Origin of the sequence: Promicromonospora sp. NPDC023987 (genome assembly GCF_040639055.1) — a bacterium.
Taxonomy (GTDB): domain Bacteria; phylum Actinomycetota; class Actinomycetes; order Actinomycetales; family Cellulomonadaceae; genus Promicromonospora.
The window spans coordinates 56817-112556 of record NZ_JBEZZF010000010.1 but is presented as its reverse complement, the minus strand read 5'-3'; the positions used below and the strand labels follow the sequence as shown (position 1 = coordinate 112556).

The 55740-nt window shown below is 71.3% G+C and carries 54 protein-coding genes, 4 tRNA genes and 1 riboswitch (2 of these 59 running past the window's edge); of the genes, 30 read left to right on the top strand and 28 right to left on the bottom strand.

All coding sequences use genetic code 11. The features are described from left to right. A protein-coding gene (locus AB0F40_RS07485; protein WP_357465490.1) for a CPBP family glutamic-type intramembrane protease crosses the window boundary here: on the top strand, nucleotides 1-57 show its 3' portion. It extends 777 nt beyond the left edge of the window; 57 of the gene's 834 nt are visible here — the last part of the coding sequence; its start codon lies beyond the left edge, outside the window; its stop codon occupies nucleotides 55-57. Here AB0F40_RS07485 and AB0F40_RS07480 read toward each other — a convergent pair whose 3' ends face one another. The 4 genes from AB0F40_RS07480 to treY form a co-directional block, all read right to left on the bottom strand. Further along, the gene (locus AB0F40_RS07480; protein WP_357465489.1) at nucleotides 58-1239 is read right to left on the bottom strand and encodes an NUDIX domain-containing protein; all 1182 of its coding nucleotides are present in this window, start codon (nucleotides 1237-1239) and stop codon (nucleotides 58-60) included. Between the two features lie 88 nt (nucleotides 1240-1327). Beyond that, nucleotides 1328-1732 (bottom strand): GNAT family N-acetyltransferase, encoded by a 405-nt coding sequence (locus AB0F40_RS07475; protein ID WP_357465499.1) that lies wholly within the window; start codon nucleotides 1730-1732, stop codon nucleotides 1328-1330. 5 nt (nucleotides 1733-1737) lie between these two features. Further along, nucleotides 1738-3627, bottom strand: coding sequence for a malto-oligosyltrehalose trehalohydrolase (gene treZ / locus AB0F40_RS07470; protein WP_357465488.1), 1890 nt, complete (start codon nucleotides 3625-3627; stop codon nucleotides 1738-1740). Further along, entirely contained in the window at nucleotides 3624-6203 is a 2580-nt protein-coding gene (treY, locus tag AB0F40_RS07465) for a malto-oligosyltrehalose synthase (RefSeq protein WP_357465487.1), read from the bottom strand. Before treY ends, treZ begins: the two co-directional genes overlap by 4 nt. A 141-nt stretch (nucleotides 6204-6344) precedes the next feature. Here treY and AB0F40_RS07460 point away from each other — a divergent pair, with 141 nt between their 5' ends. Continuing rightward, nucleotides 6345-7247, top strand: a complete 903-nt coding sequence (locus AB0F40_RS07460) for a cation-transporting ATPase (RefSeq protein WP_357465486.1) — start codon at nucleotides 6345-6347, stop codon at nucleotides 7245-7247. A gap of 77 nt (nucleotides 7248-7324) precedes the next feature. On the opposite strand, the gene AB0F40_RS07455 is transcribed toward AB0F40_RS07460, so the two are convergent. From AB0F40_RS07455 to AB0F40_RS07445, 3 genes are all read right to left on the bottom strand, one after another. Beyond that, a tRNA-Met gene (locus AB0F40_RS07455) sits at nucleotides 7325-7398 on the bottom strand. Between the two features lie 77 nt (nucleotides 7399-7475). Next, a complete protein-coding gene (locus AB0F40_RS07450; protein WP_357465485.1) occupies nucleotides 7476-7952 on the bottom strand; it encodes a hypothetical protein in 477 nt (158 codons plus the stop codon). Then, nucleotides 7949-8098 carry a hypothetical protein gene (locus AB0F40_RS07445; RefSeq protein WP_357465484.1) on the bottom strand — a complete coding sequence of 50 codons (150 nt, stop codon included), beginning with the start codon at nucleotides 8096-8098 and terminating at the stop codon, nucleotides 7949-7951. The genes AB0F40_RS07450 and AB0F40_RS07445 overlap by 4 nt, the downstream gene beginning before the upstream one ends. A gap of 76 nt (nucleotides 8099-8174) precedes the next feature. On the opposite strand from AB0F40_RS07445, the gene AB0F40_RS07440 reads away from it, so the two are divergent. Then, nucleotides 8175-8738, top strand: a complete 564-nt coding sequence (locus AB0F40_RS07440) for a TetR/AcrR family transcriptional regulator (protein ID WP_357465483.1) — start codon at nucleotides 8175-8177, stop codon at nucleotides 8736-8738. A gap of 34 nt (nucleotides 8739-8772) precedes the next feature. On the opposite strand, the gene AB0F40_RS07435 is transcribed toward AB0F40_RS07440, so the two are convergent. From AB0F40_RS07435 to AB0F40_RS07415, 5 genes are all read right to left on the bottom strand, one after another. After that, complete coding sequence (locus AB0F40_RS07435; protein WP_357465482.1) at nucleotides 8773-9654, bottom strand: tetratricopeptide repeat protein; 882 nt, start codon at nucleotides 9652-9654, stop codon at nucleotides 8773-8775. A 310-nt stretch (nucleotides 9655-9964) separates the two neighbouring features. Continuing rightward, complete coding sequence (locus AB0F40_RS07430) at nucleotides 9965-10720, bottom strand: alpha/beta hydrolase (RefSeq protein ID WP_357465481.1); 756 nt, start codon at nucleotides 10718-10720, stop codon at nucleotides 9965-9967. Nucleotides 10721-11012: 292 nt separating this feature from the next. Next, nucleotides 11013-11089, bottom strand: a tRNA-Val gene (locus AB0F40_RS07425). Between the two features lie 77 nt (nucleotides 11090-11166). After that, nucleotides 11167-11658 carry a peroxiredoxin gene (locus AB0F40_RS07420; protein ID WP_357465480.1) on the bottom strand — a complete coding sequence of 164 codons (492 nt, stop codon included), beginning with the start codon at nucleotides 11656-11658 and terminating at the stop codon, nucleotides 11167-11169. A gap of 21 nt (nucleotides 11659-11679) precedes the next feature. Then, entirely contained in the window at nucleotides 11680-12087 is a 408-nt protein-coding gene (locus AB0F40_RS07415) for a DUF3052 domain-containing protein (protein WP_357465479.1), read from the bottom strand. Between the two features lie 439 nt (nucleotides 12088-12526). On the opposite strand from AB0F40_RS07415, the gene aceE reads away from it, so the two are divergent. Next, on the top strand, nucleotides 12527-15277 hold the full coding sequence (gene aceE, locus AB0F40_RS07410) for a pyruvate dehydrogenase (acetyl-transferring), homodimeric type (RefSeq protein ID WP_357465478.1): 2751 nt from the start codon (nucleotides 12527-12529) through the stop codon (nucleotides 15275-15277). A gap of 139 nt (nucleotides 15278-15416) precedes the next feature. Here the strand turns inward: aceE and AB0F40_RS07405 are convergent, their stop codons facing one another. After that, nucleotides 15417-16109, bottom strand: a complete 693-nt coding sequence (locus tag AB0F40_RS07405; protein WP_357465477.1) for a hypothetical protein — start codon at nucleotides 16107-16109, stop codon at nucleotides 15417-15419. 322 nt (nucleotides 16110-16431) lie between these two features. Here AB0F40_RS07405 and AB0F40_RS07400 point away from each other — a divergent pair, with 322 nt between their 5' ends. The 7 genes from AB0F40_RS07400 (at nucleotide 16432) to AB0F40_RS07370 (ending at nucleotide 22807) form a co-directional block, all read left to right on the top strand. Continuing rightward, nucleotides 16432-17565 carry a helix-turn-helix domain-containing protein gene (locus tag AB0F40_RS07400; RefSeq protein WP_357465498.1) on the top strand — a complete coding sequence of 378 codons (1134 nt, stop codon included), beginning with the start codon at nucleotides 16432-16434 and terminating at the stop codon, nucleotides 17563-17565. A 119-nt stretch (nucleotides 17566-17684) separates the two neighbouring features. After that, nucleotides 17685-18671: an ACP S-malonyltransferase gene (locus AB0F40_RS07395; protein ID WP_357465476.1), complete on the top strand. Its 987-nt coding sequence runs from the start codon at nucleotides 17685-17687 to the stop codon at nucleotides 18669-18671. After that, nucleotides 18668-19669 carry a beta-ketoacyl-ACP synthase III gene (locus tag AB0F40_RS07390; RefSeq protein ID WP_357465475.1) on the top strand — a complete coding sequence of 334 codons (1002 nt, stop codon included), beginning with the start codon at nucleotides 18668-18670 and terminating at the stop codon, nucleotides 19667-19669. Before AB0F40_RS07395 ends, AB0F40_RS07390 begins: the two co-directional genes overlap by 4 nt. 127 nt (nucleotides 19670-19796) lie before the next feature. Continuing rightward, nucleotides 19797-20045 carry an acyl carrier protein gene (locus AB0F40_RS07385; RefSeq protein ID WP_357465474.1) on the top strand — a complete coding sequence of 83 codons (249 nt, stop codon included), beginning with the start codon at nucleotides 19797-19799 and terminating at the stop codon, nucleotides 20043-20045. 127 nt (nucleotides 20046-20172) lie between these two features. Beyond that, on the top strand, nucleotides 20173-21417 hold the full coding sequence (fabF, locus tag AB0F40_RS07380) for a beta-ketoacyl-ACP synthase II (RefSeq protein WP_357465473.1): 1245 nt from the start codon (nucleotides 20173-20175) through the stop codon (nucleotides 21415-21417). Between the two features lie 129 nt (nucleotides 21418-21546). Further along, a complete protein-coding gene (gene def, locus AB0F40_RS07375; protein WP_357465472.1) occupies nucleotides 21547-22032 on the top strand; it encodes a peptide deformylase in 486 nt (161 codons plus the stop codon). Nucleotides 22033-22309: 277 nt separating this feature from the next. After that, nucleotides 22310-22807: a DUF3145 domain-containing protein gene (locus AB0F40_RS07370; protein WP_357465471.1), complete on the top strand. Its 498-nt coding sequence runs from the start codon at nucleotides 22310-22312 to the stop codon at nucleotides 22805-22807. Between the two features lie 93 nt (nucleotides 22808-22900). Here the strand turns inward: AB0F40_RS07370 and AB0F40_RS07365 are convergent, their stop codons facing one another. Then, nucleotides 22901-24088 carry an RtcB family protein gene (locus tag AB0F40_RS07365; protein ID WP_357465497.1) on the bottom strand — a complete coding sequence of 396 codons (1188 nt, stop codon included), beginning with the start codon at nucleotides 24086-24088 and terminating at the stop codon, nucleotides 22901-22903. A gap of 213 nt (nucleotides 24089-24301) precedes the next feature. Here AB0F40_RS07365 and AB0F40_RS07360 point away from each other — a divergent pair. Beyond that, nucleotides 24302-24375: transfer RNA gene (locus tag AB0F40_RS07360), tRNA-Ile, on the top strand. 44 nt (nucleotides 24376-24419) lie between these two features. On the opposite strand, the gene AB0F40_RS07355 is transcribed toward AB0F40_RS07360, so the two are convergent. From AB0F40_RS07355 to AB0F40_RS07345, 3 genes are all read right to left on the bottom strand, one after another. Continuing rightward, entirely contained in the window at nucleotides 24420-24767 is a 348-nt protein-coding gene (locus AB0F40_RS07355; protein ID WP_357465470.1) for a cupin domain-containing protein, read from the bottom strand. Between the two features lie 129 nt (nucleotides 24768-24896). Then, on the bottom strand, nucleotides 24897-27635 hold the full coding sequence (locus AB0F40_RS07350) for a polysaccharide lyase family 1 protein (RefSeq protein ID WP_357465469.1): 2739 nt from the start codon (nucleotides 27633-27635) through the stop codon (nucleotides 24897-24899). A 235-nt stretch (nucleotides 27636-27870) separates the two neighbouring features. Further along, nucleotides 27871-28992 carry a M15 family metallopeptidase gene (locus AB0F40_RS07345; RefSeq protein WP_357465468.1) on the bottom strand — a complete coding sequence of 374 codons (1122 nt, stop codon included), beginning with the start codon at nucleotides 28990-28992 and terminating at the stop codon, nucleotides 27871-27873. 156 nt (nucleotides 28993-29148) lie between these two features. On the opposite strand from AB0F40_RS07345, the gene AB0F40_RS07340 reads away from it, so the two are divergent. Continuing rightward, a complete protein-coding gene (locus tag AB0F40_RS07340; protein WP_357465467.1) occupies nucleotides 29149-29718 on the top strand; it encodes a hypothetical protein in 570 nt (189 codons plus the stop codon). Between the two features lie 7 nt (nucleotides 29719-29725). Here the strand turns inward: AB0F40_RS07340 and AB0F40_RS07335 are convergent, their stop codons facing one another. After that, nucleotides 29726-30184, bottom strand: a complete 459-nt coding sequence (locus AB0F40_RS07335; protein ID WP_357465466.1) for a hypothetical protein — start codon at nucleotides 30182-30184, stop codon at nucleotides 29726-29728. 232 nt (nucleotides 30185-30416) lie between these two features. On the opposite strand from AB0F40_RS07335, the gene AB0F40_RS07330 reads away from it, so the two are divergent. From AB0F40_RS07330 to AB0F40_RS07320, 3 genes are all read left to right on the top strand, one after another. Further along, nucleotides 30417-30489, top strand: a tRNA-Asn gene (locus AB0F40_RS07330). A 333-nt stretch (nucleotides 30490-30822) separates the two neighbouring features. Beyond that, nucleotides 30823-30951, top strand: coding sequence for a hypothetical protein (locus AB0F40_RS07325; RefSeq protein ID WP_357465465.1), 129 nt, complete (start codon nucleotides 30823-30825; stop codon nucleotides 30949-30951). Next, on the top strand, nucleotides 30948-31316 hold the full coding sequence (locus AB0F40_RS07320) for a transcriptional regulator (RefSeq protein WP_357465464.1): 369 nt from the start codon (nucleotides 30948-30950) through the stop codon (nucleotides 31314-31316). Before AB0F40_RS07325 ends, AB0F40_RS07320 begins: the two co-directional genes overlap by 4 nt. Nucleotides 31317-32036: 720 nt before the next feature. Here the strand turns inward: AB0F40_RS07320 and AB0F40_RS07315 are convergent. Beyond that, complete coding sequence (locus AB0F40_RS07315; RefSeq protein ID WP_357465463.1) at nucleotides 32037-32243, bottom strand: 4-oxalocrotonate tautomerase family protein; 207 nt, start codon at nucleotides 32241-32243, stop codon at nucleotides 32037-32039. 56 nt (nucleotides 32244-32299) lie between these two features. On the opposite strand from AB0F40_RS07315, the gene AB0F40_RS07310 reads away from it, so the two are divergent. Beyond that, nucleotides 32300-32794 (top strand): NUDIX domain-containing protein, encoded by a 495-nt coding sequence (locus AB0F40_RS07310; protein ID WP_357465462.1) that lies wholly within the window; start codon nucleotides 32300-32302, stop codon nucleotides 32792-32794. Nucleotides 32795-32825: 31 nt separating this feature from the next. Here the strand turns inward: AB0F40_RS07310 and AB0F40_RS07305 are convergent, their stop codons facing one another. Together AB0F40_RS07305 and AB0F40_RS07300 are read right to left on the bottom strand one after the other, a co-directional pair. Next, complete coding sequence (locus AB0F40_RS07305; RefSeq protein ID WP_357465461.1) at nucleotides 32826-33485, bottom strand: hypothetical protein; 660 nt, start codon at nucleotides 33483-33485, stop codon at nucleotides 32826-32828. A 62-nt stretch (nucleotides 33486-33547) separates the two neighbouring features. Then, on the bottom strand, nucleotides 33548-34711 hold the full coding sequence (locus tag AB0F40_RS07300; protein WP_357465460.1) for a VanZ family protein: 1164 nt from the start codon (nucleotides 34709-34711) through the stop codon (nucleotides 33548-33550). A 205-nt stretch (nucleotides 34712-34916) separates the two neighbouring features. Here AB0F40_RS07300 and AB0F40_RS07295 point away from each other — a divergent pair, with 205 nt between their 5' ends. The 4 genes from AB0F40_RS07295 to AB0F40_RS07280 are packed head-to-tail and all read left to right on the top strand — an operon-like array spanning nucleotide 34917 to nucleotide 39065. Next, the gene (locus AB0F40_RS07295) at nucleotides 34917-35900 is read left to right on the top strand and encodes a 2-keto-3-deoxygluconate permease (RefSeq protein WP_357465459.1); all 984 of its coding nucleotides are present in this window, start codon (nucleotides 34917-34919) and stop codon (nucleotides 35898-35900) included. Then, nucleotides 35897-37141, top strand: a complete 1245-nt coding sequence (locus AB0F40_RS07290) for a four-carbon acid sugar kinase family protein (RefSeq protein ID WP_357465458.1) — start codon at nucleotides 35897-35899, stop codon at nucleotides 37139-37141. The genes AB0F40_RS07295 and AB0F40_RS07290 overlap by 4 nt, the downstream gene beginning before the upstream one ends. Further along, entirely contained in the window at nucleotides 37138-38181 is a 1044-nt protein-coding gene (gene pdxA, locus AB0F40_RS07285; RefSeq protein ID WP_357465457.1) for a 4-hydroxythreonine-4-phosphate dehydrogenase PdxA, read from the top strand. The genes AB0F40_RS07290 and pdxA overlap by 4 nt, the downstream gene beginning before the upstream one ends. Beyond that, nucleotides 38139-39065 (top strand): GntR family transcriptional regulator, encoded by a 927-nt coding sequence (locus tag AB0F40_RS07280; RefSeq protein ID WP_357465456.1) that lies wholly within the window; start codon nucleotides 38139-38141, stop codon nucleotides 39063-39065. The genes pdxA and AB0F40_RS07280 overlap by 43 nt, the downstream gene beginning before the upstream one ends. 21 nt (nucleotides 39066-39086) lie before the next feature. On the opposite strand, the gene AB0F40_RS07275 is transcribed toward AB0F40_RS07280, so the two are convergent. After that, nucleotides 39087-39947 carry a DMT family transporter gene (locus AB0F40_RS07275; protein WP_357465455.1) on the bottom strand — a complete coding sequence of 287 codons (861 nt, stop codon included), beginning with the start codon at nucleotides 39945-39947 and terminating at the stop codon, nucleotides 39087-39089. A gap of 39 nt (nucleotides 39948-39986) precedes the next feature. After that, entirely contained in the window at nucleotides 39987-40883 is an 897-nt protein-coding gene (locus AB0F40_RS07270; RefSeq protein WP_357465454.1) for an alpha/beta hydrolase, read from the bottom strand. A gap of 155 nt (nucleotides 40884-41038) precedes the next feature. Here AB0F40_RS07270 and AB0F40_RS07265 point away from each other — a divergent pair, with 155 nt between their 5' ends. The 5 genes from AB0F40_RS07265 to AB0F40_RS07245 all read left to right on the top strand — a co-directional run bounded on the left by AB0F40_RS07265 (nucleotide 41039) and on the right by AB0F40_RS07245 (nucleotide 45885). Continuing rightward, nucleotides 41039-41812 carry an AraC family transcriptional regulator gene (locus AB0F40_RS07265; protein WP_357465453.1) on the top strand — a complete coding sequence of 258 codons (774 nt, stop codon included), beginning with the start codon at nucleotides 41039-41041 and terminating at the stop codon, nucleotides 41810-41812. A gap of 153 nt (nucleotides 41813-41965) precedes the next feature. Beyond that, nucleotides 41966-42997, top strand: coding sequence for an iron-siderophore ABC transporter substrate-binding protein (locus AB0F40_RS07260; RefSeq protein WP_357465452.1), 1032 nt, complete (start codon nucleotides 41966-41968; stop codon nucleotides 42995-42997). Nucleotides 42998-43007: 10 nt separating this feature from the next. After that, nucleotides 43008-44051, top strand: a complete 1044-nt coding sequence (locus AB0F40_RS07255) for an iron ABC transporter permease (protein ID WP_357465451.1) — start codon at nucleotides 43008-43010, stop codon at nucleotides 44049-44051. Beyond that, nucleotides 44048-45076: an iron chelate uptake ABC transporter family permease subunit gene (locus AB0F40_RS07250; protein WP_357465450.1), complete on the top strand. Its 1029-nt coding sequence runs from the start codon at nucleotides 44048-44050 to the stop codon at nucleotides 45074-45076. Before AB0F40_RS07255 ends, AB0F40_RS07250 begins: the two co-directional genes overlap by 4 nt. After that, on the top strand, nucleotides 45073-45885 hold the full coding sequence (locus AB0F40_RS07245; RefSeq protein WP_357465449.1) for an ABC transporter ATP-binding protein: 813 nt from the start codon (nucleotides 45073-45075) through the stop codon (nucleotides 45883-45885). The genes AB0F40_RS07250 and AB0F40_RS07245 overlap by 4 nt, the downstream gene beginning before the upstream one ends. Here AB0F40_RS07245 and AB0F40_RS07240 read toward each other — a convergent pair. Both AB0F40_RS07240 and AB0F40_RS07235 read right to left on the bottom strand, forming a co-directional pair. Continuing rightward, on the bottom strand, nucleotides 45869-46183 hold the full coding sequence (locus tag AB0F40_RS07240) for a multidrug efflux SMR transporter (protein WP_357465448.1): 315 nt from the start codon (nucleotides 46181-46183) through the stop codon (nucleotides 45869-45871). The genes AB0F40_RS07245 and AB0F40_RS07240 overlap by 17 nt on opposite strands. A gap of 10 nt (nucleotides 46184-46193) precedes the next feature. Next, nucleotides 46194-46258: riboswitch (guanidine-III (ykkC-III) riboswitch) on the bottom strand. Between the two features lie 79 nt (nucleotides 46259-46337). Beyond that, on the bottom strand, nucleotides 46338-47255 hold the full coding sequence (locus AB0F40_RS07235) for a LysR family transcriptional regulator (protein WP_357465447.1): 918 nt from the start codon (nucleotides 47253-47255) through the stop codon (nucleotides 46338-46340). Nucleotides 47256-47328: 73 nt separating this feature from the next. Between AB0F40_RS07235 and AB0F40_RS07230 the strand changes: the two genes are divergently transcribed. The 3 genes from AB0F40_RS07230 to AB0F40_RS07220 all read left to right on the top strand — a co-directional run bounded on the left by AB0F40_RS07230 (nucleotide 47329) and on the right by AB0F40_RS07220 (nucleotide 49639). Then, nucleotides 47329-48243, top strand: coding sequence for an EamA family transporter (locus AB0F40_RS07230; protein ID WP_357465446.1), 915 nt, complete (start codon nucleotides 47329-47331; stop codon nucleotides 48241-48243). A 128-nt stretch (nucleotides 48244-48371) separates the two neighbouring features. After that, complete coding sequence (locus tag AB0F40_RS07225) at nucleotides 48372-49397, top strand: acyl-CoA desaturase (protein WP_357465445.1); 1026 nt, start codon at nucleotides 48372-48374, stop codon at nucleotides 49395-49397. A gap of 14 nt (nucleotides 49398-49411) precedes the next feature. Beyond that, nucleotides 49412-49639 carry a ferredoxin gene (locus AB0F40_RS07220; protein ID WP_357465444.1) on the top strand — a complete coding sequence of 76 codons (228 nt, stop codon included), beginning with the start codon at nucleotides 49412-49414 and terminating at the stop codon, nucleotides 49637-49639. A 7-nt stretch (nucleotides 49640-49646) separates the two neighbouring features. On the opposite strand, the gene AB0F40_RS07215 is transcribed toward AB0F40_RS07220, so the two are convergent. Next, nucleotides 49647-50759 (bottom strand): NAD(P)-binding domain-containing protein, encoded by a 1113-nt coding sequence (locus tag AB0F40_RS07215; RefSeq protein WP_357465443.1) that lies wholly within the window; start codon nucleotides 50757-50759, stop codon nucleotides 49647-49649. Between the two features lie 55 nt (nucleotides 50760-50814). Beyond that, nucleotides 50815-51411 (bottom strand): TetR family transcriptional regulator, encoded by a 597-nt coding sequence (locus AB0F40_RS07210; protein ID WP_357465442.1) that lies wholly within the window; start codon nucleotides 51409-51411, stop codon nucleotides 50815-50817. A gap of 59 nt (nucleotides 51412-51470) precedes the next feature. Here AB0F40_RS07210 and AB0F40_RS07205 point away from each other — a divergent pair, with 59 nt between their 5' ends. Next, the gene (locus AB0F40_RS07205; RefSeq protein WP_357465441.1) at nucleotides 51471-52682 is read left to right on the top strand and encodes an MFS transporter; all 1212 of its coding nucleotides are present in this window, start codon (nucleotides 51471-51473) and stop codon (nucleotides 52680-52682) included. A 39-nt stretch (nucleotides 52683-52721) separates the two neighbouring features. Here the strand turns inward: AB0F40_RS07205 and AB0F40_RS07200 are convergent, their stop codons facing one another. After that, nucleotides 52722-55740: the 3' end of a DUF2341 domain-containing protein gene (locus AB0F40_RS07200; RefSeq protein ID WP_357465440.1), read on the bottom strand. The gene runs 3815 nt beyond the window's last position; the window shows 3019 of its 6834 coding nt (coding positions 3816-6834); its start codon lies off the right edge, out of view; its stop codon occupies nucleotides 52722-52724.

The window sequence follows — 55740 nt, the reverse complement described above, 5'->3', positions numbered from 1 at the left end:
CTGGTCCCTCTCCGGCGCAGCGCGCGGTCGGGTGCGGCCGCTACGCTCCCCCGGTGATCAGGGCACGCCCTCGGCCTCGGCGAGCAGGGCACCGCGGTTGGTCCGGATGAACGCCTTCAGGGCGGCGGGCACCAGCGGGATGGCGGCGAGCGCGCCGTCGTCCCGCAGGTCCACGTGCTCGACGGCGTAGCTGCCGCGGACCGGTTCCTGAAGCTCCGGACCTGACCGCAGCTCGAGATCCATCGAGACGACCCGCGCGAGGAAGTAGTGGTGCACGGCTACCCCGGCGTCCTTGGGCTGGGACGTCAGGAACACCTGCCGGACGACCTTCGCCGTCGCGCCGAGCTCCTCGAGGAGCTCCCGGTGCAGCCCGCCCTCGACCGAGACGTCGTCGGGCTCGACACCACCGCCGGGCGTCACCCAGTACGGGGCACGGCCGCGAACGGTTCGCTTGATCACCACGAGCCGGTCATCCTCGTCCAGCAGGATCGCCCGCGCCGCGCGCCGCACCACCACCGACGGCGTGGTCGACGTCGCGGGTATCTCGTCGACGACGGGCGCCTGCCGCAGGTACCCCTCGAACAGGGGGCCGCCGGCCGCGTCCAGGGTCGCGCGCGCCACGGCGACCATCGTGTCGTCGTCGTGCCGGGCGGCCACCCAGCGGGCGGCGTATCCGGGATCCCAGGCGCGCAGCTCGCGCAGCAGCCACTTGCCGCCACCGTCCCACCGGCCGGCCGCCGCCAGAGCGAGGTGCCCCACGCGTTCCCACAGCACCGACCGCACGACGTCGGCCTCGCCGCCGTCGCGCGCGTACGCGAGATCGTCCAGCAGGTCGGTCACGCCGTACCGGGCATCCTCCAGCGCGCTGTCCGACGCCGGTCCCGGGCCGGCGTCCAGCATCGCCCGGCACTCCGCCTTCAGCCCGGCGCCGTCGGCCTCCCCCGCCACCGGCACACCCGTGGCGATCATCCGCACCAGCGTCGGCTTTCTCCGGGCCATCTCCTGCGCGATGAACCAGCGGTGCCCGTCCTCCGTGTTCACGAACAGCTCCACCGGCCAGCCGTGCCAGCGCACCGAGTCACGGTGCCCGACGGCGTCGTCGGGCACACAGACCACGATGTCCAGGTCCGACCCCGCCGTCCGGGCGCCCGGGTCGAGCACGCTGCCTGCCAGCAGCGCCCACCGAGCGTGGGGATAGCGGTCAGCGACCAGGGCGGCGGCATCGGCGATGGGGTCCACGGCAGACATCATCTGCCACACGGGCAAACAGACCTATTCGTTGCCGTGAATTCGCGTCTCGCGCCCGGCTGCCGGCGGGCAACGCGGGCTATCGCAGCTGAATGAGCCCGGCGGGCGTCGGCCGGAAACCGCAGGACTCCAGGTAGAACGCCTCGAGGTGCGGCTCGAAGTCGACGAACAGCCACTCGCAGCCCGCCGCCCTGGCTCCTTCGACCGCTCGGCGCACCACAGCGGTGCCGATCCCGTGCCGCTGGTGGCTGGGGCGCGTCTTGGTGTCGATCAGGAAGGCGTGGTCCGCGCCGTCCCACGCCACGTTCACGAACCCGACCAGGAGGCCGGTGTCGCTCCGGGCGGTGACCCACCCCAGCGAGTGGCCGCGGACCCGGTCCCACCAGCCGGGCTGCGGGCTGCCGCCGTGCGACTCGGTGAGATCCACGATCTCGTCGTCCGACACCGGTCGGCGCCAGTCGAGGACCACTTCATCTGGAGGCACGGTGCTCAAGCCGGCTCGCCAGGTGTACCGCCTGCGGCACCGCGGCCGCACGGGTCCGACCGCAGGACGACGGCCCCCGGCCCCCGCACCGTGACCGTCGTCGCGCCGGGCCCGTTCTCCACCGCCGCCGGATCGGTCCCGAGCACCGCTGCCGAATCGAGCACGAGCCGGGGTGGCTCGCCGTCGTGCTCGACCACCACCGATACCGACCCCTCCGCCGGAGCCAGCACCACGTCCACGCGGCGGCCTCCCTCGACGACGCCGCCCTCGACCGCGCCGCGCGTCATCACGACAGCCCCGTCCTCGACCCGCACGGTCGTGGCCCGCCGGTCCCCCGACGCGATCGCCGGCTCGGTGCGCCGGAGCCGGACCAGCTCCCGGTACAGGCCGAGCATCCGGCGCCCGCCGGCGGAGCGGGGCTCCGCCCAGTCCAGCCGGGACGCCTCGAACGTCTCGCGCGCCTGCGGGTCAGGCACGACGACGTCGGCCCCGTACAGCTCCGCCCAGCCGTGCCCGCCGAACTCCGCCGCACGGCCGCGTGAGACCGCCGCCGCGAGCTCCGGCTCCTCGTGGTCCGCGAAGTACAGGAACGGTGTGGTCGCGCCCCACTCCTCCCCCATGAAGAGCATCGGCGTGCAGGGCCCGAGCAGCACGACGGCCGCGCTCATCGCGAGCGCCCCGGGCGGCAGCGCGCGGGACGGCCGGTCGCCGAGCGCTCGGTTGCCGACCTGGTCGTGGTTCTGGGAGCAGACGACGAAGCGGCGTCCGTCGAGGTCCAGCGGTACCGGAGCGCCCCAGGGCCTGCCGCGGAAGGTGGACCAGCCGCCGTCGTGCACGAAGACTCCGGTGAGGGCCTTGACGAGGGTCTCCGGCGCGCCGAAGTCGACGTAGTAGCCCTGCCGCTCGCCGGTGAGGAGGGCGTGCAGGGCATGGTGGACGTCGTCGGCCCACTGGGCCGTCATGCCGTGACCGGGTCGGCCCTGGAACGAGCCGGTGGTGGGCGTGACGGTGCGGGGGTCGTTGGCGTCGGACTCGGCGACGAGCGAGAGCGGCCGCCCGAGCTCGTCGGCGAGCGCCGCGACGGCGTCGGACAGCTCGGCCAGCAGGTGTCGAGGCGAGTCGTCGACCAGCGCGTGGACGGCGTCGAGGCGCAGGGCGTCGACGTGGAAGTCGCGGAACCACCGCAGCGCCTTCTCGATGACGAAGGCCCGCACCTCGGCGGAGCCGGCACCGTCGAGGTTCACGGCAGCGCCCCACGGCGTCTGGTGCCGGTCGGTGAAGTAGGGGCCGAACGCTGCGAGGTAGTTGCCCGACGGCCCGAGGTGGTTGTCGACGACGTCGAGGCAGACGGCGAGCCCGCGGGCGTGCGCGGCGTCCACGAAGCGCTGCAGCGCGGCGGGGCCGCCGTACGGTTCGTGCACCGCCCAGAGGGCGACGCCGTCGTACCCCCAGCCGTGGTGGCCGCCGAACGCGGCCACCGGCATGAGCTCGACGACGTCGACTCCCAGGTCGACGAGGTGGTCGAGGCGTTCGACGGCGGCGTCGAGCGTGCCGGCGGGCGTGAACGTCCCGATGTGCAGCTCGTAGGTGACGGCGCCGAGCACGTCGCGGCCGGGCCAGGCGCCGTCGGTCCACGGGTGCGCGGCGGCGTCGAACGTGCGCGACGGGCCGTGCACACCGACGGGCTGCCAGGGGCTGCGCGGGTCGGGGCGCGGCGGGCCGCCGTCGAGAGAGAACGCGTAGTCCGTGCCGGGCGGGAGGGCGCGTTCGGTGCGCCACCAGCCGTCGGCTTCGGCGGCCATGGGCTCGGTCGCGGACTCCGTGGTGCCGGTCGCCGGGAGGACGAGGTCGACGCGGGACGCGCGCGGCGCCCAGACGCGCTGGGGCGCGGTCACGCGGACGCGCTGTTCGTCGTCGCCGAGCCCGCGGATCCGGTGGGCTCCGCCACGAGCAGCGCGACGGGCCAGGAGCCCAGGAGCGTGCCGAGGTGCACCGTGCCGCCGTCGGCGGGCAACCCGGTCAGCACCGACCGCCAGGCCTCCCCCGGCACCGGCTCGGGCAGCACGACGGCAGCCTCCGCCAGGCCGGGCGGGTCGCCGAGCCGCGTCGCGACCACGACCGCACGGGGCCCGTGCGCGTCCCGCCGGGCGAACGCCACCGCGCGGCCCGTGGTCAGGGGCAGCGGCTCGTATCCCGCCTCCTCGCCGACGAACGCGCCGGGGTACTCCCGGCGGACCCGCAGCGCCGCGGCCGTCACCGCCAGCTTCTCCTCCGCGAGGCCCGACGGCGTCCGGCCGGCGTCGAGCGCGGCGAGCGTCGTCGCGAGCGCCTCCAGGTCGACGGGTCGCCGGTTGTCGGGGTCGACGAGCGAGGTCCCCGTGACCTCGGTGCCCTGGTAGACGTCGGCGACGCCAGGCACGGTGAGCTGGAGCAGCTTGGTCGCGAGCACCGAGCGCCGGACGGTCGGCGCGACCTGCTCGGCCCAGCCGGTGAACCCGGTCACGATCTCGGGGTGGGTGAGCAGGTCGGTCGCGTACCGCACCAGGTCCGCCTCACGGGCCTCGTCGGGCGCGGTCCAGGTGGTCCACGCCTTCTGCTCGCGCGACGCCTTGACCAGGTAGGCGGCCAGGCGCTCGGCCTCGATCGGTCCAGCCTGGGTCCAGGTTCCGGCGAGCGTCTGCCACAGCAGGTTCTCCGTGCGGCCGTCGAGGTCGGCGGGGCGCAGGTCCGCCGTGGCCTCGCGCAGGCGCCGCACGAGCGCGGTCCAGGCATCCGCGTGCGCGGCGACGGCCCCGATGCGGGAACGCACGTCCTCGCCGCGCTTGGTGTCGTGGGTCGAGCCCGCCGTCATCGTCGCGGGCCACGACTCGGCCGTGCGCCGTGCGTGCTCGTGCAGCTCATCGGGGCCGACGCCGAAGCGGTCCGGCGCGCCGCCCACGTCGCACAGGCTCACCAGATGGGTCCAGCGGTAGTACGCGGTGTCCTCGACGCCCTTGGCCATGACGGCGCCGCACACCTGCGGGAAACGGACCACGAGATCGGCCCGCCGTTCCTCGCCCTGGCGGCCCGCTGAGCCGGCCTCTCGCCCGAGCACCAGGTCGACGACGAGGTCCAGCGTGTCGTGCCGGTCCGGGTCGAGGCGCGAGCGGGCGGCGTCGGCCGCCTCGTGCACGACGCGCTCGGCCTCGGGCGGCGCCGCCTCCCCGGGCACGACGTAGGCGCGGTACCGGCCGAACGCGACGACGAGCTCGACGACGCAGTCCTGCAGGGACCGGAACGTGTGGTCGCGCAGGCGCACGTCCTCGCGGCAGATGTCGGCGAGCATGGTGGTCAGGAGGTGGATCTCCGCGTAGAGGGAGGTCTCGACGATCTGCCGCTTGGCCTGCTCGATCACCTCGTCGAGGGTGGCCTGCTCACCCGTCATCTCGTGCAGGAGGCCGGCGAGCGGGGCGGCGCCGTCGGGGTCGACCTGCAGGGCGTGCAGCCGCCATGCCGTGTCGTAGCCGGTGGTCCCGGCGACGGGCCAGTCGTCGGGCAGGTCCTCGTTCTCCTCGAGGACCTTCTCCGCCGCGATCCATGCCCCGCCGGTCGCGTCCGCCAGCCGCCGCAGGTAGCCGCGGGGGTCTGCCAGCCCGTCGGGGTGGTCGATCCGGAAGCCGTCGATCACGCCGGCGGAGAACAGCTCGAGCAGCAGCGCGTGCGTCGCGTCGAAGACCTCCGGATCCTCCACGCGGATGCCCGCCAGCGTGCCGACGTCGAAGAAGCGACGGTAGTTGAGCTCCTCGTCCGCCACGCGCCAGTATGCGAGCCGGTAGTGCTGACGGCCCACCAGCTCGGCCAGCGGCAGGTCCTCGGTCTCGGGCCGGACGGGGAACAGGTGGTCGTAGTAACGCAGGACGGGTTGCTCATCGGTGCCGCTGCCCGCACCGGTGTCGGCGCCGCCCTCCGCACCGGTGTCGGTGCCGCCGTCGCCGGGCACGACGGCGTGGTCGAGCACGAGCTCCCCCGCGGCCAGCACCGTCCCGATCCGGGCGCCGAGCACGGGCATGAGCAGCCCTTCGCCCTCGGCGAGGTCGACGTCGAACCACTTCGCGTACGGGGACTCGGGCCCGTGCTTCAGCACTGACCACAGTGCGCGGTTGTGCCAGGCCGGCGTCGGGACGGCCATGTGGTTCGGGACGACGTCGACGACGACCCCCATCCCGCGCGCATGCGCCGCGGCAGCGAGCCGTTCGAGCCCCTCGCGGCCACCGATCGTGTCGCTGATCCGGGTGTGGTCGACGACGTCGTACCCGTGCGTGGAACCGGGCACGGCCTGCAGGACGGGCGAGAGGTAGAGGTCGGTGACCCCGAGGGTGCCGAGGTACGGCAGCGCCTTCTCGGCGTCCGCGAACGTCAGCTCGGGCCCGAGCTGCAGCCGGTAGGTGCTCACCGGGGTGCGGCGGCCCGGTCCGGGGAGATGCGAGTGCACTGTGCCTCCGTCGCTCGGTGGTGGTCCCGATGTTGGGACCATACCGCCAGGCCACCGGGTGAAACTCTCATCCCCCTCTCACGTAGTTCTCATGCTGGCGTGGAAGCGTGGTCCCTCAGCCCGACGGAAGGAACGGACCGCATGTCCAAGCTCTCGAACATGATCGGCCTCGCCAAGAAGGTGCTCGACTCCCAGAGCGGGCAGCAGCAGGGGTCGCCGCAGGGCGGTTCAACGGGCCAGAAGTCCTGGCAGTCCACGCTCCAGGACGTAGCCGCAGCGGTGGGCGGACGCGACCAGGCCGCGCAGGCGCCGGGCCGCGCGCCCGCCCCGCAGGGCTACCCGGCCACCCCGCAGGGCCGGCCGGCCACCCCGCAGGGCCGGCCGAACGCATCGGCGTCCACCGACGCCGACCGACAGGCCATCGCCCGTTATGACTACCTCATGCGCACCGCCGAACCGCACCAGATCGAGCAGATCCACGCCGAGTCGTTCGCACGGCTGACGCCCGCACAGCGCGAGGCAGTCCTGCGGCGCATGCAGACCGAGCTTCCGGCGCACGAGCAGCCCCGCTCGGCCGACGTCGGTGACCTGTCCCGGGCAGCGGCACGGACGGAGGCCCGCCGACCGGGCTCCATGCGGTCGGTGCTCGCCAAGGTCGGCACGGGCGGAGCCGTGGCGGGTGTCGCCGTGGGAGCGGTGGGCGTTCTTGGCGCCGTCGCGGCCGGTGCGGCGGTCAGCAGCGTCGCCGGCCCGCTCCTGGAGAACGCGGCGAACCTCGGGGTCGACTTCGAGACGCTCGCGTCGGGTGTCGACGTCGAAGGGCTCACGTCGTCGGTCGGAGATATCGGTGCCGGCGCTCTCGACGAGGCCGCCGCGGGGGTCGGGGACCTCGGCACCGGGGCTCTCGACGAGGCTACTGCTGGCGTCGAGGACCTCGCCGGCTCGGCCGACGGTGCCGTGTCCGGGCTCGGGGACCAGATCTCCGAGGCAGGCCAGCCCCTGTCGGACATTGTCGAGAAGTTCGACCCGCGCAACTTCTTCTGAGCCGCCCGGCCTGACCGGCCTCAAGCCCTACGAACGTCTCAGGCCCGGAGATCCGCAGATCTCCGGGCCTGATCTCGTAGCGGGGACAGGATTTGAACCTGTGACCTCTGGGTTATGAGCCCAGCGAGCTACCGAGCTGCTCCACCCCGCGATGACACCCTCAGGTGCGGACCTAAGGTATCACCACTCAGGCACGCCATCTTCCACGTGCCATGCCATCTTCCGCGGTCAAACCGGCTGTTCGGTGGAAGATGGCGTGGCACGCGGAAGATGACGTGGTGCGGCGACGGCGCCCCCGGTTCGCAGCGTCGGCTTCGCGAGCAGCGCCACCGCGAAGGCGACCGTGGCCACGGTGAAGGTCACCAGTGGCGGTCCGGGGACGAACACCACGGCCAGGGCGAGGGCGGCTGCGCTCGAGACGAGCGCCACGACTCCGAAGGTGCGCATCCAGTGAGACGGTGCCTCGAGTGCCGAGGCGATCATCCACAGCAGCAACCCGACGACCAACATCGCCAGCCCCATCGAGAGGCTCACCCCCCGGTTCAAGAGGTCTGCCTGGAGCGAGACCGGACCGAGCTCGAGGGACGTCGCCCGCATCGCCGCGTCCAGCTCGGGATCGGCGGGCAGCACGAGCTCGAGGATGTCGTGCACGACGCCGGTGAACATCCAGGCGGCCGCGCCGACCCGGAAGGCTGTCAGATTCATCGGGCTCTCATCTCAGCAGGAGTTGTGTTCGGGCCACCGGCGTCGATCAGGGCCTGCCGGTTCGTGGGCTCGACGCCGAGCACCTTCGCTCCCCGGAAGGCGCGGAGCGCCGAGAAATCACGGACCAGCACGGCACCCTCGCTCATCTATACGGTAGCGTACAGAGAGACAGTAACCCATCTATGCGGAGGCGTATAGATGCAGAGGAAGGTCTGGTGAGGAATGGTCGGCACGACGCGCACGCCGCGCGACCGATGGGTCGAAGAAGGACTGCATCTGCTGGCGGACGGCGGCCCGGACGCCGTCCGCATCGAGGTCCTGGCCAAGCGGCTCGGGGTGACGAAGGGCGGCTTCTACGGGTTCTTCGCCGATCGCGACGCGCTGCTGCGGACGATGCTGGACTCCTGGGAGCGGCAGAGCGTCGACGACGTGATCGAGAACATCGAGACCCACGGCGGTGACCCGAAGGCCAAGATCCACCTCGCCGGCGTGCTGACGTTCTCGAACGACCACCTGCTCCCCATCGATCTGGCGATCCGTGACTGGGCGCGCCGCGACGAGGATGTCGCGGCGCGGCTGCGCCGGGTGGACAACCGGCGCATGGACCTGCTGCGCGAGGCGATCGGCGGCTTCTGCTCGGATCCTGACGAGGTTGAGGCGCGCAGCCTGATCGCCTTCTGCGTGGCGATCGGTGAGCACTTCCTCGCCGCGGATCACGGCGGACGGCCCCGGGCAGAGGTGCTTGCCCGAGCCGCCGACCTCATCCTCGACCGCCCCGGAACCTGACGCGGGAATGCAGTGTGGCGACGTCGGACACGAGCTATCGGTCGCCGGTCGGGCTGGCGTCGTAGTCGTTGAGCCTTTTCCGGGCGCCTGCTGCAGCCCGTCGCGCTGGCCTCTCTCGTCCGACCTCGGCGACGTCGCACAACCAGATGAGCGCTCCGCGCACCTCGATGGTGTCTGGGTGCTGGGCGCAGCGGACACGGGCACTACGTTCCAGCGTGCGCTCCAGCAGCTCGATTCCCCGGATGACATCGTTCAGCTGCAGGGCCGAACCCAGGGCGCTCGCCACTCGCAGAGCCTCAAGATCATCGAGCCCCACGCTCTTCTCCAGGGCGTCGAGCTTCCTCTGCAGCATCACGTCGGCGTCGTAGATCCCTCCGGGACCCATCCTCGACCCGGCTTCGGCTACGGCCTCTTGCGCGCGCGTGGTCTCGGGATGCCCTGGCCCAAGGACCCGGGCGAGGTGGTGGGACGTCTGCTCGAGCATCGCGTAGGCATCGACCACGCGCCCGGCGGCCAGGTACGCCTCGCCGACCCGCTGACGAATCTGGAGCGTCGCCGTGTCGTCGACGGCAAGCACCGCCTCATGACGTGCCAGCACCGCTTCGTACAGCGGCACGGCCTCGCTCGCCCGGCCTGCCGCCCACATCACTTCGGCCTCTTCGTATGCCGACCCGCGCGCCTCAGGGTGCTCGGGCAGCCGCGACGGTGGCGGGCCCGGCCAGTCCTTCTGGTACCGGCCGGTCAGATGGTCGACCATCGCAAGGTTCTTCGAGAGCCGCTTGTCGCCCCAGGGGTTGCCGGCGCTGACCGGAAAACGACGCCCCACGTACTCGGAGCCCCGCCGGGAGAGCGCAGAGCCGAGGTCAATGATGCGGTACCGCCCTAGCGACCAGACCGGAATCCAGAAGATGGTCATGTAGAGCGTCTTGACGACCGATCCACAGTGGGGGCATCGGTCCGAACCGCCATAGAACCTGCCACCCGACCCGTTGTACGTCGTGGTGTCCGGCGGATCCCACGCCAGAGTCTCCTCGGTGCACGCGGCACAGAACGGTCCTTCGCCAGTTCGGGGATCGTGATCAGGCCGGGACACATCTTCTCCTGCTCAGCGGGTTGGGCCAAGGCCAGAACGGTACAACGATCAACGATGGCGCGATCCTGACCGGCAGGAAGTCCTCGACGCTGTCCGGGAGCAGGGCCGTGTGCCGCGCGGCAGACCGGTCCACTCATCGTGTGGTGTGCTGCACCAGCGCGTCGACGAAGACGTCCCAGAGCGGCTCCGGCAGCTCGTGCCCGGCCTTCGTCATGACGAGCAGCTCAGCCCCCGGGACCTGGTCGCGCAGGGCCTGACCGTGCGGCAGCGGGAACACCGGGTCCTGTTCGCCGTGGACGACCAGGGTGGGCACGGCGATATCGCCGAGGCCACCCTTGTCTGGACCGTCGAAGTCGATCATGACGTGGTTGGCCAGAGTGGACCCGATGTTGGTCGCCCGCGCCACGTCCGCCTCGGCGATCGCCCGCACGGCCCGCTCGTCGTGGTACGGGGATCCACCGGAGTAGACCTTCATCAAGCCCGTGATGAACTCCACGACCGCCCTCGTGTCAGAGGGGTCCGGGTTCCGAGAGGTGTACTCCATGAACTCGTCAGACATTGGCGGCAGCTCACCACCACGCGGGGTGGTCGATACGAAGGTCAGCGAAGCCACCCGGTCGGCGTAGTCGATCCCGGCGAGACCGATGATCGCCCCGGCCATCGACCGTCCGACCAGGTGCGCTTGCTCGATGCCGAGCACATCGAGGATGCCCAGCACGTCCTCGGTCATGTCCCGCAGGGAGTAGCCCGGCTGCCCGGTCGGATAGGTCGCCGACTTCCCGGTGTCCCGGTTGTCGAACCGGATCACGAACCGATCGCGCGCCGCGATCCGCTCGCAGAGCGCAGCCTCCCACCACAACATCGACGCGGCCGCTCCATGCACAAGCACGATCGCAGGGTCCTTCACGTCACCAAAGGTCTCGACACAGAGATCGACACCGTTGGCCCTGACGGTCTTCTCACCGTTGGACATACACACGCTCTCTTCGCTCGGGAAGGTTCGGCGCGTCCCGCCGCACCGTGTCCGACGACCGGCCGGCGCCATCCTCATCGGTCCGAGCCGTCCGCACGCCGGGCATACCCGCAAGACCGGCGGCTCGTCTTTGCATGTCATCGCGTCCAGCGGCGGAGATACAAACGATGACGCGAGACATCTATCAACGATGTCCCGCGTCATCACATGGTGGGCCCGGAGGGATTCGAACCCCCGACATCCACGGTGTAAACGTGGCGCTCTAACCAACTGAGCTACGAGCCCCGGCAGCGGACAACAATACCTGGCCCGCGACCCGGACGAGGCCTACTTTTCCAACCTCGTCCACATCGGCGGCCAGGTCAGATCTCCGCGACCGCCCTGCGGTAGTCCTCCAGGTCACGCGCCTGCCCCCGCGGGTTGACGACGCACCACCGGATGATCCCGTCGACGTCGACCAGGAACGTCCCGCGCAGCGCGTGCCCGGCGTCCTCGTCGAGCACGCCGTAGGCACGCGCCACCTCGCCGTGCGGCCAGAAGTCGGACAACAGGTCGAACTGGTAGCCCTCGGCCGCCTGCCACGCCTTGAGCGTGAAGACCGCGTCCGTGGACACCACGAGAAGGCGCACGCCTGCCGCCTCGAAGTCCTCGAAGTTGTCGCGCAGCTCGCAGAGCTCACCGGTACACGTGCCCGAGAACGCGAACGGGACAAAGACCACGAGCACCGGCGCACCGCGCAGGTCCGACAGCGTGGTGGGGGTGCCGTGGGTGTCGGGCAGCGTGAAGTCGGGTGCTGGGTCACCCGACTTCAGCGGCACCACGGAACCCCGCTGTGTGGCAGTGGGCTCGGTCATGGCTTCTCTCTTGTCAGACCTTCACTTACCGCGACCCCGGAAGGCGAGCCGAGTGGCCGACCAGTCCGCCGCGATCGCGAACGTGCTGGTGGTCTGCAGGCCGGCCGTGGTGGCGGCCTCCTGGATGTCGCTGTGGCCCACTTCGCCGTCGCGCCCCGGCTTGGGCGTGAGGATCCAGATAAGACCGCCGTCGTCAAGAACGGTCAGCACATCGACCATCGCGTCGGTGAGGTCTCCGTCGCCCTCCCGCCACCAGAGGATGACGCCGTCGGTCACATCCCCGAAGTCCTCGTCCTCCAGCTCGCTACCGATGATCTTTTCGATGTCGGCCCGGAGTGCTTCGTCGACGTCGTCGCCCCAGCCGAACTCCTGCACCACCTGGCCGGCCTCGAAACCGAGGCGCCCAGCGCCCTGGGTGTCCGTGCTCACTTGGTTGATCGTCCCTCTCTCATGTCCGGCACTGTCTGCCGGGTCGTATGCCTCTTCTGTCGGTCCTGCGTCGGACCCTCCGTCGCCAAAGGTAGTGCACGCACCCCGGCCATGCCTCGCAACCAGGTCGCGTGGTGTCTTTTTGATGAATCGATGAGACCTGGGCAACGCGCGAGTCATGCACTCAGTCTCATCATTGCGATACCCCGTATCAATACTGGTGCGAACCGGCACAGACGTAACGCAGATCACGCACTCTTGACCGCCCTATGGTGTGAGCGCACGCTGTGAGGGGACAGAATGGCTAGATCCACCTGTGCGTGGGCGTGCACAGTCGCAACCCCAGCTGTGGCGACGCAACGCCGACGCGACGGGTCCTGACGAGGCGGCGGGGAGCGCGAACCGCGACCGCGCCGCGCGACACCGAGAGAGGTTGCTGGTGGCTTCGTTTGACGAGACCGGACCGCTGATCAACGGTCTGCTCAGCGCCGTACCTGATATCGACCCGGCCGAGACCGATGAATGGGTCGAGTCATTTGACGGGCTGATCGACGACAAGGGCGGACCCCGCGCCCGGTACGTCATGCTCAACCTGTTGCGGCGGGCGCGAGAGCGGAATGTGAGCATCCCCGCGTCTATGGCGACGCCCTACGTGAACTCCATCGGGGTGCACGAGGAACCGTACTTCCCGGGCGACGAGGCCATGGAGCGCCGCTATCGCTCGTGGATCCGCTGGAACGCGGCGGTCATGGTGACCCGCGCCCAGCGCGAGGGCCTGAGCGTCGGTGGGCACATCTCCTCGTACGCGTCCGTCGCGACGCTGTACGAGGTAGGGCTGAACCACTTCTTCCGGGGCAAGGACCATCCCGGCGGCGGCGACCAGATCTACTTCCAGGGCCACGCCTCCCCCGGCGTCTACGCCCGGGCGTACCTCGAGGGCCGCATGTCCGCGGACCAGCTCGACGGGTTCCGCCAGGAGAAGTCGCATCCGGGTGGCGGCCTGCCGTCGTACCCGCACCCGCGGCTCATGCAGGACTTCTGGGAGTTCCCGACCGTCAGCATGGGCCTCGGCCCGGCGTCGGCCATCTACCAGGCCTGGACCAACAAGTACCTGCACAACCGCGGGGTCAAGGACACGAGCCAGCAGGACGTCTGGGCGTTCCTCGGCGACGGCGAGATGGACGAGCCCGAGAGCCGCGGCATGATCCAGCACGCCGCCCAGCAGCAGCTGGACAACCTGACGTTCGTCGTGAACTGCAACCTGCAGCGCCTCGACGGGCCGGTCCGCGGCAACGGCAAGATCGTCCAGGAGCTCGAGGCCCAGTTCAAGGGCGCCGGCTGGAACGTCATCAAGGTCGTGTGGGGCCGCGAGTGGGACGCCCTGCTCAACGCCGACAAGGACCGTGCGCTGGTCAACCTCATGAACGTCACCCCCGACGGTGACTACCAGACCTACCGCGCGGAGTCCGGCGCGTTCATCCGCGAGCACTTCTTCGGGCGCGACCCGCGCACGAAGGCCCTCGTCGAGAACATGACCGACGAGGACATCTGGAACATGAAGCGCGGCGGGCACGACTACCGCAAGCTCTACGCGGCGTACTCGGCAGCGCGGGCGCACACCGGCCAGCCGACGATCATCCTTGCGCACACCGTCAAGGGCTACGGCCTGGGCTCCGGCTTCGCCGGGCGCAACGCGACGCACCAGATGAAGAAGCTCAAGGGCAACGACCTCAAGACGCTGCGCGACTCGCTCCGCATCCCGATCTCGGACGCCGAGCTCGAGGCCGACCCGTACCTGCCGCCGTACTACCACCCGGGTGCCGAATCACCGGAGATCCAGTACATGCTGGAGCGCCGTCGTCAGCTCGGCGGGTTCGTACCGGAGCGCCGCACCACGGCGAAGACCACCCTGCAGATGCCCGAGGACAAGACCTACGAGCTGCTGAAGAAGGGCTCCGGCACGCAGCAGGTCGCCACGACCATGGCGTTCGTGCGGCTGCTCAAGGACCTCTTCAAGGCCAAGGACTTCGGCAAGCGCATCGTGCCGATCATCCCGGACGAGGCTCGCACCTTCGGGCTGGACTCGATCTTCCCGAGCGCGAAGATCTTCAACACGCTGGGTCACAACTACCTGGCCGTGGACCGTGAGCTCATGCTGAGCTACAAGGAGTCCGAGCAGGGCCAGATGATGCACACCGGCATCAACGAGGCCGGTTCGGCTGCCGCGTTCCAGGCGGTGGGCACGTCGTACGCCACGCACGGCGAGCCGATGATCCCGTTCTACATCTTCTACTCGATGTTCGGCTTCCAGCGCACGGGCGACCAGTTCTGGGCGGCCGGCGACCAGATGACGCGCGGCTTCATCATCGGCGCCACCGCTGGCCGCACCACCCTCACGGGTGAGGGCCTGCAGCACGCCGACGGGCACAGCCCGCTCATCGCCGGGACGAACACCGCCGTCGTGCAGTACGACCCGGCCTACGGGTACGAGATCCGGCACATCGTGCGGGACGGCATCGAGCGCATGTACGGCGACGGCTCCGACGGTCGGGACCAGGACGTCATGTACTACCTCACGGTGTACAACGAGCCGATGGTGCAGCCGGCCGAGCCGGAGGACGTCGACATCGACGGCATCAAGCGCGGCATCCACCGCGTCTCGGTGTCGGACGCCGATGGCCCCAAGGCCCAGCTCCTCGCCTCCGGCGTGGGGGTGCCGTGGGCGCTCGAGGCGCAGCAGCTCCTCAAGGAGGACTGGGGCGTCTCGGCCGACGTGTGGTCGGTGACCAGCTGGAACGAGCTGCGTCGCGACGCGCTGGCCGCGGAGCACGACTCCCTGATCGACCCGGCGGCGCCGATGCGCACGCCGTACGTCACCGAGAAGCTGTCCGGTGCCCAGGGTCCGTTCGTCGCCACCACCGACTTCGACCACCTGGTGCCGGACCAGATCCGCGCGTGGGTCCCCGGTGACTACGCGGTGCTCGGGGCCGACGGCTTCGGCTTCTCCGACACTCGTGCCGCCGCACGGCGGCACTTCCTCATCGACGGCCCGTCGATGGTGGTCCGGACGCTGCAGGTCCTCGCCCGGCGCGGCGAGGTGCCGACCGACGTCGTCGCGAAGGCCGTCGAGAAGTACCGCCTGCTCGACGTCAACGCCGGCACGTCCGGCGTAGCGGGCGGCGACAGCTGACCCGCTGCCCGCCGGCGGTGGACCCGTAGGTCCACCTCGAGAACGACCTGAGGTACCGATCCGAGCCGGATTCGGTACCTCAGGTCATTCTCGTGGCGGACTTGTGTGCTGAGCCTCGGGTGCCCGTGCCCAGGCTCGGTCAGACCGTCGGGTTCGCCTGCTCAGCCGCGGCTATCGCCCGCTCCAGCTCCTCGCGCAGCGGCTTGACCGCCTTGGGGTCCGGGTGCATCTCCAGGGCCCGCAGGTGCCGCCGGGCCTCGAACACTCGGCCCGCCTCGAGCGCGGCCAGCACCAGGTGCTTGCCGACCACCGGCGAGTGTTCCCGCACGCGCCAGTGCCCCACCCCCAGGCCCAGGGCCTCTACCGGCATCCCCGCGTCCCGCAGGATCGCCAGACCCTCCGCCAGGGCGCGACCGTCAGGGTCCCGCTCGGCGGCGGTGATGAGCCGCCGGACGGCGCCGTCCGGGTCGTCGGCGAGCGACAGCCGGCCCAGCTCGATCAGCGGGTACCAGCCCCGCGGGTGCCCGGCCAGCTCCTCGGCGAGGGCCCAGACCGCCAGGTCAGCCTCCTGCTGCTTCGACTCGGGGATCTCGTCGGAGTCCCGCAGCGGATCCTCCAGCGTCGGGTCCTCGGCGGCCCGACGGCGAACGATCTCTGCCAGGGCGCCGAAGGCCTCCTCGTTGTTCGGATCGTCGGTCAGCTGGGCGCGCAGCGCGTCCTCGTGTCCCGCGTCCCCTCGTCGGGGCGCCGACGGCGACGGGCGGCGAGCGCCGACCGTGGACGCAGACAGGGGCCGACGGATGAGGCGGCGGAGCCGATGCATCAGGGCCATGCCCTCGACCCTACAGTTTCCCGCAACGTCGCACTGGGCTCGCACTGCCTTGAAAGTCCGTTTGTGGACTCTCCACAACTCGGGCTCGTATGCTGCCAGGGTGCCAGCAACTCGACGGGCCGCGCGAGCGGGTGCCCACAAGACCGACCGGGAGGCCGGGTCGCCGGCCGACCCCGCGGCCGGCCAGGATGCCGGTCAGGACACCGCTGAGAACGCCGGCACGGACACCGGTCAGGCCGGACCTACCGAGAAGGGACCGGCAGAGACCCGGCCGGCAGGGCCCGGGCCGGCAGAGGCCGGGACCGACCCCGCCGGCTTCCCGATGAACCTCCAGCGGGTCCGCGAGGCCAGCGGCCTCCTCACCGCCGCCGCGATGCGCCGGCTGGACGAGGACCTCACCTGGTACCGCGACCTGCCCGCCGAGGACCGCTCGTACGTGGGCCTCGTCGCCCAGGCGGGCATCAACGCCTTCACGTCCTGGTTCACTGACCCCGACCGGCCCCCGCACGGCGTCAGCGAGATCTTCGCCGCGGCGCCCACCGAGCTGACCCGCTCCATCTCGCTGCAGCACACCCTGCAGCTGGTCCGCGTGGTGGTCGACGTCGTCGAGACGCACTCCGACCGGATCGCCGCCCCGGGCGGCGAGCGCGACCTGCGCGAGGCCGTCCTGCGCTACTCCCGCGAGGTCGCTTTCTCCGCGGCAGAGGTCTACGCCCGCGCCGCGGAGTGGCGCGGCGCGTGGGACGCCCGGCTGGAGGCGCTGGTGGTCGACGCCCTCGTCCGCGGCGACGGCGACGACTCCCTGCGCTCCCGCATCTCGGCGCTCGGCTGGAGCGGCCGGGGCAACGCACTGGTCGTCGTCGGGCTCGCCACCGAGGAGCTCGACGAGATCCGCACCGCCGAGATCCGCCGCGTCGCCCGACGCGCCGCCGGCGACGCCCTCGTCGGCATCCACGGTGACCGCCTCGTGCTCGTCCTTGGCGGCGAGGGCGACCTCGTGGCCGCCGCCACCTCGCTGCTGGGCCGCTTCGGCACCGGCCCGGTGGTGATCGGCACCCAGGTGCCCAGCCTGACCGACGCCGCCCGGTCCGCCCGGTCGGCGCTCGCCGGCCTCACCGCGGCCCCGGCGTGGCCGCAGGCGCCGCGCCCGGTCATGGCCGACGACCTGCTGCCCGAGCGCGTCCTGACCGGCGACTACACGGCCCGGGCCACGCTGATCGCCCAGGCGTTCACCCCGCTGCAGGACGCCGGTGGGGCGGTGCTGGAGACCCTCTCGGCCTACCTCGGCACCGGCCGCTCCCTCGAGGCCGCAGCGCGGCATCTGTACGTTCACCCCAACACCGTGCGCTACCGGCTCCGCAAGGTGTCGGAGATCACCGGCTGGGACCCGCTGGACGCCCGGGAGTCGTTCGTGCTGCAGGTGGCGCTGGCGCTGGGCCAGCTCGGCCGGGGCTGACCCGCCCGCACTAACTCTTCCCCGAGGTCAGCGCCTTGTAGGTTCCCCACAAGGCCCCCTGATGAGGTTGGTACAGGTCGCGACGTCCTGCGGGGGTCGCGGGTTGGCAGAGTGGACGCGTGCTCGCCGTCGTCTGCCCTGGACAGGGCTCTCAGACCCCCGGGATGCTCAGCGACTGGCTCGAGCTGCCCGGAACCGAACAACGCCTCGCCGCAGCATCCGAGGCCTCGAAGCTGGACCTGGTGGCGCACGGCACCACGTCGGACGCCGACACGATCCGGGACACCGCGGTGGCCCAGCCGCTGATCGTCACCACGTCCCTGCTCGCGCTCCGCACGCTGCTGGACGGGCGTGCGGCCGCGGAGGTCATCGACGTCACCGCAGGCCACTCCGTCGGCGAGCTCTCCGCGGCCGCCGTCGCGGGCGCACTGTCCGACGACGGCGCGGCCGGCCTGGTCGCACGCCGCGCCCGGGCGATGGCCACGGCGGCAGCTGCTGCCCCGTCGGGCATGAGCGCCGTCGTCGGCGGCGACCCGGACGAGGTGCTGGCCGCCATCGAGGCGGCGGGCCTGTGGCCCGCCAACGTCAACGGCGCCGGGCAGACGGTGGCCGCCGGTGCGCTGGAGGACCTCGCCAAGCTCGCGGAGAACCCCCCGACGCGCGCCCGCGTGATCCCGCTGCAGGTCGCCGGGGCGTTCCACACGCCGTTCATGGACGCGGCGCGCGCCGAGTTCGAGCCGGTGGCCCTCGGCTGGGACGCCACCGACCCGACCCTGCCGTTCCTGGCCGACCTCGACGGGACCGCCTACACCGGCGGCGCCCACGGGCACGGCACCGGGGCGGACGTGCTGGGCAACCTCGCGCGCCAGGTGACGGCGCCCGTGCGCTGGGACCTGATCATGACCGGCCTCGCCGAGCGCGGCGTCACCGGCCTGCTCGAGCTCGCTCCCGGCGGCGTCCTGACGGGTCTCGCCAAGCGCGGCCTCAAGGGTGTGGAGGCGGTGGCCGTGAAGTCGCCCGCCGACCTCGACGCCGCCCGCGCGCTCATCGCGGCACACAGCGACGTCCTTTCCAGCGGCACGAACGCGACCGGAGCACACCAGTGACCATCCTGCAGCAGGCCCAGCCCACGCAGTTCTCGCGGATCCTCGCGATCGGCGGGGAGCGCGGCGAGCTCGTCGTGACCAACGACGACATCGCGGGCCCGATCGACTCGTCGGACGAGTGGATCCGCCAGCGCACCGGCATCGTCACCCGGCGTCGGGCCGGCGCCGACAAGGACGTGCTCGACCTGGCCGAGGCCGCTGCCAACAAGGCGCTGCACGCGGCGGGCCTCGTCGGCGCCGACATCGACGCGGTCATCCTCTCGACGATCACGCACATGCACATGACGCCGTCGGGCGCGGCGATCCTGGCCGAGCGCATCGGCGCCACCCCTGCCGCCGCCTACGACGTGTCGGCGGCCTGCGCGGGCTACGCGTACGGCATCGGCCAGGCGGACGCCCTGGTCCGCGCGGGCCTCGCGCGCCACGTGCTGGTGATCGGCGCCGAGAAGCTCAGCGAGATCATCGACCCGACCGACCGGTCCATCTCCTTCCTGCTGGGCGACGGCGCCGGCGCGGCGATCGTCGGCCCGTCCGACACGCCCGGCATCGGCCCGACGGTCTGGGGCTCCGACGGCGCCAAGGCGACCGCCATCCGCCAGACCCACTCCTGGACCGAGCTGCGCGAGGACCCGTCGCTGGGCTGGCCCACGCTGCGCCAGGACGGCCCGACCGTGTTCAAGTGGGCGGGCTTCCAGATGGCGCCCATCGCGGAGAAGGCGATGGCGGAGGCGGGCGTGACCGCCGAGGACATCCAGGTCTTCATCCCGCACCAGGCGAACATGCGGATCATCGACCAGATGAAGAAGCAGCTCGGTCTGCCGGATACCGTTGTCATCGCGCGCGACATCGCCGAGACCGGCAACACGTCGGCGGCGTCGATCCCGCTGGCCGCCGAGCGTCTCCTGGCGGAGGGGCAGGCGAAGTCGGGCGACCTCGCTCTCCAGATCGGGTTCGGCGCGGGCCTCGTCTATGCCGCGCAGGTCGTGGTGCTGCCGTAGCCAGGGTCCGGCGGCCGGAGGAAAATGGGCCGTCGTGCATTCCGGTCGCGAGATGCGCCAAGATTCGACCAGCAAGACTCCGGTGCCCGACGGCGCCGGTGACCGTTACGAAAGATAAGGAAGTCCCATGGCCAACACGGACCAGGAGATCCTCGAGGGCCTCGCCGAGATCGTCGCCGAGGAGACGGGCCTCGACCAGGCCGACGTCCTGCTCGAGAAGTCCTTCACGGACGACCTCGACATCGACTCCCTGTCGATGATGACCATCGTCACGCACGCCGAGGACAAGTTCGGGGTTCGCATCCCGGACGAGGAGGTCAAGAACCTCGCGACCGTCGGCGACGCCGTGAGCTTCATCAAGAGCGCCCAGGCCTGAGCCGCCCCCGACGGCGGCAGCGTGGCCCTGTTTCACCGGGCCCGCGCCGCCGTCGGGCACTCGCTGCTCACAAAGCAGCACCCTTAGCACCTGCCCCCTTCGTCCCACCACCCTCGGGAGCATCATCATGACCTCCGTACGTGAAGTCGTCGTCACCGGCCTCGGCGCCACCACACCCCTCGGCGGGGACGTGGCATCCACGTGGGAGGCCGCTCTCGCAGGCGAGTCGGGGGCGCGCACCCTCGAGAACGACTGGGCCGAGCAGTACGGTCTGCCCGTCACCTTCGCCGCCACCATCAAGGTGAACCCGGCCGAGGTGCTCAGCCGCCCTGAGACCAAGCGCATGGACCCGTCGGCGCAGTACGCGATCGTCGCAGCCCGCGAGGCCTGGGCCGACGCGGGCAGCCCCGAGGTCGACGGTGACCGGCTCGGCGCCGTCGTGTCGTCGGGTATCGGCGGCATCCAGACCATCCTGGACGGCTGGGACACGCTCCGGGAGCGCGGCGCCCGCCGCATGCTGCCCATGACCGTGCCGATGCTCATGCCGAACTCGCCGGCCGCCTACGTGTCGCTCGAGCTGGGCGCCCGCGCGGGCACCCACGCCCAGGTGTCCGCCTGCGCCTCCGGCGCGGAGGCCGTCGGCTACGCGGTGGACATGATCCGTTCCGGCCGGGCCGACGTCGTCGTCGCCGGCGGTACCGAGGCCGCGATCCACCCCATGCCGCTCGGCGCGTTCGCCGCGTCCCGCACCCTCTCGCTGCGCAACGACGACCCGCAGCGCGCGTCCCGCCCGTACGACGTCGACCGGGACGGCTTCGTGCTCGGCGAGGGTGCCGCCGTGCTGGTGCTGGAGAGCGCCGAGCACGCCGCGGCGCGCGGCGCCCGGGTATACGCGAAGGTCAGCGGTGTCGGGCTGTCGTCCGACGCGTACCACATCACCTCCCCCGACCCCGAGGGCACCGGCCAGGTGGCCGCCATGCGCTCCGCGATCCAGGACGCGGGCGTGACGCCCGCCGACATCGTGCACGTCAACGCGCACGCGACGTCCACCAAGGTGGGCGACCTCACCGAGACGGCGTCCATCCGCAAGCTCTTCGGGGCCGACGCCGACCACGTGCAGCTCTCGGCGACGAAGTCCATGACCGGCCACCTCCTGGGCGGCGCCGGCGCCATCGAGTCGCTGTTCGCGGTCAAGGCCGTCGCCGAGCGACTCGCCCCGCCGACCATCAACGTCGACAACCCCGACCCGGAGCTGCAGGTCCCGCTCGTGCGCGACGAGCCGTACAAGCTGCCGGGCGGCGACATCGCCGCGATCAACAACTCGTTCGGCTTCGGCGGCCACAACGTCGCGCTGGTGATCCAGAACCACTGACGCTTCCGCCACGACCGTTGAGTGCTGGATCTTCGCCCCGTCATGACCTTGTCAGGGGCGAAGACCCAGCACTCGACGGTCGGCCTGTCGTGCCCGCGACCCTTCGTTCTGACATGGGAGAATGCCCGCATGGCAATGCGTGAGATCCGTGTGGTTCCCGACCCGGTGCTGCGCACCCCGTGCGACACCGTGACGACGATCGACGACCGCGTCCGCAGCCTGGTCGCCGACCTGGTCGAGACGGTGGACGACGAGGGGCGTGCCGGACTGGCCGCCAACCAGATCGGCGTCTCCCTGCGGGCCTTCTCGTGGAACATCGAGGGCGAGATCGGCTACGTGCTCAACCCGCGCATCGTCGAGCTGGGCGAGGAGCTGCAGGACGGCGGCGAGGGCTGCCTGTCCGTCCCCGGGCTCTGGTACCCCACGGTGCGCGCGAACTACGCCCGGGTCGAGGGCATCGACCTGAACGGCGAGCCGACGTCCGTCGAGGGCACCGGGATCATGGCCCGCTGCCTGCAGCACGAGTGCGACCACCTGGACGGCACGGTCTACCTCGACCGCCTCCAGAAGGAGACGCGCCGCGCGGCGATGCGGGAGCTTCGCGCACGCCTCTGAGGACCGAACGGTCGATTTTCGTACACGCCACTCCTGTGGGATAAATCGCAAGAAAGTCCTAAGGGGTACTAGTGGTGCGGCGGCGTTCTACGCAAGAATGTGCCGCACGAACTCGTCGTACGTGGTGATTCTTTCGACGCCTGCGCGCCGTTTCGCCTCGCATCTCGTCGACGAATCGGGCAGGATGTGGTCCGAAGCACCGCTGTGCAGCCGACCACAGCGTCACCGCCCTGGTGAGGACGTAGGGGAAGACGTACCTCGACCCAGGGAGGAAGACATGGCCGGTGTCATCACGCGGGGTGTGCTTTTTGTGCATTCGGCGCCTCGTGCCCTGTGCCCCCACATCGAGTGGGCAGCGGGGAACGTACTTGGCGTGCGCGTATCCATGGACTGGACCCCGCAGCCCGCGGGGCGCGGTCTGTACCGTGCCGAATACTCGTGGCAGGGCCAGCAGGGCACGGGCGCCAAGCTGGCGTCCGCCCTGCGGGGCTGGTCGCACCTGCGGTACGAGGTGACCGAGGACGCGAGCAACGGGGCCGACGGCGCCCGCTGGTCGCACACTCCCGACCTCGGCATCTTCCACGCCATGACCGACGTGCACGGCAACGTGGTGGTGCAGGAGGACCGCGTCCGTGCCGCCATGGAGCTCGCCGACCCGCGTGCCATGCGGGACGCGCTCGACCTCGCCCTGGGCGCCGCCTGGGACGACGAGCTGGAGCCGTTCCGGTACGCGGGCCTCGGCGCCCCGGTCCGCTGGCTGCACCAGGTGGGCTGAGCGCCAGCCTCTCCCGCTACCCAGTGATTCGGCCCGAAATCCTTCGGGGTTTCGGGCCGAATCACTGGGTATGCGCCCGCAGCCCGGCAGGGCTCAGCCCTTGACGCAGAGGATCGTCCGGAGGCGTGCTACTACCTCCACCAGGTCGGACTGGGCGGCGATCACCGCGTCGAGGTCCTTGTACGCCCCGGGGATCTCGTCGAGCACTCCGCGGTCCTTGCGGCACTCGACGCCCTCGGTCTGGACGGCGAGGTCCTCGACCGTGAACTCCTTCTTGGCCCGCGTACGGGACATCCGCCGGCCCGCGCCGTGCGACGCCGACCAGTACGACTCCGGGTTGCCCAGGCCGCGCACCACGTACGAGCCGGTGCCCATCGATCCGGGGATGAGCCCCAGGTCGCCCAGTCCGGCCCGGATCGCGCCCTTGCGGGTCACGATGAGCTCCTCGCCGTCGACCTGCTCGCGCGCGACGTAGTTGTGGTGCACGTTCACGCCCTCGTCGAAGGTGAGTGCGCGGCCGCCGTCGGACATCCCCGCGAACTCGTCGCGGACCGCCTGGACGGTGAGCGCCATCATGACCGCCCGGGACCGGGCCGCGTACTCCTGCGCCCACCAGAGGTCGTTGAGGTACGCGTCCATCTGCGGCGTGCCCGCGAGGAACACGGCAAGCTCCCTGTCGACGAGCCCCACGTTGTGCTCGAGGTGCTTCGCGACGCCGACGTGGTGCTCGGCGAGCTCCTTGCCGATGTTGCGCGAGCCGGAGTGGAGCTGGAGCCAGACCTGGTCGTCCTGGTCGAGGCAGAGCTCGACGAAGTGGTTGCCGCCGCCCAGCGACCCGAGCTGCTTGCGCGCCCGCGTCTCCAGCTGGCGGACCTTCGGGTCGAGCGTCTCGAACCGGTCCCAGAACGCCTGCTCGCCCCGCAACCGCTCCTGGCCTCCGGAGCCCTTCACGGGCCGCAGGCGGCGCGGGTCGATCTGCTCGCCGTGGGAGTGGAACCCGACCGGGATCGCGGCCTCGATCCGTGCACGGAGCCGGGAGAGGTCGTCAGGCAGGTCGTCAGCGGTCAGCGAGGTGCGGACGCCGATCATGCCGCACCCGATGTCGACGCCCACGGCGTTCGGCGACACGGCGTCGCGCATGGCGATGACCGAGCCGACGGTCGCACCCTTGCCGAGGTGGACGTCCGGCATGACACGCACGCCCGCGACCCAGGGCAGGGCGGAGATGTTGCGCAGCTGGTTCAGTGCGGCGTGGTCGACGTCATGCTCGTGCGCCCACATGAGGGTCTGGGCCCGGGCGCCGGACAGGGCGACCGGGAAGTCCGAGGACATGGAAGTACTCCAGTTCTTTGAGGGAATGGCTCGCAGAACCTATGGGCCGACGACGAGCGTGCGCCAGAAGATTTCGGCGGCGACCCTGTGTCCACGCGCGCGTGGGAAGCCCTGCTCTGCCTGCCTGAGGCAGTAAGATCCTCCCGCGGCCTGATGCCGTGGGCCCCGTTAGCTCAGCTGGTCAGAGCAGGAGACTCATAATCTCTTGGTCCTCGGTTCAAGTCCGAGACGGGGCACCGGAGGCCCGGAATCCCGCCGATTCCGGGCCTCTTTTCTTTCGTCACCCGGTGGCGACCTTGTCGCTGCCCGCGGGGCCACGAATGGTCAGGCCCCGGGCTGGGTACCGGACAGCGACCAGCGCATGGGAGACGCCCGCGCCGACGGTGAGCGCCTCTCCGGCCGCCACCGTGACCCGCGATCCGTCGACGTCCACGTCGATCGCGCCCTCGAGCACGACGTAGACCTCGTCGCTCGTCCGGTGGAGGTGAGCGCCGTCGTCGCCGTACGGCTCGTCGACGTGCCAGTGCAGGACCTGGAGGCGGTCCGAGCGGAAGCCGTCGTCCGACGGCGGGTGCGGGCCGGCGATCACCGTCAGGCGGCCCTCCAACGAGATCTTGCTGAACGACATCCGGGCAGTCTGACAGTCGCCCCGCTCCTCCCGGCGACGAGCGCGGAAACGGCCCGGCGGGAGCACGGCGGCCCGGGTCCACACGTCGTGGACCCGGGCCTCCGTCGTTCAAGTCAGCCGTCGTTCAGGTCAGAGGTCGACCACGTTCCCCCCGATCGTCACGACCAGGCGGCCGTCGGACGCGAAGGACCAGTCCAGCGACCCGGAGTACTGTCCGCACCGCGAGCCGTTCGAGCCGTTCCACCACTGGTTGCCGCCCGCGTCGTTGCCGATGATGCGGTCGTTCGACCCGCTGTCGCAGGACGTGTTGTCACGGAACGTCGACGAGCCGCCGTCGAAGTTGAAGTTGCGCTCCGCGCTGCCGATGCTCAGGTTGTTCTCGATGGTCAGCGAACCGAGGTTCCGGTTGTAGCCGAACCCGTGCTTGCCGTTGTCGTAGGCGATGCTGCGCCGCACGACGTGGTCCACCGCGATGTCCTCGCCGCCGAGCTTGTAGCCGTTACGGTCGCCGTTGCCGGCCTGGCCGCCGTCGGACAGCGTCCCGTTCTCGTACGAGAGCGAGTCCTCGATGGTGACGGCGCCGATCGGACCCGTCTCGTCCTTGGTGTACAGATCCCAGCCGTCGTCGATGTTGTTGTGGGCCACGGTGTAGCGGAACACGTTCCCCGGACCCACCGTGAGCTTCGGCGCGAACCCGTCGGCGTCCTCCCCGTCGGAGTCGGAGTTGTCGTGCGACTCCGAGGACACGATGAGGTTGTTCGACGGCCACTCGCTGCTCGGCGCACCTGCCGTGTAGCGGGAGAGCTGGAGGCCGGTGTCGCGGTTGAAGCGGGTCACCACCCGCTCGATGATGTTGTTGTCGCCGCCCAGGAGGATCCCGTTGTCTCCGGCGCGCTCGACGACGATGCCCCGCACGTGCCACCAGTCGCCGCCGATGGCAAGTCCCCGGTTGGCCGAGTTCTCGCTCTGCGCGGAGAAGTTCAGTACCGGCGTCTCACCGGGGTAGGCGAACAGCTCGGTGCGGTTGCCCGACGTCCCGCTGTTTCCCGGCTCGATGGCGACGGTCTCCGAGAGGTCGTACGTCCCACCGCGCACGGAGATCGTCCCGCCGGGCTCGATCCGGTCGATCGCCGCGGCAAGCGTGGTCGGGTCCGACTCGGTTCCGGCGGCACTGTCGCTGCCGTCCGGCGCCACGTACAGCGCGTCGGCCCCTGGCTGCTCGCCCGGGTCCCCATCCCCCGGGTCCCCGTCACCGGGGTCTCCGTCGCCCGGGTCTCCGTCGCCCGGGTCGCCGCCGTCCGACGGCGTACCGGCGTAGGTCTCGAACTCGGCGACTCGCGGCGTCCCGTTCGAGCTGGTGATCTCGAAGTCGATCTTGCCGAGCGTGGTGGTGGCGAAGGAGATGACCCCGGCACCGCTGCCGGTGGTCAGGACGGCATCGGTGTCATGGTTGACGACACGCCAGGACCCGATGTTGCCGACGGCGTCGGCGGCCTCACGGATGTTGATGCTCGACACTGCGCGGTCCGTGTCCCACTTGACCGAGATGCGGCCGGTGGAGCCGGTCGGGGACCAGTAGGTGCTCATGGAACCGTCCACCACGTTGCCGAAGCTGGTGCCGCTGGCCTTGCTGGAGCCGTCGGCGCCGGCACCCGCGCTCAGGTTCTCACCGGTGGGTGGGTCGGTCGGGTCCGTGGGTGGGTCGGTCGGGTCCGTGGGCGGGTCCGTCGGGTCTGTGGGCGGGTCGGTGGGATCGGTCGGGGTGCAGCTACCGTCCGACACCCGCAGGCCGTTGTTCGCGCCGGCGGTGTCGCTGACGACGCCGGGCACGCAGCTCGCCCCGTCCAGCGGGTACGAGTACGGGATGCTGACCGACGTGTTCGACGTCGGGTCGGGACCCGCCGGGTAGTTCTCGCTGCCCTCGCTCGACCAGGTCACGTTGTCGAAGATGTTGCCGTCGACCTGCCAGGAGCCCAGCTCGTCGGTGTAGAAGGTGCCCAGGACGTCCTTGGAGTCCTCGAAGTAGTTGTTGTCCACCTTCGCCTTGGCCCCGGCCCGGGAGTTGATGCCGGACTCGACCAGGCCCACGTAGTGGTTGTTGTACATGTGGGCGATGCCGCCGCGCAGCAGGGGCGTGCGGGAGTTGAGGTTCTGATAGAGGTTGTGGTGGAACGTGACGAAGCCGTTCGACCGGTCGCTCTCGCTGGAGCCGATGAGGCCGCCACGCTCGGAGTTGCGCAGGATGCTGTAGGACAGGGTCACGTACTTGGTGTCGTTCTTCATGTCGAACAACCCGTCGTAGCCCTCGTCCTCCCCGCCCGAGGCCTCCAGGGTGAGGTGGTCGCCCCAGACGTTGCGGACGCCGCTCTCCATGCCGATCGCGTCACCGCCGTTGGACGTGGGCGAGCCCGACTTCTTCACGTTCCGGACCGTCACGTTCTGGATGATGATGTTGCTGGCCTCGCGGATATGGATGCCGATCTGGTCGAACACCGCACCGCTCCCGACCCCGACGATCGTGACGTTGCTGATCTGCTTGAGCTCGATCACGTCGTCGGCCGTGCTGCAGCTGTCGCCCGACACCTTGCTGGTGTTGCCGTGGTTGATGGTGCCTTCGACCTCGATGATGATCGGGGTGCTGCTGCTGGCGCGGGTGCACAGGGCCGTGTGGAGCGCCGTACCGGTGGTGGCCCGCACCGTCTCCCCGCCGGCACCGCCGGTGGTCCCACCGTTCTGGGTGGCGAACCCCGTGGCGGGGCCGGTCGCCGCCGCAGCCTCCGGGACGGACTGGGCGGTCACACCGATCGTGACCGCGAGGGTCACCGCCGCCACCGCCGAGAGGATCTGCCTGGCTCTTGGTCGTCTCATCGTCATTGCCTCACGTTCGTCGTTGAATGCGGGACATTGCTGTGGTTCCTCGTGCGATGCGGGCTCGACAGAAGCGTCTGTGCCGCCACTGACCGGATGATTTTCCAACCCGCGGGTAACCGGTTTCTCGGATCCTAGTAACCGGTTTCCCGGATGGCAACCCCTCGACGCAAACGCGTCGGGGAAGCGTCGAGCGGTGGAGGGTGTCGAGCGGTGGAAGCCGCGGCGGCGGGCCTCAGGAACCGGAGCGCGCGAGCACCGACTCCCAGTGCCACGGCTCGGGGACGCGCCCGTTCGGCTCGGCGAACGCCGGGTGGGTCCAGGAGTAGGTCTCGGCGTTGTCCTTGAGCCACTCGTACTGCGCGGTCCCGAACGCCTCGACGCCGCCACCGATGTCGACCGCCAGCCCCAGGCCGTGGTTGGAGCAGCCAGGCGGCGCGGCGATCGGCGACGACGGGTCGTAGATGGACTCCTGCGACTTGTACGACCGGTACGACGAGTTGATCGTCAGGTGCTCGCCGAAAGCCTCCTGGTAGGCGTCGTCGAGCTTGATCAGGCTGTCCAGCACGTCGGCGCGGACGAAGTGCGTGGGCGCCCACGGGATCTCCGCCAGCGCCGACTCCGGCACCTTGCCGCTGTCGGGGTCCCACGTCTGGTCCGGCGCGGGACAGGTGATCGCGTCCTGCGCCTCGACCAGCGCCGAGGTCGCGACCGTGACGACCGAGCGGTTCGTGCTCAGTTCGTGCGCGGCCTGCTCCAGCGCCGCCAGGTCCTCGCCATCGACGCTGGTGTTCGCGGCGGCGTCAGCGGCGGCCATGGAGTCCAGAGCGGACTGCAACCGTTCCCGTGCGCCGTCGTCGACCCCGAGGCCCTCCGTCGCGGCGTAGACCTTCTCCGCCCGGCCCTGAGCGGCCACCAGATTCTTGCGGGCCGCCTCGACCTCGCCACGGCCGAACTCGAGCATCGAGCCGCGCACGGCGTCCGTCGCCGCACCCAGGGACCGCCGAGCGCCCGCCGTCCCGGTGGTGAGCCGCGTGAGGACGGACTCGCCCAGCACGGACTCCGCCTCGGTGATCTCCGCGGTGAGCCCGACGCGCGTCGTGTTGTTCGCGACCTTCCCGTCGGAGGTCTCCATCAGCCGCTTGGCCGCGGTGACCTGCGTGGAGAGGGCATCCGTCTCCGACGTGACCCACCAGGCGACGCCGCCGCCGCCCAGCACGAGGACGGTCACGAGCGTCGCGACGACTACCCGCAGGATGCGCCTGCGGCGGATCTTCGCCTCGCGGCGGTCTCTTGCCGTGGCACCGGGCTTCACACCTGAGGGATCAACAGCAGGCATGGCGTTCGTCGAGGTCACGAGCCCAGAACCTACGGCACCCACAACCTCCCGGCCGACCTGCCAGCGGGTGAACTACGCCACCGCCAGGGGCTCGCCGGGCGGGACCTCGGCAGGCTCCGGAGACACGGGACCGGCGTTGTTCATTCCTCCTGCCCGCGGCACTACGGTGAGGACATGGGGTTCCGATGGCGGTCCAGGCACCGCCCGCAGAAGGCGGTCCGCCGTGCCGTGCGCTCACATCGCACCGACTCGGTGCTGGCCGAGGCAGCGCTGGTCACGTCGACGGGTGAGGCGTGGGCGTTCGCCACACGCGCCGAGCTCCTGCTGATCTCCGTACCTGAGGCGCCCAGCGACCAGGAGGACGGCGAGTCGCAGGGCGCACCCTCCGTCGTCGTGCACCGGGAATGGTCCGACGTCGACCGGGCGACCTACGACGTGGAGTCCAACGTCATCCGGGTGCACTGGGTCGACGGCGACGAGCCGACACCACTCGCTCTCGACGGCCGGCGTTCCGTGCTGCCGCAGGTGCTGCGCGAACGGGTGCAGTGGTCGGTCGTCCTGGCGGAGCCCGTCAAGCTGACGGGCGGGCGTTCCGCCCGCGTGGCGGTCCGACGCCGGGCGGACGGCGAGCTGTTCTCCCAGGTGATAGGTCAGAGCGACCTGGACGTGACGGATCCGGACGTCGCGGATGCGATCGACGCCGCTGAGGCTCGGGTTCGAAACGCGGCTGGGCTACCTGGCTGAACGGGGCTCATCCCGCGTACTGCCTGTTCCCGGGATCCCGGAACTCGACGGCCACCTGCCAGGGCGTGCCCTCGGCCAGGTCCGGCCTGATGATGCCGTCCTCCCACCACACGTGCAGCACGCCCGACGTGTCGGTCTGGCCGCACAGCACCACGGGCTCCGCGTCGACGACCTTGCCCTCGACGAATCGCTGTGACCGGTGCGCGAGCCCGTCATGGTCGAGCTGCCCGAGGGCCTCCTTGATGTGCTCGGCCGCACCGCGGCCTGTCCCGCGGATCACTATGCAGTACTGGTTCGCCAGGCCCTTGAGCGTCGCGTCCGTGTCACCGTCCCAGAACGTGCACCCGGCCAGGTGCCCCGGGTCCAGGCGCTCGAACAGGATGCGGTACGCCGCACGACCGTAGGAGGAAGCGGCGAGGCCCTCGATCTCGAACACGATCCCGATCTCGTGCGTTCTGCGAAACACGATCATCTCCATCCGTTGGGCGTCTACCGCAAGGATGCGCCGGCGGCGCCGGGACGGGTCCCTGTGGCGACTGGTCGACCGTGCCGCTCGGGCCGGCCGGCGACCTGGCACGAGCCCTGCCGGTGTGATCGATGCCGCTACGACGGGGATCGGATTCGAGGCAGGACTACCGGCTGGAACCTGTTAGAGTTTTCACCGGTCGCCCAACCGGTTCACGGTAGGGCGAACGCGATCCCGCGTAGCTCAGCTGGCAGAGCATCCGACTGTTAATCGGACGGTCGTTGGTTCAAGTCCAACCGCGGGAGCATCTCAGAGGCCTCGAAGCCCCAGTTGATCTGGGGATTCGAGGCCTTGTTGTGTCAGTGGCGATCCTCTTCCAACACCCTCACGCCCACCATGCTCGCCGACACCTGCTGCACGAACGCCTCGGTCGGCGCCAGGCCTCGAGCGTGTGGGCGCTGGGTCGACCAGCACTGCGCGGGACCTCGATCGCGACAGCATCGACCCATGCTTGTCGCGCATATGCATATGGCGCATAATTGCTGGGTGAACCTCTTTCCCGCGCGACCGTTCCGAATCGGGATGGGTTCGCTGTACGCACGATCGTCTGGTTCACCCCGGAAGGAGAGGCGGTCTTGATGCTGTTCTTCTCGGACAAGGCCCAGATGGGCGACGTCTTCTACGACTCGGTCGGCAGCCGCGCCGATCAAGCGATCGACGAATGGCTGCGCGACCGGCCCGCACCACAGAAGGAGGACGACCGATGAGCGACGACGCCTACACCCCGTTCAACGACGAGCTCGACGAGATCATCAACGCCAACCTTGAACGTGCCGCTGCTGTCGCGGGGATCCGTGCCGAGATGGATGACGCAGACCGCGTCTACCGGATGAACCTTGCAGCCCTCCGCTCGGCGGCTCACTACACGCAGGAGGAGATCGCTCAGCGCCTGGGCATGAGCCAGAGCGCAGTCTCTCGCGCTGAGAAGCGTGGCGACATGCTCTACAGCACGCTCCTGTCCTACCTTCGGGCGGCTGGCGCCGAAGACCCGACACTCGTGGTCACGATGCATGGCAAGCGCATCGAGATCGACCTGGCTACTGCTGCGGAGCACGAAACGCCCGCAGCCTGATCTCCCGCTGAGCGCACCGCCGCGTCTACGCCGGCCTTCAGGACGACGCACGGCGTCAGGGCGTGCCGGTACGGGAACGTTCACGGTAGGGCGAACGCGATCCCACGTAGCTCAGCTGGCAGAGCATCCGACTGTTAATCGGACGGTCGTTGGTTCAAGTCCATCCGCGGCAGCCACAGGCCCGGAATCCCTCGGATTCCGGGCCTTGCAGTTTCTGGCACCGGTGCTGCCCGGCCGAGTTGCCGGGTGAGCAGCCACGCCGGGCGCCCCGGGGTCCCGCCGACTGACAGCAGACTTTGTCGCACCCGTGATCCATGACTGCAGAGTTGGTCGCGGATGGCAGCCCCGTACCCGCGACCAACTCTGCACTCGGCGAATCTGAGTGCGACGAAGTCTGCACTCGGCCGGAGGGCGCCGACCGCGGCCGACCGTTGGGAGCAGCCGACGTCGGCAGTCTCCCGCGAGGTCGGCAGTTTGCCCTGCGGAGTCGGCAGTTTGCATCGAGGTCGGTCCAGGCCTGTGCCGATCTCGATGCAAAGTGCCGACCCCGCAGGAGACTGCCGACCTCGTGGGGCAAAACTGCCGGCCGGCAGCGTCCCCCGCAGCGGCACGTGTTGTCAGCCCAGCGATCGTGCCCAGAAAGCGCCTGAGTTCGGACCCAATCGCTGGGCTGCCGAGCCACTAACCGTCCAGGCGTATCCGACGGGGGCCGTGCATCAATCAGGCGATGCTCTCGTCCTGGCCGGAGTCGGCGAGGGTGACGCCACCTACTCCCCAGTTCTCGCGCGGCAACTCCTGGATGACCACCCGGATCGTGTCCGGCTTCATGTGCATCACACGGGCGTACGTCTCGGTGAGCTCCGCAATGAGCCGTCGCTTCGTCTCGTCATCACGCGGTGACGCGTTCAGGACCTGGATCAAGGGCATGGCCGACATCCCACCACGGCCCGACCCCCACACCCAGGTCGCGCGAGACTTGACCCATGCCGACGACCAGCGCAGGCCTCCTGCCCTACCGACAGCTGCCCGACGGCGGGCTCGAGGTGCTGCTCGGCCACATGGGCGGGCCGTTCTGGGCGCGCAAGGACGCGGGTGCGTGGACGGTGCTCAAGGGCGAGCTCGATCCCGGCGAGGACCCGCACGCCGCGGCGCTGCGCGAGGCGAGCGAGGAGCTCGGGATGCAGCTGCCGCCGTCGTCGGGCCCGGACATCGAGCTCGGCGAGGTCCGTCAGCGGGCGGGCAAGAAGGTCCTCGCCTGGGCGCGGGAGTGGCCTCGGACGGGACCCGACCTCAGCCGGATCGCGAGCAACACGTTCGAGATCGAGTGGCCCCCACGGTCAGGACGGCGCATCGAGGTCCCCGAGATCGACCGGGTCGCCTGGCTCGGACCCGACGACGCACGGCATCTCGTCGTGAGCGCGCAGTCCGCCTTCATCGACCGGCTGGAGGACGCGCTCGCAACGCCGCAGCTGCCCTGACCGGCACCCTCGGTCAGCCCGACACCCCCGGTCACCCCTGCGCCACGGAGTCCAGCCAGCCGTACCGCAGGCGCAGCGCGCGCTCCGTGCTGGCCACGGCGGCACCGAGCGCGAGCGCGACGTTGAGCCAGAACGGCAGGTGGACCGGCGAGGTGAACGTACCGAACCGCTCAGCGACCGGCGGGATCTCGAAGGCCACCTCGACGAGCTGTGGGATCACCAGCAGTGCCGGGACGATCAGCAGGAGCAGGGAGAGCAAGCCGATCCAGCGGCTCAGTGCCGGGCGCTCACGGTCCAGCCGCTCGCGACGTCCCTCGGCCGAATCCCGGTCCGGTGTCAGCTGGTACTCGGCGCCTTCGTCGGTGACGTAGTGGCAGCGCTTGAGGCCGAACGACGTCGGCGCCACCTCGATGACGCCGCCCGGCACCGGGAAGGCGGCCGGCAGCTTGGACTCGGCGTGATGTCTGCCGTCGAGATACAGGTGGGCCTTGCCCTTGCCGTCGTCCGACGCGGCCCGCTGCAGGTAGCTGACATCGACGGCGTAGACGACCTGCCGACCGGCGTCGTCCCGCAGCGGAAGGTAGAACAGCGCCCGCGACAGGGGCTGCCACCAGCGGAACCGCTTCAGCGGACGTCCGTTGCCGGGCTTGACCCGCTGCATCGCGCGGCGCCGCGACCACTCCTTGAACATTCACGACTCCGGTTCGTCACTGACGACAGCGATACGCGCCCAGGCTAGAGGCATGACAGATGTCACCGGTGGGTGCTGAGGGCGCCCGCCCCTTCCCGCGCGTCGGCCAGCCGGTACGGAGCCGCCCTTCCCGAGAGCCCGCGCTTCCCCGCGGTGAACGGCACTGCCACGACGAGCACCGCCGCGAACCACGAGGCAAGGTTCGAGGCCGAGGCGAGAGCGCCGACGTCGAACATCGTCGCGGCGTCCGACAGCACCTGGAGCAGCCCCCACAGGGCTCCCCCGGCCAGCCCGCGTCGCAGCCGCGCCGACCACGAGAGCCCGACGCCGCCGTCGGCCACCCGCGAAACGTCCGGCACCACCGCGAGCCACACCGTGCGCTGTCCCAGCGACTCCCCCGTACCCGTGGCGAGCGGGAGGACGAACACGACGACCCACGACAGGACGCTGGCGAACAGCCACAACGGCACGGTGTCGGGCGGGACCTGCCCGGTCCCGAGGTAGCCCACCAGGCCCCAGGCCATGGCGAGCAGGCCGCTGAGCGTCGTGTACGCGACGGCGTCCACCGCCATGCCCAGCCAGCGCCGCCAGACCGTCACCGGCCGCGGCTCACCGCGGGTGGCCGCCAAGGTCTTCGCTCGGGGCATCCACCGCAGCACCCACGGCGCGATGAGCGCACCGAGCACGCCGCCCACCGTGTTGGTGACGAGGTCGTCGACGTCGGCCAGCCGGTAGGAGCAGGGGATCAGGCCGAAGACTCCCGTCGCCTGGACGACCTCGATCAGGAGCGAGGCGCCCAGCGCGGAGGCAGCGGACGCGAGCAGGCCCCAGCCCAGGTAGCGGCGCACCAGGATGCCCCACGGCACGAACAGCACGACGTTGAAGACGCCCTGGAGCACCGAGATGTCCCGGACCACCGCACCGAGCGGCAGTCCAGCGGTGCGCTCGCGGATGTCCGCGAAGATCTGCCCCGGCCGGAGCTGCACCGTCGGGTACCCGTACTCGGCGCACCAGGCGGCGAGGTCGCCGGACGGCAGCGGGAGCAGCGTGTAGGCGACGAGCGCCGTGCCGTAGACCGCGAGCGCCGCCGCACCGAGCAGCCGGGCTGGGCTCGTCGTCCCGTAGCGACGGATCTGGATCACGAGGATCGGTACGAGAAGTGCCAGGAAGAGGCCTGCACCGAGCAGCACACCTATCCGGGCCGGCCATGTCCACACGTCGCTCACGGCGGCAACGCTAAGCGCCGGACGCCTGGTGCGCGCGGGATCGATCGGCAGGTGAACGGACTTGCCCGTGTCCGCGCGGTGGCGTAACTTCGTCCGTACTTTCTTGTCCTAACAATCGCGATGCCGTCGTCGGCCACGCACGAACGAGAGGTTCGCCATGGATGCCGGGCGCTCAACCAGATCGACAGTCCCCCTCTACGACTGGATGAACAAGATCCCGGGCGGGCTCATGCTCATCCCGCTGGTCCTCGGCTCGGTCGTCGGGACCTTCTTCCCGGGCTTCCTCGAGCTGGGCTCGTTCACCACCGCCCTGTTCAAGGACTCGGCGCTGCCCCTGATCGCCGTCCTCATCTTCGCGACCGGCATGCAGATCACGGCCCGGACCTCCGGGCCCGTCCTCGCCACCACCGGGACGCTGCTCCTGACGAAGTCGCTGATCCCCGCGGCGCTCGTCGCCCTGGCCGGCAGCGTCTGGGGCATCGAGGGCTTCCTCGGCGTCTCGGTCCTCGCGCTCATGGCCACCGTGGACAACAGCAACGGCGGCCTGTGGCTGGCCTTCACCGGCAAGTACGGCGACGAGCGGGACCGCGGCGCCTACATGGCCTCGGCCCTGAACGACGGCCCGTTCATCTCGATGGTCTTCCTCGGCGCCTCCGGGCTCGCGGACATCCCCCTGACGGCCTTCCTCGCGGCGATCATCCCGCTGGCGCTCGGCTTCGTCGTCGGCAACCTGGACCCGCGCTGGACCGAGGTCATGCGCCCGGTCCCGAACATCGTGATCCCGTTCTTCGCGTTCGCCCTCGGTACGGGCATCGACCTGCGCGACGTCGTGTCCGGCGGCGCGAGCGGCATCCTCGTCGGCGTCATCGCCGTCGCCCTGACCGCTGCCCTCACCTACGCGGGCTACCGGTTCATCCTGCGCCGGGGCAGCAGGTCCGGCATCGCCATCGCCTCGGCGACGACGGCGGGCAACGCCGTCGCCACGCCCGCGATCATCGGCGCCATCGACCCGGCGTTCGAGCCGTACGTCGCGGTGGCCACGGCTCAGGTCGCCTCGGCGGTCCTGGTCAGCGCGATCCTCGCGCCGCTGCTCGCGACCATCGTCCTCAAGCGCCAGGGTGGCCTCGAGTCGGCGGACGACGGCGAGCCGGCGCCCGCCACGGCCGACGACGGGCACGGCACGGCATGAGCGAGCACACCGTCGCGGTCGTCGCGGACGACCTCACCGGGGCGGGCGACTGCGTGGTGCAGTTCGCCCGAGCCGGCTGGCGGAGCCACCTGGCGCTCGGCTCGGCACTACCCGTCGGCGAGCGGACGGCGGTCGCCGTGGTCACCGACGCGCGCCCCCTCGACGGCGACGCAGCAGCGGCAGCCACCGCCGACGCCGTCCGCGGTCTGGTCGCGGCGGGATCGCAGCGGCTCTACGTCAAGATCGACTCGACGATGCGGGGCAGCGTCGCCGGCCAGGTCACCGGGGCGCTGGCCGCCTGGCGCGAGCGGGTGCCCGGCGCGTTCGCCGTCGTCTGCCCGAGCTATCCGGCACTGCGGCGGACCGTCAGCGCCGGCGTCCTGCTGGTCGACGGCGCCCCCGTCGCCACCACTGCCGCCGGCCACGACCCCGTCACGCCCGTCCACGTGAGCGACCTGACCGCGCTCCTGCCCGGCGCCGTCCGGGTGCCAGCCGACGGCGACGCGCGCACCCTCGCGGTCCGCCTCGCCGAGGCCGGCGAGACCGCGGGCACGGTGGTGATCGACGCCGTCGCCGACGCCGACCTGGAGCACCTCGCCGACGCGATCATCCTGCTCGGCGCCCACGCCGTCCCGGTCGGCTCGGCCGGCCTCGCGGCGGCCCTCGCACCACGCTGGGGCGACGGCGCGGACACCCCGGAGCTCTCGCAGACCGCGGTCGAGCGGGTGCTCGTGGTCCTCAGCTCGCTGAACGAGGTGTCGCTCGGCCAGGCGGACGAGCTCGTGCGCGCCGAGCCGGGCCTCCACGTCCTGGTCCCTGACCCCGCCGTCGGGGCCGACGACGCGGTCGCGACGTGCCTGGCAGGCCTCGGTCCGCAGGCACTGCCCCGGACCGTCCTCGTCCGCACCCCGAAACCCACCGACACCGGCCGGGAGCGCGCGGCCCAGGCAGCGAGCTCGCTGGCCGAGCTGGTCGCGGCGGTCACCGCACGGACCCGTCCGGACGCCATAGTCCTCATCGGCGGGGACGGCAGCCGTGCCGTCCTCGCCCGCCTCGGCGCCCGCAGCGTGCGGGTCGCCGGTTCGGTGGCGGAGGGCGTACCCCTCGGCCGTCTCGAAGGCGGCTCGGCCGACGGCACCGTCGTCGTGACGAAGGCCGGCGGGTTCGGCACCGCACGGACCGTCGTCGACGTCCTCGCGAATCTGAGGTCGTACTGTTCCCACCAGGAGGTAAACCCTTGAGCATCCCCACCCTCGCCATCACCCTCGGCGACGTAGCGGGCATCGGCCCCGAGATCACGGCCAAGGCCCTGCTCGGCCACGACGACCTGCGCACCCGGTGCGTTCCGGTGGTCGTGGGCGACGAGGACGCCATGCGGCGCGCCGTCTCCGCCCTCGGCGCCGACCCCGCTGCGGTCCACGTGATCGGGACGCCTGCCGACGCCACCAACACCCCCGGCGTCATCGAGCTGCTCCAGACGGGCCCCTCGCTCGCGGACGTCCCCGTCGGGGAGCTCAGCGCCGCGGCCGGCGACGGCGCCTACCGGTTCGTAGTCGAGGCCTGCCGCCTGGCGCGCGAGGGCCAGGTCGACGCCATCGTCACCCCGCCGCTGAACAAGGCGGCGATGCATGCCGGCGGGCACAGGTGGCCCGGGCACACCGAGCTGCTCGCGCACGAGTTCGGGGTCGAGAACTTCAGCCTCGTGCTCTCCGCCGGCGACCTGTACTTCTTCCACCTCACCACGCACGTCTCCCTGCGGCAGGCGATCGAGAACATCACCCCGGAGCGCACCCGCAACGTCCTCGACCTGGCGGGCGCGTTCACCGCGGCACTCGGGCGGCCCGACGAGGCGATCGGCCTCGCGGGCCTCAACCCGCACGCCGGCGAGAACCGCCTGTTCGGCGACGAGGACGCCGACATCCTGGCCCCCGCCGTCGAGGCGGCGCGCGGCCGCGGCATCAACGCCCACGGCCCGCTGCCCGCCGACGCCCTCATCCCGGCCGCGGTGCAGGGCAAGTGGAACATGGTCATCGCCTGCTACCACGACCAGGGCCACGCCCCCTTCAAGGCGGTCTACGGCGACGACGGCGTGAACATCACCGTCGGGCTGCCCGTGGTGCGCGTCTCCGTCGACCACGGGACCGCCTTCGACATCGCCGGTCAGGGCATCGCCCGTGAGGCCAGCCTCGTCCTCGCGATCGAGCGGGCCGCCGAGCTCGCCCCCGGCTGGGACCACGTGTGGCAGACGGCGCAGCAGACGTCGCAGAAGAGCGCGAGCTGACCGTGGGGCTCCCGGGACCGGACGGCACGCCGCTCCACCGCAAGCTCAGCAGCGAGCTGCGCGCGCAGATCCTCGGCCGCGCGCTCGCGCCGGGTGCGCACGTGCCGACCGAGGCCGAGCTGCAGGAACGCTACGGGGTCTCCCGTTCGGTGGTCCGCCAGGCCCTGGCAGCGCTGGAGCAGGAAGGTCTCGTGGAGCGACGCCGCGGCCGGGGCACCACCGTCCGCGAGCGCGGCGAGGTCCACCGCCTCGTGCAGCGGGTCCCCGGGCTGTCGACGCAGGTGGAAGACGGCGGGGTGCACGTAGGCACCCGCGTCCTCGAGCTCTGCACGGAGCCGGCGTCCGAGGCCACCAGCGTGCTCGGCTCCGGCCAGGTGCTGCGCATGCGGCGCCTGCGCAGCGCCGGCGGCGAGCCGCTCGCCGCCATCGAGACCTGGCTGCCCGAGGAGTTCTGCGACCTGACGGCGGACGAGCTGACGGACGCCTCGCTGCACGCCACGATCCGGCGCCGGTTCGGCACGCGCATCGTGGCGGGCAAGCGTCAGGTCCGGGCCGTCGGGGCCGACACCGAGACCGCCGAGCTCCTCCAGGTCCCGGTCGGGGCGCCCGTACTCCTGTTGGAGGGCACGAGCACCGACGAGACGGCCCGGCCGGTCGAGGTGTTCCGCACCTGGCACCGGGCCGACCGGGTGGTCTTCGACATCAACGTGATCCGTGAGCCGGACGCCGCCGGCCTGGCCGACACCTTCACGGGGCTGCGGGCCCAGACGGCGCCGGCCGACCCGCCCGGTGGCGGCAGCGCCGGCCTCCGGGCCCGGCTCGACGCCCTCGGACGCGAGATGCTGGACCTGGCGCGGCAGCTCGAACGCGAGGAGGCCCGCTGAGCCGAGCCGCCGGCGTCGGGCTCAGGACGTGGCGATGAGGACCGTGGCGCCGAGTGCGGCAGCGAGCCCGAGCACCTGGGTGCGTCCGAGCCGTTCGCCGAGGAAGAGGAGGCCCACGACGACCGGGACCACCGGGTACAGGGACGAGAGCACGACGGCCACCGTCACGAACTCGGTGCGCAGCGCGAAGAGGTAGGCACCCAGCGCAGCAGCCGCCAGAGCGCCCGCTCCCACGCTCATCGCCAGGACCCCCGCGGGTGTGCCGGTGGCGGGTCGCTCGTTCGCGGGCCCCCGCACGAGCGTCGCCGAGGCGACCAGGACGGTGGCGATCGCCGCGACCCGGCCGCTGAGAACGGGCCACAGCCCCGCCGTGGCCGCCGCCGTCTGCGCCAGGCACAGGTACTGGATGGCGATGCCGCCGCTGGCGGCGAGCCCGTCGACGATCGACGCGCGGGACGGCGGGGCGGAGCTGCCCGGGGCCCGGCTGATCAGCCACAGCGCGGGCAGCGCGATCGCCACCCCGGCCCACGCCGGCCAGGGCAGCCGCTCCCCGAGGACGGTTGCGCCGACCAGCACCGGCAGTGCGACACCGCCGACGGCGCTGAGCGGCACGACGACCGACATCTCCCCGCGGCTCAGCCCCCGGAACAGGAACGCCATGCCGAGCCCGGTGCCGATCCCCGAGGCGGCACCCCAGGCGAGGTCGGCCGTCCCCGGTGGCGCGCCGGGCACGAGGAGGACCGCGAGGGCCGTCACGCACAGGCCGCCGACCTGCCCGACGAGGGCGACCCGCGCCGGTGACAGACGGCGGGCGGCCAGGCCACCGAGCACGTCGGAGACCCCGTAGCTCAGAGCCGACAGCAGCGCGAGAGCGATCCCCACGCTCAGGTCACCCCGAGCTGACGGCTCTGCGCGTCGCTGTCACGCGGCCACCAGACCCCGGGTCTGTTCCGCGATCGCCGGCCAGGCGACGGACGGCAGGTCGTGGCCGATGCCGTCCAGGACCACCAGCTTCGCCCCGCGGATCTCGCGCGCCACCGCACGCGCCGCCGAGGTCCGGATGAGCGGGTCGTCCTCCCCCTGCAGCACGAGGGTCGGCGCCTGGACCTCGCGGAGCCGCGGGCCCCGCCACCTCGCGTGGAGCTGGCGGCCGATCCCGGCCATGTCCCGCGGCCCGCTCTCCAGCCCGCGCTCTATCCGCTCCCGGGCCGCAGCCTCGTCGCACGGGTTCGCCGAGGACGCCATCCCCTTCGCGATGGCCAGGGACGCGGCGATGTCGCCGTCGCGCCCCTCGGGATAACGCTTCGTCACGTTGCGCGCGACCAGGCCGAACCTGAGGTAGCGCAATGCGCGGAGCCCGACGGCGTCGCTCGGCGGGGCGTCGAACGAGACCAGGGCGAGGACGCGGTCCGGATGGCGCAGCGCGACCCGCTGCGCCGCGACGCCGCCGAGGGAGTGCCCGAACACCACCGCACGGTCCCAGCCGACGGCGTCGAGCACGGCAACGGCGTCGTCGGCCAGGTCCTCGGAGGTGTACCTCGGCCGGCCGGGCCCGAGCAGCATGCTCAACGGTCCGCGCCGCACGGTCTCGCTGAACCGGGTGGAGGCGCCGGTGTCGCGCTGGTCGTAGCGGACCACGTCGAACCCCTGGTCCGCGAGCGCCCGGCAGAAACCGTCCGGCCACCAGAACCGCGAGATCGCGAGGCCCATCATGAGCAGGAGCGGAACACCGCCCCGCTCCCCGAAGCGGTCGTAGGCGAGCTCGACGTCGCCGTTGCGCACGTAGGTGGTCGGCGACCAGGTGTCTGTATCGGTCACCCGATCCATTGTCGTGCGGGATCGAGCCACTCGCCCGAGTTCACCTCGGCAGGCGTTGCACGCAGTGGACAAATGTCGACGCACGGCAACACAGCCGGAGTGCATGACCTCTGCCCGAGAGGCGTCAAGCACTCACCCGCCCGCCCGGAGGCCCCGTGAAGGTCGACAGCCGCTCCTTGCCGATGTTCGCCGCCGGCACCGTCGACGTCCCCTGGATCATCCAGGGCATGGACGAGCTCGTCTCCCGCGACACCGTCTGGGAGGCGCACGCCCACCCGACCCACGAGCTGCTGTGGAACCTGCGCGGGGCGTCCAGCGCGACGACCGGCACCCGCACCTGGACGATCACGCCGACGCTCGGGCTCTGGGTGCCTGCCGGGGTTCCCCATTCCGGCCGCGTGCCCGCCGGCACCTGGTACCGGGCCGCCCAGTTCAGCACGCAGGCCGTCTCACCGCTGTCGGCGGGACCGGTGGCCATCGAGATCACTCCGCTCCTCGCTCTCCTGCTCGACCGGCTCGCCGACCGGGCCCTCGGCTCCGCGTCGCGCTCGCTGACCGAGCAGATGGTCCTCGACGTCCTCACCCCGTCACCGCACGAGCTGTTCGTGCAGCAGCCGCGCGGCGACCTGCTCCGGCCGATCGCCGCGGCGCTCAACGCGAACCCCGCCGACCCACGCACCCTCTCGGCCTGGGCGGAGCACCTCGGGGTGAGCCCGCGCACGATCACCCGTGCGTTCCGTGCCGAGACCGGGCTGAGCTTCGCTCGCTGGCAAGCGGTCGTCCGGGCCCAGCAGGCCGTGCTGCTCCTCGCTCAGGGGGTCGGCGTGGAGCACACCGCCGAGCGCGTGGGCTACCGCTCGGCGAGCGCCTTCGGCGTCGCCTTCCGCCGCACGACGGGCCGGACGCCCGGCCAGTTCCGACCCGCCTGACGCGCCAGACACTGTCCGGATCGCTACATGTGCCGTCCCTATCGCTCGATTGCGCCACAGGACCGGCAATTCGTAAGATGTTAGGTAAACCTCGCCTAACTCGTGGACCACGAGCGCGCCGAGATCCCTGAGCTTGAGAGAGAGTCACCGCACATGCCCCGACGTCGCCTTCTTGCCCTGGCCATGGCCGGATCCGTGGCCATCGGCCTGTCCGCCTGCGGAACCAGCGCCCCAGCGGCCACCGACGAGCAGAGCACCGGCGCATCGTCCGGCGACTACCCGATCGCCATCGAGCACGCGCTCGGCACGACGATCATCGAGGAGCAGCCCGAGCGCGTCGCCACGGTGAACTGGGCCAACCACGAGGTCCCGCTCGCACTCGGGATCGTGCCGGTCGGCATGGCCGCCGCCAACTTCGGGGACGACGACGGCGACGGCCTGCTCCCCTGGGTCGAGGAGGAGCTCGACGAGCTCGGCGCCGAGGCGCCGGTGCTCTTCGACGAGACCGACGGCATCGACTTCGAGGCGGTCGCCGACACCCGGCCCGACGTCATCCTCGCGGCCTACTCCGGCCTCACGCAGGAGGACTACGACACCCTCAGCGAGATCGCGCCCGTCGTCGCCTACCCGGAGGCTGCGTGGTCGACGTCGTGGCGCGACGTCATCCGGCTCAACAGCCAGGGCCTCGGCCTGGCCGACGAGGGCGAGGAGCTGGTCGCGACCATCGACCAGCAGATCGCCGACACGGTCGGCGAGCACCCCGAGCTCGACGGCAAGTCGGCGATGTTCGTCACCCACGTCGACACCGCCGACCTGAGCACCGTGAACTTCTACACGGCCAACGACACGCGCGCCGCGTTCTTCGACGACCTCGGGCTGGCGACGCCGAGCGCCGTCGAGGAGGCCTCCGCCGGTGGTGAGTTCTCCGGCAGCGTGAGTGCCGAGCAGGTGGACCTGTTCGACGACGTCGACGTGATCGTCACCTATGGCGACCAGGGGCTCGTCGACACCCTCGAGGGTGACCCGCTGCTGTCCCAGATGCCGGCAGTGGCCAACGGCGCCGTCGTCTTCCTGGACGGCGAGGGCCCGTTGGGCACCGCCGCGAACCCCACGCCCCTGGCGATGCCGTGGGTGCTCGAGGACTACGCGTCGCTGCTCGCCGACGCCGCGGCGAAGGCAAAGTGACCGCGGCACAGTGACCACCGTTCTGGCCGGCAGAGCGCCGGGCGTCGCCGTCGTGCGACGCCCGGCGCGGGTCCGGCTCCTGTGGCTGCTCGCCGTCGCCGGGGCTCTGCTCCTGCTGGTGGCCGCGTCGCTGGCCATCGGCTCGCGCGACGTGTCCTGGGCCGACATCATGGCGGCGCTCGGCGGTTCGGCCGACGGTCTCGACCGGGCAGCCGTGACCAAGCGCATCCCGCGCACGGTGCTCGCCCTGCTCGTCGGCGCCGCCCTCGGGCTGTCCGGCGCCGTCATGCAGGGCGTGACGCGCAACCCGCTCGCCGACCCGGGCATCCTCGGGGTGAACATGGGCGCCTCGCTCGCCGTGGTCGTCGGCATCGCGTGGTTCGGCATGTGGACGGCCACGAGCTTCCTCTGGACGGCGGTCCTCGGCGCGGGCGTCACCGCGACGTTCGTCTACGTCATCGGCTCGCTCGGGCGCGGTGGCGCGACGCCGCTCAAGCTGGCTCTGGCGGGCGCCGCCACCTCGGCCGCGTTCGCGTCGTTCATCAGCGCCGTCGTGCTGCCGCGCGGCGACATCGCCGGCAACGTGCGGTCCTGGCAGATCGGCGGTGTCGGGGGCGCCGGCTTCGACAGCATCGTCCAGGCGGCGCCGTTCCTGGCCGTCGGGACCGGCATCTGCCTGATCGCCGCCCGCACCCTCAACGCGCTGGCCCTCGGTGACGAGCTCGCCACCGGCCTCGGCGAGCACGTGGCGCTCGGCCGCGGGCTCGCCTCGCTCGGCGCCGTCCTCCTGTGCGGGGCGGCCACGGCCGTGGCCGGGCCGATCGGCTTCGTCGGGCTGGTCGTGCCCCACCTGTGCCGCATGCTCGTGGGCGTCGACCACCGCTGGCTCCTGCCGTTCTCGGCGCTCACCGGGGCCGGGCTGCTCACCGCCGCCGACGTGCTCGGCCGTATCGTGGCCCGCCCGGACGAGCTCGAGGTCGGCATCATCACCGCGCTCGTCGGTGCCCCGTTCTTCATCGCCATCGTCCGCCGCCAGAAGGTACGGGAGCTATGACCGCCGTCGAGGTGGTGACGCGGAGCCGCATCCGCAGAGGTCGGCGGCGGCACCTGGTGATCGCCCTGCTGGTGGTGCTCGTCGGCGCCACCTTCGCGGTGACCCTCATGGTGGGCAGGACCGTCTACCCGCCCGCCGACGTCGTCCGCGTGATCCTCGGCGAGGACGTACCCGGCGCCTCGTTCACGGTGGGCCGGCTGCGGCTGCCCCGGGCCGTGCTCGGCGCGCTGGCCGGCCTCTGCTTCGGGTTGGGCGGGGTCACCTTCCAGACGATGCTGCGCAACCCGCTCGCGAGCCCCGACATCATCGGCATCAGCTCCGGTGCGAGCGCCGCCGCCGCGTTCGCGATCGTCGTGCTGGGCCTGGGCGGCGCGCAGGTCTCGGTGGTCGCCGTCGTCGCGGGGCTCGGCGTGGCCCTCGTGATCTACCTCCTGTCGTACCGCGACGGCGTGGCGGGCACCCGGCTCATCCTGATCGGCATCGGCATCGCCGCGATGCTGGACGGCGTCACCGCCTACGTGCTCAGTAAGGCCCCCCAATGGGAGCTGCAGGAGGCGATGCGCTGGATCACCGGCAGCCTCAACGGCTCCGCGTGGGCCGACGTCGTGCCGCTGCTGGCAGCGCTCGTCGTCCTCGGTCCGGCGCTGCTCGGCCAGGCCCGGAATCTGGCGGGCCTCCAGCTCGGCGACGACGCCGCGTCGGCTCTCGGGGTGCGCGTTGAGCGCACCCGGATCCTGCTCATCGTCGCCGCCGTCGGGCTGATCGCGTTCGCCACCGCCGCCACCGGTCCCATCGCGTTCGTCGCGTTCCTCGCCGGTCCGATCGCCGCCCGGGTCACCGGGCCGCACGGCTCGCCCCTGGTGCCCGCCGCGCTGGTGGGGGCACTCCTCGTGCTGGTCGCCGACCTGGTCGGGCAGTTCGCGTTCGGCACGCGCTATCCCGTGGGCGTCGTCACCGGGGCGCTCGGCGCGCCGTACCTGATCTACCTCATCATCCGCACCAACCGCACGGGAGGCTCGCTGTGACCGCAGCCCATACGCTCCAGGCCACCGGCCTCACTCTCGGGTACAAGGACCGCACGGTCATCTCCGGTTTCGACCTCACCGTGCCGCCCGGGCGGATCACCGCGATCGTCGGCGCCAACGCGTGCGGCAAGTCGACGCTGCTGCGTGCGATGTCCCGCCTGCTCGCGCCACGCGAGGGGCAGGTGCTGCTCGACGGCAGGCAGGTGCACCGGACACCCGCGAAGGAGCTGGCGCGCACGCTCGGCCTGCTACCGCAGTCGCCGATCGCACCCGAGGGGATCACCGTCGCCGACCTGGTCGGCCGGGGCCGCAACCCGCACCAGGGGATGCTCTCGCGCTGGAGCGTCCAGGACGACGAGGCCGTCGCGGCGGCCCTGGAGACCACGCAGACCCTCGACCTCAGCGACCGACCGGTCGACGAGCTCTCCGGCGGCCAGCGCCAGCGCGTGTGGATCGCCATGGTGCTGGCCCAGCAGACCGACCTCCTGCTCCTCGACGAGCCGACGACGTTCCTCGACGTCAGCCACCAGGTCGAGGTGCTCGACCTGCTGACGGACCTCAACCACACCCGCGGCACCACCATCGTCATGGTGCTGCACGACCTCAACCTCGCCGCGCGCTACGCCGACCACCTGGTGGCGCTCACCGACGGGCGCGTGCACGCCGCCGGCCCGCCCGGCGACGTGCTCACCACCGACACCGTCCGGGCGGTGTTCGGGCTGGAGAGCCAGGTCATCACGGATCCGACGTCGGGCAGGCCGCTCATGCTGCCGATGGGCCGGCACCACGCGGTCAGTGCGTCAGCTTGAGCCCGATGACGCAGCCGATGAGGCCGGCGATCAGCAGGACCCGGACCACGGAGACCGGCTCGGCGCCGGTGGCCATGGCCCAGACGACGGTGGTCGCCGCCCCGATGCCCACCCAGACGGCATAGGCGGTCCCCACCGGTAGGTCACGCAGCGCGTAGGCGAGCCCGCCCATGCTCGCGACGAGGGCGACGCCGAACACGACGCTCGGCCCGGCGTTGTGGAACCCTTCGGAACGGCTGAGGGCGGTGGCCCAGACGGCCTCGAGGAGGCCGGAGACGACAAGAACGATCCAGGACATGGTTGCTCCTTAGTTGCCGTCTTGTCGCGCACCGGGTACGGCAACCCTCGTCCGGGGAACCCTTCGGATCCTGCCCCGATTTTTGCACACGCCCGACCCGTGCGGCAGACCACGGTGCGGTGGTGCCGGTCACCCAGCGAGCCGGCAACCAGGCTCACGGGGCACGGGTCGCGGCCACCTGCTCGGCACGCTGCCTGAGCGCCGTCAGCCCGTCGGCGATCACGTCCTGGCCGGCGCTCCCCCGGCGCACACACGTGAGGATGCGGCGGGAGGGCGGTGGGGTCTCGTTCAGCGGCAGCCGGACGAGACCGGGGTAGGCGTCGATGGAGACGAGGCGGGGCACCAGGCACACACCGAGACCGTGCCGGACGAGCGCCAGCACTGCCTGCCAGTCGTCGGCGTGGTGCACGGTGAGCGGGGCGAAGCCTGCGGCCGTGCACAACGCGTGGATGAGCCGGCCCTGGTCGTGATGCGGCGAGATCCAGGTCTCGCGCTCGGCCCCCGACAGGTCGGTCGTCTCGCGCGCGGCGAGCGGGTGGTCCGCCGGGACGACCAGGTCCAGCACGTCGTCGAGCAGGTGCTCCTGGTCGAACCGGGCGTCATCGATCGGCGGGCTGTCGGACAACGGAGTCACCACGGCGATGTCGAAGCCGTCCGCGAGAAGCTGCTGATAGCTGCCCCGGGTGTCCGTCTCGGTGACGGTGGTCCGGGTCGGCCGGTCGGCACGCTGCAGGATCCCTGCGACGGGCGCCAGGAGCGGTGCGATGCTCGTGGCGAAGCCGGCGAGCCGCAGCGTGCGGTGCGACGGCGCACCATGCTGCGCCAGCTCGGCACGTGCCGTCTCCCACTGGGCGCACAGGATGTCCGCGTGGCCGAGCAGCACCCGCCCTGCCGGGGTGAGACGCAAGCGGCGGCCGTCCGGTTCGAGAAGTGCCGCTCCGGCCTGGCGGGACAGCTGCCTGAGCTGTTGCGAGACGGCGGACGGCGACAGGTTCAGCGCCTGGGCTGCCGCCGTCACGGTGCCCTGATCCTCGAGCACCCGGAACGTCCGGAGGAGGCCGAGATCAACCATGTAGCCATACAACACGATTCCGTGTCGAAAGTTGCGATGGACGTGCACGGTACGGCCCGCGAAAACTGGACGCATGAGTTGCCGGAGCACCGCCGTCGGCCGCTGGTACGCCTCGCCCGTACCGGCTCCGCTCCTCGTGCTGGGCAGCGTCATCAGCGTCCAGACCGGCCAGGCGCTGGGCAAGCAGCTGATGGGCATCGTCGGGAGCCCCATGGGCGCCGTCGCGCTGCGGCTGCTGCTCGCGGCCCTCCTTCTCCTGCTGCTGTGGCGACCGCGCCGGCTGCCCGGCGACCGGGAGAGTCGGCTGCTGATCCTCGCCCTCGGTGCGGCGATCGCCGGGATGAACCTCGTCTACCTGGCCCTGGAGCACCTGCCCCTCGGCGTGGCGATGACCATTCAGCTCACCGGCCCGCTGGCCGTGTCTCTCGCCGCCTCGCGCCGCCCGCGCGACGCGGTCTGGGGGCTGCTGGCCGCGGCCGGGATCGCCTGCTTCCTGCTGCCCGGCGCGTCCCCGTCGGGGCCGCTGTCCCCGACCGGGCTGGCCTTCGCCGTGCTGTCCGCGGTGTCCATGGGTGGGTATCTGCTCCTCAACCAGCGGACCGGTGCCCGCACGGCGGGCGGCGGCCCGCTGGCTCTGGCGGTCCTGTGGGCGGCACTGCTGACACTGCCCTTCGGCCTGGCGCAGAGCGGCGACCGGCTGGTGCAGCCGCACGCCTTGACCATGGGGCTCGTGGTGGCCGTGCTGTCGGCTGCGTTGCCCTACTCCCTCGAGCTGACGGCGCTGCGCCGGCTGCCCGCCCGGGTGGTCGGGGTCCTGCAGAGCCTGGAGCCCGTGGTCGCCGGGCTGGCCGGCCTGCTGCTGCTCGGCGAGCGGCTCTCGATCGTGCAGTGGCTGGCCATCGGCCTCATCACGGCGGCGTCGGCCGGCGCTGTCGCCGTCCACAGCGGTTCGAGCAGGCAAGCGGCGACTGACCGGCACATTCGTTAGCATCCAAAGGTGGGGCAGCTCCTTTGCCGCACGGTACTTGCTGACGTGACGTAGGAGCGGCACCCCGGCTGTCTGACCATCCGGGTGCCGCTGGTTTTCGAGAGGTGGCAATGCTTGGAAATCACTATGTGGAGGCCTTTCACCAGCTGACGACAGAGGCCAACGACGCCGGCCTGATGCGCCGTCGCTACGGCTTCTACTGGACGTTGATGATTCTCTGGACTCTGGCCACGGCGGGCATCCTCGTCGGCGTGGTCATGCTGGGCGACACCTGGTACCAGCTCGTCCTGGCAGCCCTGCTGGGCGTGGTGATGGCTCAGTTCGCCTTCCTCGGGCACGAGGCGGCCCACCAGCAGATGTTCGCGTCCAAGAGCTGGAACGAGTGGACGTCCCGGGTCATCGCCGGGCTGTTCAACGGACTGAGCTACGGCTGGTGGGTCGACAAGCACGGCCGGCACCACGCGAACCCGAACAAGGAGCGGGAAGACCCCGACGTCGATTCCGCTGTGCTGTCCTTCACTCCCGACCGCACCGACGAGCGCACCGGGCTGGCCGCCCGGCTCGCCAGGTACCAGGGCTACTACTTCCTGCCCCTGCTGCTCTTCGAGGGGTTCTCCCTGCACGTCGACTCCGTCAGGACCATCCTCACCGGCAAGGACGTCACCCACCGGTGGACCGAGATCCTCTTCGTCGGAGTCCGGATCATCGGCTACCTGGCATTCCTGTTCATCGTTCTTCCGCCGGGGATGGCGGTCGCCTTCGTGGCCGTGCAGGTCGCCGTCTTCGGGTTCCTGCTGGGTGGCGCGTTCTCCCCGAACCACATCGGGATGCCCACGGTCCCGCACGACGCCGACATCGACTTCCTGCGCCGGCAGATCCACATGTCGCGGAACGTCCGTGGCGGACCGCTGGTGCACTTCTTCATGGGCGGCCTGGAGTACCAGGTGGAGCACCACCTGTTCCCGATGGCGCCGCGCCCCAACCTGCCCGCCGTGCAGAGGCTGGTCCGCTCGTACTGCGCCGACAACGGCATCCCCTACACGGAGACGTCGCTCACCGGGGCGTTCCGGACGATCATCGCCTACCTCAACCAGGTAGGGCTGAAGAACCGCGACCCCTACACCTGCCCGCTCGTTCGCCGGTACCGCGGCTGAAGCCTGGAGGACTCATGAAGCCCACCGTCAACCCGGACACGTGCATCGCCTCGGGCAACTGCAGCCGGACGGCACCGCGCGTGTTCGCGAACCTCGAGGAGAACGGCGGGTTCGTCAGCATCATCGACGAGAACCCGCCCGAGTCGGAGTGGGCAGCGGTCCGCGCGGCCGAGGAGCAGTGCCCGTCGGCGACGATCCACATCGAGAAGGACGACGGCATACCGGCCCCCGCGTCAGCCTGAACCGCCGTCAGGGCACGGCCACCCGGAGCCGCCGCACCACCGCGGCCACCGCCTCCCGGCCGGCCCGGTTGGCGCCGACGGTCGACTGCGACGGCCCGAAACCGATGAGCTGGACCCGCGGCTCCGCGGCGACCTGGACGCCGTTCATGGCGATACCGCCCAGCTCGTTGCGCAGGCGCAACGGGTCGAGGTGCGCCAGGTCGGCCTTGAACCCGGTGGCCCACAGGATCGTGTCCACCGGGGTGAAGGTCGCGTCCGCCTCCCGCACACCCATGGGCTCGATCGCCGTGAACATCGGCCGTCGCTCCAGTGCTCCGCGGCGCTTCGCCGCGAGCGCGTACGGCGTCCAGGCCAGCCCCGTGTAGGACACGACGCTCCCGGTGGGCCGGCCCGCCGCGACGTCGGCCATGACCTTGGCGATGGTCTCCCGGCCCGCCGTCTCGGGCTGGAAGCCGTCCTCGCGGAAGACCGGCTCCCTGCGGGTGTACCAGTGCGTGGTCGCCACCCGCGAGATCTCCTCAAGGAGCTGGACCGCGGAGATCCCGCCGCCCACGACGGCGACGCGCCGGCCCGCGAAGTCCTCGGCCCGCACGTAGTCACGGGTGTGGAGCTGCCGGCCGACGAAGGTCTCCTGCCCGGGGTAGCGCGGCAGCACCGGATTGGTCCAGGTACCGGTCGCGTTGATGACGGCGCGGGTGGTCCAGGAACCACGGTCGCTCGTCACGACGAGGTCGCCGTCCGGGTCGTCGTCGGCCGGCCGCACCGCCACCACCTGGACCGGGCGCAGGACGGGGACCGCGAACGCCTGCTCGTAGCCGGCGAAGTAGCGCGGGACGGCGGCGCGGCTCGCCTCCGTCGTGTCGACGGCGGGCTGGGTCAGGCCCGGGAGGTCGAAGATGCCGTTGACCGTCGCCATCCGCAGCGACTCCCAGCGGTGCTGCCAGGCACCACCGGGAGCGGGGTTGGCGTCCAGCACCACGTAGGTGCGCTCGGCCTCCGGCTCGTCGACGGCGCTCACGAACCCCCTGCGCTGCAGGTGATACGCCGCCGAAAGCCCTGCCTGCCCGGCCCCGACCACGACCACCGACGCCCGCTGCACGTCTTGTCTCACACGGACCACAACACCCGGCGCGCGCAGATGTTCCGCCCGTGGGCGCAGTGTGATCGGTAGAACGTCAGGTGATCGGCAGCCCGGGTTGCCGATCACCTGACGTTCTACCGATCACGTCGGGGCCCGCAGTGAGCCGGTGGACCGCCTCCGTGATCGTCTCCTCGGTCGGCAGCTCCGTGTCCAGGGCGCGGTGGATCGTCAGCCCCTCGATCATGGCGTCCAGCATCCGGGCCGTGACCGGGTCGAAGTGTCGTTCGAGGGCCGCACGAGAGCGCGTCATCCACGCGTTGGTCAGCTCGCGGAACGCCGGCTCCCGTGCGGCGAGCGTGTACAGCTCATGCGTCAGCACGAGGTCCCGTTCGGTGCCGAACACGTCGTGGGTGATGATCTCGACCACGAGGGCACGCGCGCTCGCCAGGTCGGTGGCCTCGCTCATGCGCTGCTCGAACCCGTCGCTGACGCTGCGCGAGAACCGCCCGAAGGCCTCCCGCAGCAGCTCGTCCATCCCGGCGAAGTGGTAGGTCATCGACCCGAGGGGCACGTCGGCCAAGGCCGCCACCTTGCGGTGCGAGACACCCGCGACCCCCACCTCGGCGATGAGGTCGAGGCAGGCGTCGATGATCCGGTCCCTGCGCTCCGGGTCGTGCCGACGTACCGTCATGTGAGCCACCATAGCGGGCGTTGTGTACGACCGTACGCTGGATGGGTACGCTCGTGGGCATGCCGTCCATCCCGGGCCCCGGCCCGCAGCCCGCCGACCGGCGCGCCCGCGCCGCAGTCGCCGCCATGTTCCTGACCAACGGCGCCCTGTTCGCCAACCTGGTGCCGCGCTACCCGGAGATCAAGGCCGCCCTCGACCTGGACAACGCGACCTACGGCGTCGCCGTCGCGGCGTTCCCCGCCGGCGCGATCATCGCGGGGCTGGGTGCGGGCTTCCTGGTCCGCAAGCTCGGCTCGGCGCAGGCCGCGGTGGTGGGAACCATCCTCACGGGCCTAGGTGTGCTGGCCGCCGGCCTGGCGCCGTCGTTCGGCCTCCTGGTGCTCGCGCTGCTCCTCGGCGGAGCGATGGACGCCGTCACGGACGTGGCGCAGAACGCCCACGGCCTGCGGGTGCAGCGCCGCTACGGCCGGTCGATCATAAACGGCTTCCACGCCGTCTGGTCCGTCGGCGCCGTGCTGGGCGGGTCCATGGCGGCGGGTGCCATCGCGATCGGGCTGCCGCTCGGCGTGCACCTCGGCATCTCCACGGCGGTCTTCGCGATCGTCGCGCTGGTGGCGCTGCGGTTCCGGCTCCCCGGGCGCGACGGCGACATCGAGGACGCGCCCGGGACGACGTCGGCCGCCGAGGTGCGCGGTACCGCGCTGAGCCCGCGCACCGTGGCGATCGTCGCCGCGCTCGTCCTGATCGCCATCAGCGGCGCCCTCGTCGAGGACGCGGGCAGCTCGTGGGCGGCGCTGTACCTGTCCGGCTCGCTGGGCGCGCCCGCCGCCCTGGCCGCCACGGGGTTCGTCGCGCTCGTCGGCGCGCAGTTCGTGGGCCGGATGCTCGGCGACCGCATGGTGGACAGGTTCGGCCAGCGGACGGTCGCACGCGGCGGTGGCGTCATCATCGCGCTCGGCATGGGGCTGGCCCTGGCCGTCCCGACCGTGCCGGGCACGATCATCGGTTTCGCCGCGGCCGGGCTGGGCAGCGCGACCCTGGTCCCCGCCGCCATGCACGAGGCTGACGAGCTGCCCGGCCTGCGGGCGGGCACCGGACTGACCATCGTGTCCTGGCTGATGCGGCTGGGGTTCCTCGCCTCGCCCCCGCTGGTCGGCATGGTCGCCGACGCCGTGGGCCTGCGCTACGGCCTGCTGGTGGTACCGGCGGCGGGCCTGCTGATCGTGCTCCTGGCGGGAGTCCTGCAGAACCGGACCGCCTCGCCCCGCTGAGCCTCCGTTGGTCCACAACGGAGGCTCAGCGAGTGCGGGTCAGCGCCAGGGGCCGAACGGGGTACCCGGCTCCTGGTTGCGGGTCCACCACGTGGCCTCGTACCGCCGGCCGTCGTGCTCCACCTGGTCACCGGCGTCGAAGATCCGCGTCGGGGTCCAGACGGCGGTGCCGTCGTCGGTCGTGGCGATCTCCTGCCACGGTCCGTGCGGGTTGCCGGGCTCCTGGTCCCGGGACCACCACGACGCCTGCCAGACCGCGCCCCGGTAGGTCACCTCGTCGCCCGCGGTGTACACGGCGTCGGCGTCCCAGGCGGGGGCCGACGGCGCCTCCTCCAGGGTGAACGTGCTGACGGCGCTCCGGGTCACGTGACCGGCCGGGTCACGCAGCTCGGCGTACCACTCGTGCTGCACACCGCCCTCGGCGTCGTCGAGCTGCACGGACACGGTCTCGGCCCCCACCGCCGTCTGCGGGTCGCCGACCTGCTCCCTCGGTCCGGCCGCCACGGTGAGCGACTCTGCGGCCAGGGTGCGCGTGGTCGTGCCACCGAGGTCGATCTCCAGCGCGAAGTTCTCCGTGTCGTCGCCGTGGAAGCCCGGGATCGCGCCCTCGGGCACCTCGTGGTGCCAGTTGCCGTCGGAGGTGGCCTTCTCCAGCAGCGGCGACCAGGTGTTGAAGTACATCAGGTCGTTCTCGGCGTCGACGCTGATGTGCTTGAGGTACTCCTGACCGCCGTAGACGCGTGACTGGTAGTCGGTCAGGACGCCGTAGGCGCGGTTGCCGCCCGCGGTCTCCCGCGACGCGACGCCGGTGCCCGCGATGTGGCCGCCCAGCACCAGCTTGACGTTCTCGTACGGGTCCACCAGCTCCCGGGTCACGTTGCCGTTCGACCAGCCGTTCACGCCCTGGTTGACCGAGTTGTGGTTGGCGATGATCACCGCGTGGTCGGGGTGCGCCTCGATGACGTCCTTCGCCCACGCCAGCCCGGCGTCGTCCGCGTCGTCGGCGGAGAAGAACCCGACCGTCAGCACCAGCAGCCGCGCCCCGTCGATCTCGCCCGTGTAGTAGTAGTTGTCGATGTTGTCGCTGCCCCCGAACCGCCAGGGGCTGCCCTCCAAGCTCTTCTCGAACCGCTCCATCGGGAAGTACTTGGGCAGCATGACGCGGCCGTTGCGGTTGTTCTGGTAGTCGTGGTTGCCCCACGAGATCAGGTACGGCAGCCCGGCTTCCTCCAGCGCCCGGGCCGACGGTTCCGCGTTGACCCACTGGTACTCCTGCGAGAGGTACTCGCGGTTGACCCAGTCGCCGGCCTGGATGACCAGCTCGGTCTTGCGCTCGGCGGCCACGTCCGCGACGTACTCGAACTGGTGCGTCATGAGGTCGGGTGTCGCCTGCGCGTAGAGCTGGGAGTCCGGCACGTGGTCGAACGCCCAGTCGTACCGGTCGGCGGTCGGCAGCGCCTCGATGTCCCGGTCCTCGCCGTCGGGCAGGGCCGTCAGGCCGCGCCAGACGAGCAGGTGGAGCTTCCCGTCGGCGACGACGTTCTCGTCGGCGCGGGCGGTCACGTCCAGCTGGACGGCGGCGCCCTTCCGGTCCGACCCGGAGTCCTTGAGGATCCAGCGGTCGGCCGCGTGGTCGTACACGTGGGCAGAGACGGTGCGGTCGTCTCCGGTACCCGACCAGGTCAGGTGGAACTCGTCCTGTGCTGCCTGTTCGTCGGTCAGCGAGACCTCGTAGACCTGGAACGGGTTCTCGTTCTCCCCGACGGTGGTCGGCAGCAGCTCGTCGCCGACCTTCCCGCTGGTGGGCTCGAGGGCGTCCGGCACCCGGTCGGGGGTGCTGCCGCTGCGCACCACGACGTTCGAGTCGTCGAGCTGGATGGTCGGGCCGGCGTAGAAGGTGGCCTCGACCCGCTCCCGGTCCTCGGTGCGCGGCGTGGCGGACAGGGTCACACCCGCACCGGACGCGGACGAGGCGTCGTCGCTCACCTTCGGCGTGGCGGGCGCGACCGTGTCCTCGACGGTGACCGGCACCTCGACCGGGCCCGCCGTGTCCCGTGGCCCGCCGACGGCGGCGGCGCGCACCGCGAGGGTCTGCTCCCCCGGCTCGTTCACGGGCACGCGGACGGTGAACGGCCCGGCGTCGACCCGCTCGGTGTGCACCTTCTTGCCCGCCAGCTCGGCGGTGAGCACCGCGCTGCGGGTCACCGACCCCGTCACCTCGACGAGGCCCGCCTCGACCGTGCTGCCGGCGCGGGGCGTACCGACGATCAGGGTCACGGGCTCGTCGGCCCGCTCGACGCGCTCGCCGAACGTCACGGCGTCGCCGAACAGGTTCGCGTACCGGAAGGCCTCGAAGTCCGGGGTGAACGCCACGCCCGCTATCTGCACCTCGTCGACCAGGCCGCGGAACGGCGACCGGAGGCTGCCGTCGTTCGTGTAGTAGTCGCCGATCGTCGTCTGCACCGCCGGGTCGGAGAACGTGCTGCGGTACTCGACCATCTGGCTGTGCACCTCACGGCCGTCGACGAACACCGAGTACGTCATGCCGTCGTAGGTCTGCGTGACCAGGTGGGGCTCGCCGTCGGCCGGGAAGTCGAACCGGTGGCTCAGGTCGACGTCGCCGAACTCCCAGCTGTTGCCGGCCAGCCGGGTGCCGACCTGCGGCCCCTCGGGCCGGACCCCCTGCCAGAAGGTGTGCTGCCCGTCGCCGGTCGCGCTCTCCTTGGCGATCACCGGGGCGGGCCCGCCGAGCTCGGCCAGGTCCTCCTCGGTGAGGGAGTACACGCCGCTGATCGCTATCCGGTCGTGGTGACCGCCGACGTCGTCCGGGTACTGCAGGCGCGAGCCGGCGAAGCGCGCCTGGCCGGTGCCGCGCTCCGAGGTGCCGGTCGCGAGGTCGTCGCCCACGACGAGGCCGGCGTGCCGGCCCGTGGAGTCCGTGCGCCGCTCGCCGCTCGCGGTGGCGCGGCCGAAGTGCTCGACGAGGGTGTAGTCCTCGCCCCACACCGCCGTCGGGTCGTTGGCCGGGGCCGATCCCCCGAAGTAGGCCCACACCTGC

What these genes read in the sequence shown, in the direction of transcription:
- AB0F40_RS07420 (WP_357465480.1), bottom strand. Translation starts at nt 11,658, where the DNA reads ATGACCGAGCCCACTGCCACACAGCGGGGTTCCGTGGTGCCGCTGAAG.
- AB0F40_RS07315 (WP_357465463.1), bottom strand. Translation starts at nt 32,243, where the DNA reads ATGCCCTTGATCCAGGTCCTGAACGCGTCACCGCGTGATGACGAGACG.
- AB0F40_RS07370 (WP_357465471.1), top strand. Translation starts at nt 22,310, where the DNA reads ATGGCCGGTGTCATCACGCGGGGTGTGCTTTTTGTGCATTCGGCGCCT.
- AB0F40_RS07250 (WP_357465450.1), top strand. Translation starts at nt 44,048, where the DNA reads ATGACCGCCGTCGAGGTGGTGACGCGGAGCCGCATCCGCAGAGGTCGG.
- AB0F40_RS07460 (WP_357465486.1), top strand. Translation starts at nt 6,345, where the DNA reads ATGTCCAAGCTCTCGAACATGATCGGCCTCGCCAAGAAGGTGCTCGAC.
- AB0F40_RS07400 (WP_357465498.1), top strand. Translation starts at nt 16,432, where the DNA reads ATGAACCTCCAGCGGGTCCGCGAGGCCAGCGGCCTCCTCACCGCCGCC.
- AB0F40_RS07365 (WP_357465497.1), bottom strand. Translation starts at nt 24,088, where the DNA reads ATGTGGGCGCACGAGCATGACGTCGACCACGCCGCACTGAACCAGCTG.
- AB0F40_RS07320 (WP_357465464.1), top strand. Translation starts at nt 30,948, where the DNA reads ATGAGCGACGACGCCTACACCCCGTTCAACGACGAGCTCGACGAGATC.
- fabF (WP_357465473.1), top strand. Translation starts at nt 20,173, where the DNA reads ATGACCTCCGTACGTGAAGTCGTCGTCACCGGCCTCGGCGCCACCACA.
- AB0F40_RS07295 (WP_357465459.1), top strand. Translation starts at nt 34,917, where the DNA reads ATGAACAAGATCCCGGGCGGGCTCATGCTCATCCCGCTGGTCCTCGGC.
- AB0F40_RS07450 (WP_357465485.1), bottom strand. Translation starts at nt 7,952, where the DNA reads ATGAATCTGACAGCCTTCCGGGTCGGCGCGGCCGCCTGGATGTTCACC.
- AB0F40_RS07310 (WP_357465462.1), top strand. Translation starts at nt 32,300, where the DNA reads ATGCCGACGACCAGCGCAGGCCTCCTGCCCTACCGACAGCTGCCCGAC.
- AB0F40_RS07290 (WP_357465458.1), top strand. Translation starts at nt 35,897, where the DNA reads ATGAGCGAGCACACCGTCGCGGTCGTCGCGGACGACCTCACCGGGGCG.
- AB0F40_RS07325 (WP_357465465.1), top strand. Translation starts at nt 30,823, where the DNA reads ATGCTGTTCTTCTCGGACAAGGCCCAGATGGGCGACGTCTTCTACGAC.
- AB0F40_RS07235 (WP_357465447.1), bottom strand. Translation starts at nt 47,255, where the DNA reads ATGGTTGATCTCGGCCTCCTCCGGACGTTCCGGGTGCTCGAGGATCAG.
- AB0F40_RS07260 (WP_357465452.1), top strand. Translation starts at nt 41,966, where the DNA reads ATGCCCCGACGTCGCCTTCTTGCCCTGGCCATGGCCGGATCCGTGGCC.
- AB0F40_RS07205 (WP_357465441.1), top strand. Translation starts at nt 51,471, where the DNA reads ATGCCGTCCATCCCGGGCCCCGGCCCGCAGCCCGCCGACCGGCGCGCC.
- def (WP_357465472.1), top strand. Translation starts at nt 21,547, where the DNA reads ATGGCAATGCGTGAGATCCGTGTGGTTCCCGACCCGGTGCTGCGCACC.
- AB0F40_RS07230 (WP_357465446.1), top strand. Translation starts at nt 47,329, where the DNA reads ATGAGTTGCCGGAGCACCGCCGTCGGCCGCTGGTACGCCTCGCCCGTA.
- AB0F40_RS07440 (WP_357465483.1), top strand. Translation starts at nt 8,175, where the DNA reads ATGGTCGGCACGACGCGCACGCCGCGCGACCGATGGGTCGAAGAAGGA.
- AB0F40_RS07210 (WP_357465442.1), bottom strand. Translation starts at nt 51,411, where the DNA reads ATGACGGTACGTCGGCACGACCCGGAGCGCAGGGACCGGATCATCGAC.
- AB0F40_RS07240 (WP_357465448.1), bottom strand. Translation starts at nt 46,183, where the DNA reads ATGTCCTGGATCGTTCTTGTCGTCTCCGGCCTCCTCGAGGCCGTCTGG.
- AB0F40_RS07405 (WP_357465477.1), bottom strand. Translation starts at nt 16,109, where the DNA reads ATGGCCCTGATGCATCGGCTCCGCCGCCTCATCCGTCGGCCCCTGTCT.
- AB0F40_RS07340 (WP_357465467.1), top strand. Translation starts at nt 29,149, where the DNA reads ATGGGGTTCCGATGGCGGTCCAGGCACCGCCCGCAGAAGGCGGTCCGC.
- AB0F40_RS07350 (WP_357465469.1), bottom strand. Translation starts at nt 27,635, where the DNA reads ATGAGACGACCAAGAGCCAGGCAGATCCTCTCGGCGGTGGCGGCGGTG.
- AB0F40_RS07355 (WP_357465470.1), bottom strand. Translation starts at nt 24,767, where the DNA reads ATGTCGTTCAGCAAGATCTCGTTGGAGGGCCGCCTGACGGTGATCGCC.
- AB0F40_RS07435 (WP_357465482.1), bottom strand. Translation starts at nt 9,654, where the DNA reads ATGACCATCTTCTGGATTCCGGTCTGGTCGCTAGGGCGGTACCGCATC.
- AB0F40_RS07220 (WP_357465444.1), top strand. Translation starts at nt 49,412, where the DNA reads ATGAAGCCCACCGTCAACCCGGACACGTGCATCGCCTCGGGCAACTGC.
- AB0F40_RS07445 (WP_357465484.1), bottom strand. Translation starts at nt 8,098, where the DNA reads ATGAGCGAGGGTGCCGTGCTGGTCCGTGATTTCTCGGCGCTCCGCGCC.
- AB0F40_RS07385 (WP_357465474.1), top strand. Translation starts at nt 19,797, where the DNA reads ATGGCCAACACGGACCAGGAGATCCTCGAGGGCCTCGCCGAGATCGTC.
- AB0F40_RS07305 (WP_357465461.1), bottom strand. Translation starts at nt 33,485, where the DNA reads ATGTTCAAGGAGTGGTCGCGGCGCCGCGCGATGCAGCGGGTCAAGCCC.